Below are 57671 nucleotides of genomic sequence, written 5' to 3' on the forward strand. Positions count from 1 at the left end.
CCGCGCTGTATGCCTTCATCGCACAGCAACCGCCGCTGGAACGCGCGCTGCTGTTGCTCTATCTGGACGAGCACAGCTATCGCGAAATCGGCGAAGTGCTCGGCATCAGCGAAACCAATGTCGCCACCAAACTCAGCCGACTGAAAACGCGCATTCGCGCCGAGCTGTGAACCCCACCGATCCGCAACCGGAGCAAGACATGGAACTGGACGACATCGCCCTGGCCTGGCGTTCGCTGGAACAACGGCTGGACCAACACGCTGCACTCACCGACCAGGTGCTCGGCGACCTGCGCAGCCACGCAGCACGCGCGCACCTGCGCCCGTTGTGGCTGAGCCAGTCGGCGCAACTGCTGTGCGCCATCGCAGTGAGTGGCATCGTTGCCCACAGTTGGCTCAGTTTCGCCGAACAGGCCGCTGCCGTCGTCGGCGGCGTGTTGCTGCAGGCGTGGTGCGTTGCGCTGTCAGCGTCTGCGGCCCGTCAACTGTGGCTGTTGTCGCAGTTGGATTTCGCCAGGCCACTGCTGCAGACACAGCGCGCGCTTGCACAGCTGCGGCGCTGGCGCACGCGCGTGGCGCCGTGGCTGGGCGTGGCGTTCTGGGTGCTGTGGGTGGCAGGGGCAGACGCTGCGTGGCGGGTCTTCACCGGCCAGTCGTTGCCGACCGCCTGGCTGCTATGCAACCTGCTGGTCGGTGTCATCGGCGGCATCGGCACCTGGCTGGGCTATCGACGGCTGCAGCGCAGCGGTCACCCCTGGCTGGAACGCCTGGACGCCGCGCATGCCGGCCGCAGCGTCGCCCGCACCGAAACCCTGCTGGAACAGATCGCGCGCTTCCAGCGCGAGTAGGCGGATAATCGCGGCCTCCCTGCCACCGAGCACACCATGCAATACCTGGAATTCGACCTGGACGGCGACTACATCGAACTCAACCAGTTGCTCAAGCTGGCCGGCATTGCCGACAGCGGCGGCCAGGGCAAGGCGATCGTCGCCAGCGGCGCGGTCAGCGTCGACGGCGTGCAGGAGCTGCGCAAGACCGCCAAGATCCGTCCCGGCCAGCTGGTGCAGCTGGACGATGTGGAAATTCGCGTATTGGCATGGAACCCGGACGCCGAGCCTGACGCATGAGGGTGGTGGAGATCGGCCGGCGCAACAACGCACCTTCGGCCGACGATCCAACCCACGACGTCTGTGTTTTTTCGATCGCCATCGACTCGGACCAGCCGTTCTGGCTGGAGCAGTCCATCCGCGGCGGCCATGCCGAGCGAGGCGGCTGCAGCATGCTGGCCTTGCACGAACTGGATGCCTGGCGCGGCGACTGGCGTGCAGAGGTGACCAGGGCCGGTTGCGCCTGGGTGATTCCACTGCTGGAGCAAGCCCTGCATACCGGCGATACGCAGGCGGCCATCGATGCAATCCTGGCGCGGGTGCAAGCGACTGATTGAAGCTCACACCCGCCGGCGACGCTGCATCAAATGCCCAGCAGCGCGCGCACCAGTTTGATGATGCCCCAGAACGACACCACCCAGATGGCGCTGCGCAGGTACGGAATACCCGCGGCATACACCGGCACATACGCCACGCGCGCCCACAGGTAGAGCTGCACGGCGAGTGCTGTTTCTGCGCTGGTGCGCCCGGCTACGCTCACCGCCAGCACGGCGGCCGCGAAGATCGGAAAGGTCTCGAGATAATTGCGAAACGCACGGTCCAGCCGCGCCGCCACGCCGGTGAGCGGCTTGGCCTCGCCATCGCGTGCGCTGGCATTCCACTTGGTGCCGCGCTGGGCGGTCATGCTGGCCGAGGCGGCCAGTAATTGCACCAGCCCGAGCACCATCGCCCAGCCCAGCATCTGCAGCTCGATCGTCAGTTGCATACGTTTCTCCCGGCCGATGGAAACATCACTTCACCGCCGTGCGCAGGCTGTAACCGGCCAACCGCCAGGTCTTGTCTTCGTCCAGACGGAACGACACCAGCTCGCGGACCGGTTGCTGCGCCTTGGCGAAACGGGTCGGGAAGCTGACGTTGACATACAGGCCTTCGGGCACCTGCGCGCCGGGACCGTACTTGACCCGCGTGACCGAGCCCTGCCCGCGCCCCACCACCGCACCCAGCCCCGCGCGTTCGGTGCCGATCTGGCTGACGAAGACGTCGCGCTTGACCGCGGTCTTGGCCACCTTGGACGCGCCATCCCACAAGGACGCGACCTGGTTGCCGTCCACCATCTGCGCCACGCGCAAGGCGGCCTGAGTCATCTCGGTGTTCTGCTTGGTCAGCTGCGCCTGCTGCGCCGGGCTGAGCGCCGGCTGCCCTGCGGGCGCTGCAGCGGCCGGTTGCGCTGCCGCCGGGCTGGCAGGGCGACCGGCCGCCTGCGGTTGTTGAGCGAACGCCAGCGCTGGAGCCAGTGCCAACACGATAACCAGACGAGAACGAAGCATTGGATGGGGACCTTGTACGGATCGGGTGGAAAGGGAGAGGCGCCACCCACCTTTTAGTGGGTAGCGCAGTCTAGAGCGCGTCATGCGCAACACAAGTCTGCGGGTGCAGGTCCGGGGACGGCGCTGAGGGCGACAAGGCAAGCGCTGACGCGGGCCTTTTGGAAAACACACTTCTCGAGCGCGCAAGCGGCGAGCAGAGACCTCCGGCCACCAATGCGCGCATCGGAAGTCATCAGGTCTGGCAGCGGCGTTTCATCCTTCTGTCTGGAGTGGCAGGCATGCTGCAGATGTCGGGCTCGGCTGGGTGCGCGGACGCGTGCCGCAATCACGTGAAGTGACCAGGCGCGCATTCCGCACAGGCACGCACCAACCTTGAATTCCCATTGCCGTTGTCAACGCGATCTAGACCTCGCTCCCGGGAGCCGGCGGTACGGCCGCCACGCCACGCGGCCGCCACAGACGCCAACTGACCCAGAAGGCACGCGCGATCGCGGCAATCAGCGCCGCCAGACTCAGCCAGGTGGCCAGCGTCGCCGGCCATTGTTCGTGCATCGCGGCAGCGGCCAGACGCAGCAGCTCGGCCACACCGAAGCCAACCAGCACCAACAGGGCCGAAGGTAGATATGCCAGTAACACACCCTTGGTCTTGCCTCGCATACGCCCCCCGGCTCGGTTGTGATGCAGCGACGATAGGCAGCGCGCAGTGCGATACGCGTGAAGCCCATCACTGCGCTCAACCGTCGGGGTGCGTCGCGGGCGACGGGCCGGCCTGGGCCGCGTCCTGCGCTGGCGCGGAGTCTGGCTCGGCTGCAGGTGTCGCCGCACCTGCGGCATCGCGCTGGGCTTGGTCGTTGTGCGTCTGGCCGGCCTGCGCCTCACCGGTCTGCGTCTCGGACGTCGGGCTGGCCGGCAGCGCCGCGGCATCGGTTTCGGCCAGCGGGCTTTCTTCCGGGCAGGCCGCATCCGGAAAGCCGAAGCGCTGCTTCAAGGCCAGGCCGCAGGCATTGACCGCGTCCAGGTCTGCACCCTCGCCCTTGCACTTCTGGTCGAAGGCGACCAGAAACGCGTCCTTGCGGCGTACGAAGGCATCGCCGCACTTGCGCATCTGGCGGATGCGTTCCAGATCGTCCTGCACGGCGTTGGTGCCGTCCAGCCCGTATTCGCGCAACTCTTCCACGCTGAGCAGGCGCAGGCTGCGGTTGGGCACGGTCATCATCAAGTCGGCCACCGCCACCGCCACGCCGTTGCGCTCCAGGTAATCCTTGACGTTGCCGTAGACCTCGCGCAGTTCGCGATTGAGCTCGGCGCGCGAAGTGGCCTTGGAGCTGATCCGCATCATGCGGTGAATGCCGACCTTGCCGGCGACCAGGCGGTTGTCGCCGGCCGCCAGCACGAACACGCAGGCGCTGTGGCAGATCGAGCCTTCGCGCACCCAGATGGTCCAGTTGGACTCGCCGATGGTATCGCCGGCGCGGATCGCCGCCTCCACCTGCCCGCCACTGGAATCCAGGTCCAGGATGCGATGCGGCAACTTCCACTGCTCCGCGACCGAGGCCAGCCGCCACACCAGCGCCGCAAAACCTGCATTGATCTTGCCGGCGTAGCGCACCCGCACCAGCCCGGTCTCGCGGCACGGCGCCAGCGCCGCTTCCACGCTGGCCCGGTCCAGTGCCGGCAACAGGGTGCCGTCGCCGGCCTCGCGGCTGTAATCGGTCGCGCAGCTGATCCAGGCCTGGCCCGATTCCAGTTCTGCCTGCGGCCAGCCGGCCTCGCCCGCCTGCGTGCGCGGGCGCGGTGGCGGGACCGGGTCGGGCGTATCCACCGACACCATGTGATCGCCATCGCTTGCCTGCCCTGCACCACTCTGCTGCGCAACCGCAGCATCGGCGGAGGTCGCCGACCGATCGCAGGCGGCCAGCAGGAGCAAACAGGCAAATGACAGACAAACCGATTTCAGCATGATGTGGGGCACGGAGCGCGACGGAGATCACCCGCAGTCTATGGCTGAATGGGTCGATGGGTTGACCCGGCCATGAACACGCGGGCTCGCTGCAACCCTGTCCGAAAACGGCCAGCCGGCGCTGGGGCGAGCGCATAGACTGGCGCCATGCAGACCGCAACGCCCGACCGAACCCAATGCGACCGCGCCCGCCTGGCACGCGATGCACGCTTCGACGGGCTGTTTTTCACCGCCGTGCGCAGCACCGGCATCTATTGCCGCCCGGTGTGTCCGGCGCCGCCGCCGAAGCCAGCCAATGTCAGTTACTACCCCACTGCCGCGGCAGCCAGCGCCGCCGGCTACCGGCCGTGCCTGCGCTGCAGGCCGGAGCTGTCGCCGCAGGCGCAGCAGCATCTGGGCGAAGAAAGCGTGCAGCGTGCGCTGGCGATGATTGCCGACGGCGCGCTGCAGGAGCAGCCGGTGCAGACGCTGGCCGATGCGGTGGGCTTGAGCGCGCGCCAACTGCAGCGGCAATTCGTGCAGCAGTTGGGCGCCACGCCGATCCAGGTGCACGGCACGCATCGGCTACTGCTGGCCAAGCAATTGCTGACCGAAACCGCCCTGCCGGTCACCGAGGTCGCGCTTGCGGCAGGCTTCAACAGCCTGCGCCGCTTCAATGCGGCCTTCCTGCAGGGCTGCGGCATGCCGCCCTCTGCATTGCGCAAGCAGCGTACCGAGGTCCCCGGCGGCGAACTGACATTGCGCCTGGGCTATCGCCCGCCACTGGATCTGCCGGCGATGCTGGCCTTCTTGCAGCGCCGCGCGATCCCGGGCATCGAGCAGGTCGATGCCAACGGCTACCGGCGCGTCATCGGCCCGCCGGGCAAGGCCAGCGTGATCGAGGTCAGCGCAGCACCGCAGCGCGCGGAACTGCTGCTGCGCATCGGCGCCACCGACCCGCGCCAGATTCCGCAGATCGTGCGGCGCGTGCGCCGGCTATTCGATCTGGATGCAGACCTGCAGGCCGTGCACGCCACGCTCGCGCCGGAACCACTGCTGGCCGAGGCGCTCGCGCGCCGCCCCGGTCTGCGCGTGCCCGGCGGCTGGGACGGCTTCGAAGTGGCGGTGCGTGCGGTGCTGGGCCAGCAGATCAGCGTGGCCGGCGCAGCAACGCTGGCAGCGCGGCTGGTGAACCGTCATGGCGGTCATCATGCCGACATGCCACCCGGACTGGATCGCAGTTTCCCCACGCCCGAACAGCTGGCCGACGCGCCGCTGGAACAACTCGGGCTGCCGCGTGCGCGCGCCGCCACGCTGCGTGCGCTGGCATCGGCCTGCGCGCAAGGCCAGCTGCACTTCGGTGCCGGGCAGCGCCTGCCTGATTTCATCGCTGCCTGCACCGCGCTGCCCGGAATCGGGCCGTGGACCGCGCATTACGTGGCCATGCGTGCGTTGTCGCATCCGGACGCGTTTCCGGCCGGCGACCTGATCCTGCAGCAGGTGCTCGGCGCTCCCGGGCGCCTGAGCGAACGCGCCACCGAGGCCCGTTCGCAGGCGTGGCGACCGTGGCGCGCCTACGCCGTGCTGCACCTGTGGCATCTGGCCAACGACCGCAAGGACACCCGCGCATGAGCACACTGCACTACGACACCTTTCCCTCGCCGATCGGCGCACTGAGCGTGGCCGCCGACGACACCGGCGTGCACCACATCCTGTTCGCGCAGAACCGCTACGACGCCATCGGCCGTGCGCGCTGGTTGCACAACCCCGATGCGCCGCTGGTGCGCGAAGCACGCGAACAGTTGCTCGATTACCTGCATGGCGGGCGACGCAGTTTCGATCTGCCGCTGGCGCCGGTCGGCACACCGTTTCAGCTGACGGTCTGGCGCACGCTGGCGCAGATTCCGTTCGGGCAGACCTGGAGCTACGCGCAACTTGCGCAGGCGGTCGGCAAGCCGGCCGCGAGCCGCGCGGTGGGCGCTGCCAACGGACGCAATCCGCTGCCGATCGTGCTGCCCTGCCATCGCGTGATCGGCGCCAATGGCACGTTGACCGGCTTCGGCGGCGGCCTGCCGACCAAGCAGGCCTTGTTGCAGTTGGAAGGCTGGTCCCCGCGTGGCGCCGCGCGCGCCGACGATCTGTTTGCACCTGCCTCGGCAGTGCGCACTGGCTGACTTCGCGGCGTCATCGCTGCGCCGTAAACTGACGCCATGATCGACCGACGTTTTGGAGTTGCCGCAGCGGCGCTTGCCTTGCTTGCGGCCTGTAGCAGCCAGCCATCTGCGCGCAGCGCGCCCACGCAGGCGCCGACTGCAGCGCCCAATACCGCATCGGCCAGCACCCCGCACACACTGCTGCTCATCTCCATCGACGGCCTGCGCGCGGACATGCTCGATCGCGGCATCACGCCGAACCTGTCGCAACTGGCACGCGAAGGCGTACGTGCGCGCTGGATGACGCCCTCGTATCCGTCGCTGACGTTTCCCAATCACTACACCCTGGTCACCGGGCTGCGCCCGGACCACCACGGCATCGTGCACAACAGCATGCGCGACCCGACACTTGGGGGTTTCTGGTTGAGCAAGTCCGAGGCGGTGGGCGATGCGCGCTGGTGGGGCGGCGAACCGGTGTGGGTGGGCGTGGAAAACAGCGGCCAGCATGCGGCCACCTGGTCGTGGCCAGGCAGCGAGGCGGCAATCAAGGGCGTACGCCCGTCGCAGTGGCGCCATTATCAAAAAGGCGTGCGCCTGGACACGCGCGTGGACGCAGTGCGGGGCTGGCTGAAAACCGACGGCGCCCGGCGCAACCGCCTCGTCACGCTCTACTTCGAACATGTGGACGAAGCCGGCCACGACCACGGCCCGGAATCGCGCGAATACGCCGACGCCGTGCGCGCGGTGGATGCGGCCATCGGCCGGCTGCTGACAGACATGCAACGCGATGGCACGCGTGCGCGCACCAACATCATCGTGGTCTCCGACCATGGCATGGCCGAGGTTGCGCCGGGGCATGCGATCAGCGTGGAAGACATCGCGCCGCCGCGGATCGCCACCGCAATCACCGATGGCCAGGTGATCGGCTTGCAGCCATTGCCTGGGCAACAGGACGCTGCCGAGGCCAGCGTGCTCGGTGCGCACGACCACTACGACTGCTGGCGCAAGGCGGAGCTGCCGGCACGCTGGCAGTACGGCAGCCACCCGCGCATTCCGTCGATCGTGTGCCAGATGCACGAAGGTTGGGATGCACTCTTCCCGGACAAGCTTGCCAAACGCGCGCAGCGGGGCACACGTGGCTCGCATGGCTTCGATCCGGCATTGCCATCGATGCGGGCGGTGTTCCTGGCGCAAGGCCCGGACCTGGCGCAAGGCAAGACACTGCCAGGCTTCGACAACGTGGATGTCTATGCGCTGATGACCCGGCTGCTGGGTATTCCGGCCGCACCCAACGATGGCAACCCGGCAACCTTGCTGCCGGCCTTGCGCGTGCCGCCGGCAGCCGACGCCAAATAGACGCGACCGGCACCCGCAGCAACGCCGCCATGCGCGCGCGCAGCATCCACGCCGAAAACGCGCACGCAGGCAAGACGCCGCGCTACGTCGTGGCCGCGCGGCTCAGGTCGGCGACAGCGCAGGAATGTGGCTCGCTGTAGACACCGCTGCGGCCCAGCAGTGCGACAATGACGCAATGTCTGGTTCCAATCCCCCGTCGCGTCGCTTGCGGCCGTTGTTGTCCAGCGAAGGCTGGCGTCGTCGCGCTGCACTGTGGGGCGGCGCCATTGCGGTGGCGCTGGTGGCGATCGTATTCGCCAAGGCCAGCGACGCGGCCTTTCATCTATTTCAACGCATAACCGCACACTCGATCTGGTGGGCACTGCTGCTGACGCCGGGCATCTTCGCGCTGCTCGCCTGGCTCACCTCCGGTGCGCTGCGGCCCACGCGCGGCAGCGGCATCCCGCAGGTGATAGCCGCGCTGGAGCACCCGGAGCCGGCGTTTCGCGACAGCAACCTCTCGTTGCGCGTGTCGGTTGGCAAGCTCGCGTTGACCACCTTGTCGCTGCTCGGCGGCGCATCGGTGGGACGCGAAGGACCCACCGTGCATGTCGGCGCCAGCCTGATGCATGTGTTCGGGCGCTGGTTCGGTTTTCGCGACCCACGCGAGCTCTCGCATTTCCTGCTCGCCGGCGGCGCCGCCGGTATCGCGGCCGCATTCAATACCCCGCTTGCGGGCGTGGTCTTTGCGATTGAAGAGCTGAGCGGGCGTTTCGAGCACCGCTTTTCCGGCACCCTGCTCACCGCGGTGATCGTCGGTGGGGTGGTGTCGCTGGGCCTGCTGGGCAACTACACCTATTTCGGCAAGGTGGCCGTGGCCTTGCCCTTGGGCCAGGCCTGGCTGGCGATCGCCTTGTGCGGCAGCGTGGCCGGGTTACTCGGCGGCATCTTCGCGCGGATGGTGCTGGCCAGCGTCAGCGGCAAACCGCGCTGGTTGGGCGCGCTGCGCCAACGGCATCCGGTGCTGCTGGCCGCATTGTGCGGCGTTGCCCTGGTTGGGCTGGCGCTGGTGTTCGGGCAAGGCGCCTTCGGCACCGGCTACGAACAGGCGCGCAGCCTGGTGCAGGGGCATGCGGTGGTCGGCCACGAGTTCGGCATGATGAAACTCATCGCCAACCTGGTCTCGTATCTGGCCGGCATTCCAGGTGGCCTGTTTTCGCCGGCGCTGGCAGTGGGTGCCGGCATCGGCCACAACCTCTCGGTACTGATGCCCAGCGTGGACCCGCGCACCTTCGTGCTGTTGGGCATGTGCGCCTATCTCACCGGCGTGACCCAGGCGCCGCTGACCTCGGCGGTGATTTCGCTGGAACTCACCGACACCAGCCAGATGCTGCTGCCGATCCTGGCCACCGTGCTGATCGCGCGCGCAGTCTCCGGGCTGGTCTGCAAGACGCCGATCTATCGTGGCCTGGCCGAGCAGTTGCTGGCACCGGGTGGCGCTACCGTGGCACCGACGACTTCCGCGCCTGGTCACTGACGCTGGATGCGGCCGGCCAGCAGTGCGCAGCGCGGCCGGCTGCGACAGCAACGATCCAGTGCCGGGTCGCCTGGTGATCGACCACATGTCCCGGCGTTGATCGGGTGGCGCCAGGCGTAAGCCAGCGCGCACACGTACGCCAGGTCCATGAACGTGCCGGGGAAAAGACGTTGCCGCGAACTGATCGGGCATCGCCTGACCAGCCGGCGCCTTCACGATGCCGGCCGGGCAATGCCGGACAGCGGACATAAAAAACGCGGCGCAAGCGCCGCGTTCTGGTGTCGCGAAGCTGGCCGGGATCAGCCGGCCTTGGCGACGGTCTTCTTGGCGACGGCCTTCTTGGCCGGGGCCTTGACCACGCCCTTCTTGGCAACCGGGGCAGCTGCACCCACGACAACCTTGCTCACCGCGTGCGAACGCGAATTGCCGTAGCTGGCGTTGTAGCGCTTGCCCTTGGCGGTCTTACGGTCACCCTTACCCATTTCGTCGACTCCTGAATGTGAATACAAATTCCCGTGCTGGCACAGGTCTGGCGAGGTTTCACCGGCGGCGCCCTCGCGCAAGGCCGACAAGCCTACCACGGCGGCCCCGGCGCGCGTAGCTGGGCAGCGCCCGGCCGCCTTGCGGCACTGATCGACCCAAGAACGATGCATGCAGTCGTGGACTGTGCGCGGCCGCGGTTGGAGCAGCAGAGCAGCCAGAAAATGCGGGGGCAGACGTGGAGGAACTCCGCTGTCCGCATCGGCCTGGCGGCGACGCAACCGCACTACGACAAAGGCTTAGTGCGACTAACAAAACGTAGCGAGCAGCTATCAGGTGGGCACGAACGGCGCGCTCAGAACCTTAGCGTACGCGTGGTACATGCCGATTCCGAGCACCGGCCGCGCCCGCCTGGCGGCTGCGCAGTCGTGTTGTTAGCCGCCCTTAGTGCGCGCAGCTGGCGTCGTGCACATGCCCATGCCCGTGATTCAGACGCAGATTGACCAGGTGGGCGATACCGACCAGGGCGCCGCCCAGCGTCATCACCACCGCATGCGGCACCACCGAATGATGAAGCGGGTCGTACAGCAGGCCCAGCCACAGCAACCCCAGGCCGGGCAGCAGCAACGCCAGTGCATGCAGCGCTTTATGCCGGCGATACCCGAGCACAAGGCTGAAAAGGCCCAGCAGCGTCACGAACACCACGATGGCCCGTTCCACCCCGTCGCCCAGCCAGAACGACAGGCCCAGCGAAGGCGCCAGCGCCAGCACCAGTGGCAATACCGCACAGTGCACCGCGCACAGCAGCGAGCCGGTTGCGCCGAAGCGGTCAAGAAGATGGCGAAGGGTTGGTAGAGGCATGACGTCCAGCAGGGTACTCGCGGCGACGTGGAATAATATAACATCTTACTGTTCCAGCCCCGCATCAGTGCATCGCGCAGTCATGCGGGCTCGCCGCCGGCGCAGCAGGAAAGCTGCGCCTTACCACTGATACACAGTAACAATTACAGAGTCCGGTCCACCATGCCCTCTTTTGCTCCCTCTTTCCGCCGTTCTGCGCTCTCGCTGGCCCTGACCAGCCTGCTGACCCCTGCCCTGGCCATGGCCGAGGACGCTCCGGTCGCTGCCGATGGGCAGACCCCGCCCAGTTCGGACACGCGCCACGATGCCAGCCCCTCCAGTGGGCGTCATATCAAGGATCTGGACAAGGTGGTGGTCACCGCCAGCCCGCTGCGCGATGCGGCCGGTGAGTTGAGCCGCCCGGTGGAAGTGCTGGCCGGCGAGCGTCTGGACGAGGTGCGCAGTTCCAGCCTGGGCGAAACCGTGGCCAGCCTGCCCGGCGTGCAGAGTTCCAACTTCGGACCCGGCGTGGGCCGGCCGATCATCCGCGGCCTGGACGGCCCGCGCGTGGCAGTGCTGCGCGACGGCCTGTCCACCCAGGACGTATCCACCGTCAGCCAGGACCATTCCCCGGCGATCGAGCCGTTCCTGGCCAATCAGATCGAAGTGCTGAAGGGTCCTTCGACCTTGCTGTATGGCTCCGGCGCCATCGGCGGCGTGGTCAACGTGGTCGACGGGCGCATCGCCGAGACCCCGGTGGACGGCTTCAGCGGGCGCGCCGAAGTGCGCATGGACGGCGGCGACAAGGACGGCAACACCGATATGTTCCGCGTCGATGCCGGTAATGGCAGCGGGCTGTCGATCCACGCCGATGGCGTGTATCGCAACCAGAACGACTACGACACGCCGAAGGGTCGCCAGCTCAACAGCTGGATCGATTCCAAGGTGGGCTCGATCGGTGCATCGCTGTCCGGCGACTGGGGGTTTGTCGGCCTGTCGGCATCGCGTTTCCGCGACAACTACGGCAACCCGGGCGAGCCGGGCGACCCGTCCATCGGCGAGCGCGGCGTGTCGCTGAAACTGCAGCAGGACCGCTACGACCTCAAGGGCGGGCTGACCGATCCGTGGGGCGAAGGCAGCGCGTTGCGTTACAGCTTCGGCCATACCGATTACGCACATACCGAATTCGAAGGCGCCGAAGTCGGCACCGTGTTCACCAAGCGGGCCAACGAAGGCCGCGTGGAAGCCTCGTTCACGTTTGGCGGCGGCTGGCAGACTGCATTCGGCCTGCAAGGCAGCGACAGCACCTTCCAGGCGATCGGCGAAGAATCCTTCGTGCCCAAGACCGATACACGCTCGCTCGGCGCATTTGCCGTTGCGCGCAACAGTTGGGAGCGGGTCACCGCCGAAGTCGGCGCGCGCGTGGACAAGGTCAAGTACCAGACCGATGTCGGCGTGGACCGCGATTTCACGCCGACCAGCTTCTCGGCCAGCGGCGGTTTCCGCTTCAACGAACAATGGCGTCTGACCGCCAACCTGGACCATGCCGAGCGCGCGCCGGCCGAAGAAGAACTGTTCGCCAACGGCCCGCACATCGCCACCCTCGCCTTCGAAATCGGCGACGCCAACCTGAAGACCGAGAAGGCCAACCAGGCCGAGCTGGGATTGAATTTCCAGAACGAATGGGTGGATGCCAAGGTGGCGGCGTACTACAACCGCTACAACGACTTCGTCTACATCGTCGACACCGGCGGCCAGTGGTTCAACGAAGAAGACAACGACTTCCTGCCGATTCGCCAGTGGACGCAGGCCGATGCGATCTTCCACGGCTTCGAAGGCGAGGCCACCTTCCACCTGGCCAACAACGAGAACGGTGCGTGGGACCTGCGCGTGTTCGGCGATACCGTGCGGGCGCGCCTGAACGATGGCGGCAACCTGCCGCGGATCGCACCGGGCCGCTTCGGTGCGCAGCTGCGCTGGGATGCGCAGCAGTGGCGCGCATCGCTCGGTGCCACCCGCACCATGAAGCAGGACAAGGTGGCAGTGAACGAAACGCCGACCGACGGCTACACCTTCGTCGATGCACATCTGGCGTATCACGTGGACCGCGGCAGCACGGCGTGGGAAGTGTTCCTGGACGGCAACAACCTGACCAACCAGGACGCACGCGTGCACACCTCCTTCCTCAAGGACGATGTGATGCTTCCTGGCCGCAGCGCCTCGTTCGGCGTGCGCCTGTTCTTCTGACGGCAGACTCTCTCCCCTGCTGACTGGAAGGAAGGCCGCCTTCGGGCGGCCTTTTTTATGTGCATTGCCGAGCTATCGGCGCCGGCTTGCGCGCACTGCACTGCGCCTGCAGTCGCGTTCGCCAGCGCGTGGATTTGCACGGCACTCAGGACGGGAGCACCGACGCGCGACACGCCAGCACGACCTTCTTCCCAACGTGGAAGCGCAGCCCACGGCTGCTGCGTCGCACAACACGCTGCGGCGCATCTAGGGTTAAAACTTCATTAGCACTGCGCTGACAGGGGGCGCAAGCGACGCGATAGCGCGGGCGCGCGCGTGCACTGGCTGCCGATGCCTGCACACGCGGCGTGGCTCGGCAGCGTTCTTGCACTTTAAGACAAGGAGCCTTGCGCATGCGTTTTTCATCGCCCCGCTACACCCTTTCGCTTGCCGTCGCTGCCGCGCTGCTGGCACCGGATGGCCGCACGCAGACCGCCACGCCTGCATCAGGCAACCAGGAGGCCACCACGCTGGATGCGGTTATCGTCAGCGGCACCGCGCGCTTCAAGGGCCTGGCCAAGCGCGACGCCAGTTTTTCGATCACCACGGCCAGCCCGGAGCAGATCCAGCAGGCGGTGCCGCAAAGCACCGCCGACCTACTCAAGATCGTGCCCGGCGTGTGGGCCGAGCCCAGCGGCGGCGGCACCGGCGCCAACATCTTCGTGCGCGGCATGCCATCGGAAGGCGATGCGCCGTTCGTGACCATGCAACTGGACGGTTCGCCGCTGTTTCCGCCGCCGACCTTGTCGTTCCTGGAGAATTCCACGCTGTTCCGTGTCGATGACACCGTCGAACGCATGGAAGTGCTGCGCGGCGGCTCCAGCCCGATCTTCTCCAACGGCCAGCCCGGATTGACCGTCAATTTCATCCAGAAAAAAGGCCAGGACGAACCCGAAGGCAGCGTGCGCCTGACCGGCGGCAACAACGCCTTGCGCCGCATCGATGTGTTCAACAGCGGACCGATGGGTAATGGCTGGTACTACAGCGTAGGCGGTTTTTTTCGCGAAACCGACGGCGTGCGCGACCCGCAGTTCTCCGCCGACAAGGGCGGCCAGTTCAGCGCCACCTTGAGCAAGCGCTGGGACAACGGCGAGCTGTCGTTCTACGCGCGCCACACCGACGATAACAACGCGTTCTACACCGCGATCCCGTTGCTCTCACGCAACAACGGCAACGATCTTTCCAGTTTCCCCGGCTTGAACGCGCAGACCGGCACCCTGCTCGGCCGCGATTTCCGCAATGTGGATCTGTTGGTCGGACCCGATGGCCAGACGCTACGGCGCGACCTGGCCGACGGGCGCGGCGTCAACATCGACGTGTTCGGCGGCGAATGGAACTGGGAGAGCGGCGGCTGGACCGTTGCAGACCGCTTCAATGTGATCAGCGGCAGCGCACCGACCTACGCGCTATTTACCGGAGATGCGCCACAACGCCTGGGCGATTTCATCGCCAGCTACGGCAGCAGTGGTAGCGCCAGCTACACCAATGGGGGCGGCGTGGTGGATGCGAATCAGCAGGTGCTCGAAGCCGGATGGTGGTCGGTGGACAAACGCCTGAATTCCTTTACCAACGACCTGCGTCTGAGCCGCGAGCTGTTTGCCGGCAACACGCTGACGGTGGGCGCGTATTACGCCAAGTATTCCTCTGCCGACACCTGGTACCTGGGCAATACCATGTTGCTCACCGCGCAAAACAACGCGCGCCGCATCGATGTGGCGTTGGACGATGGCCGCCAGGCCACGCGCCAGGGGTTCACCAGTACCGCGTTCTTGAACCTGCGCGCCAAGTACGACGGCGAAAACATCGCCGCCTTCGTTGCCGACGAGTGGGAGCTGAGCGAACGCCTGCGCCTGGACCTGGGCGCACGCTACGAGCGCCAGAGCGTCACCGGCGATGTGCACGACACTACGACCGTGGATCTGGATGGCAACCCGGCCACGTTGTACGACAACGCCACCTCGCTGGCGCTGGCGACCACCCGGCGCATCGATCAGAACGATGAAGCGCTGTCATGGACAGCCGGTCTGAACTTCACGCTGGACCAGCACAACAGCCTGTTTGCGCGGGTCAACTCCGGGGTGAAGTTTCCCGGCTTCGACAACCTGCGCGATGGGCAGACCCGCGTGCAGGACGTGGATCAATACGAGCTGGGATTGAAGTCGGGCACAAGCGTCTACGACCTGTATCTCACCGCATTCTACAACACCTTCAGGAACTCGCCGTTCCAGGCATTCCTGGCCAATGGCGAGAACTTCACCGCCGTGGGCGATTCGCGCGCACGTGGCCTGGAGGTGGAGAGTGCGATCCGGCCGTTCGGCGGGTTCGAGCTGGCTGGCACCGGGGTGTGGCTGGACGCCAAGTACCGCAATTATCGCGAGTTCACCGGCAACCAGGTGATGCGCCAACCCAAGCGCCAGTTCCGCATCACGCCCAGCTATTACTGGATGCTGCCGTTCGGCGACCTCAAGGTGTTTGCCACCTATTCGTACATCGGCGAGCGCTTTGCGGACCTGGCCAACAGCCAGCGCCTGCCCTCGTACGACATGCTGGATATCGGCGCCAACCTGCATGTGGGCGAACATTGGGAAGTGACGGCCAGCGGCAGCAACGTCACCGACACGCTGGGCCTGACCGAAGGCAACGTGCGCGTGCCTGGCGCAGCCACCGGTGGTGTCTTCATGGGCCGCCCCATCGCCGGGCGGCAGTACCAGATGTCGGTGGCGTACCGCTGGTAGTTCGCCGCCACACGCTGAGCCGCGCAGCAGCGCAGACTGCTGCGCGGCACCTCGCTACCGCATGTCTCGATGCGCAGCCTGGTGGCACTGGCATGCCCGGGCCATGGCCGACGTAGCCAGACGCTGCGGGCCGCATGCGTTTTCCGATGCGCGGCAGACCGTGTAACACGGTGATGACAGGACGGAGCCGAACAGCGCCGCATGCGAAGCACGACGACGCATCGTGATCACTTATTTCGATCGAAGTGACTGCCACTGCCAAACTTTTCTGCAATTTTCGTCGGCAGAACTTCGCATGCAACGCATCACCCGACACGCCAGCCGTAAATTGCGCGATGTGTCACGAAGATGTCGTCGCTGGCATGCCTTGCAGACAATGCTGCCCCCATTTGTAATCCAGGCGTTCTTGATGCACACGCATCGACAACATCGGCTGCGTCGACACGCACAGGGGAGCCGACGCCGGACCTGACCGCAGCGCCCATCGGCAGACATGCGCTTGGTAACTCAACTGGGATAAACGCACATGGCTCTTGTTGCAGCCTCCTTTGCATCGATGTCGCACACCCCGGGCATCGACACGCGGCATCTGACTGCCTGCGGTGCAGCTCGGCTTTCGGATCGCACTGCCTGACGGGCTTTCCGGACCCGGCTGGCACCTGTTGGGTCCTTCACTCGCATTCCTCTTTCCGGCTCCACCAACACCGGCTTCACAGGCGCGAGCTTCGTGGAGTGGAGCAGTTGCAAAGGCCGATCGCGCGGTTGGCCTGACGGAGGAGTGTGTCACTCGACGGCGCCCCCCATTTGACTGGAATCAAACGGAATGAACTCTCTTCGCAGGCGACCTCTCGCGCTGTTGATCGTTGTCCTCCTGAGCGGCAGTACGCCGCCGTCGGTACTTGCTGCCACCCAGGCAACGGCTGCCGCCACCCCGGCCACTGCCAGCGCCAGCGCCAGCGCCAGCAATAGCGCCACAGCGAAAGCCACTGGCAACGACCCATTGCTGCGGTACCAGTGGCATATCTCCAATCAGGGGCAGGCCGTGATCGGCGACAGCCGTCCGGTCGCCGGCGTGGACATGGATGTCGACATCCTGCATGCCCTGGGCATTCGCGGCCGCGGCGTGCGGGTCGGCGTAGTGGACGATGGGCTGGAATTGGGCCATGAAGATCTGGCAGACAACATCCTGCCAAACGGGTCGCACAATTTCGGCGACGGGTCACACGACACCACGCCGATCGACCCGAACAATGGTCACGGCACGTCCGTCGCCGGCATCATCGGTGCGGTGGGCTGGAATGGCCGCGGCGGACGCGGCGTGGCGCCAGAAGTGCAACTGGCAGGATTCGACATGTTTGCGCGCGATTCTTCGATCACCGATGCCAGCGTCCGTTATGCATGGGGCGATGGGCCGGAGGCGCGCAACATCGATGTCTTCAACAACAGCTGGGGTTCCACTACCCCGTTCTACCAGGATTTTCCGCTGGAAGACCAGCGCAGCTGGGAAGCATTGATGGCTTCGACACGCGGAGGCCTTGGCGGCATTTACGTCAAATCTGCGGGCAATAGCTTCCTGCGCTTCCTTGTGCCCGACGAGAACGGAAACCCCGTCAATATCTGCAGCGAACAATCGCGTGCATTGAAAGTCGGCTGCTCGCTGGCCAACATCGATCCGTTGGCAAATCTGCCCGGAACCATCGTCGTGGCCAGCCTGAATGCCAAGGGCACCCGCGCCTCGTATTCGTCCACAGGCTCTGCGCTGTGGGTCTCCGGTCTTGGCGGCGAGTTCGGCCGTCAACGCAAGTTCTATCCCGACGCAGCGTCCACCTTTTACCCGGACGCAGTCCCCTATGCCTACGACCCGGCGATTGTCACCACCGATCTCAGCGGCTGCGCAGCTGGCGACAACGTCGAAGCTCCCGACGTGGTCTACAACGCATTGGACGGCAGCAAGTCGAAGATCGACGCATCGTGCAACTACAACGCCGTCATGAACGGCACCTCGGCTGCAGCGCCCACGGTGTCTGGCGTGGCTGCGTTGATTCTCGGTGCCAATGCGAGCCTGAGCGCACGCGACGTCAAATATATCCTTGCGACAACCGCGCGCCAGATCGACCCATGGCAGCCGCAGGCGGTCTACCAGGGCAGCGTGATCGATCCGGGCTGGATCACCAATGCAGCCGGGCACCGTTTCAGCAATTGGTACGGCTTCGGCCTGGCCGATGCCGCGGCTGCGGTCTACAAGGCGCGCTATTTCACGCCGCTGCCGCCCATGCGCGACACTCAATGGATCAGCTCCACCGATGCCGCCAGCCAGATCGGCGGCCCAGCGCGCCCGGGCAAACTGCGCATCCGTGTGCAGCAGGCGATGAAGGTGGAAGCGGTGCAGCTGTCGCTGCAGTCGGCGCACAAGACGCCGTCCAACCTGCGTGTGGTGCTGGTGTCGCCGAGCGGGACGCGCAGCGTTGTCGCCACGCCGTTTTCGGTCCTGGATCCGGCTGCTTATGCGCAGACCGGGTTCTATATCGACCTGACCTCCAGCAATGCGTTTCTGGACGAGAAATCGCGCGGCATCTGGACCCTGGAAGTGACCGACATGAGCGATCCCAGGAGCACTGTCGCACTCAACGCTTTCAAACTTCGCATCGTGGGGCACTGATATGAAACCGATGATTGTTGCTTGCCTATTGACGCTGTCACTCGCCGCAACCGGTGCTGCCCAGGCAGTGCAATACATGGACGCCAACACCCTGCGTGCGGCAGCGACCGGCGTGCGTTTCAAGTCCGGACCGGACATGTTCCGCATGCTGCCGGCCACGGTGGTGAGCGAGCACAAGCCGCCACGGAACGCGATATCGGCGCAGCGGTCGGCAGCCAAAGCCGGCATTACGGGTGCAGTGGCCCCCAGCGACAAGGTCGCCGCGCGCATCGGGCCGTATGCGGTCGTGCTGGATGCGCCTGCGGGTGCCGCACGCAGTCTTGCCACGAACACCGAACGCCCCATCGCCGCTGCGGTGAATGAGCGCAACGGGCGTGTCGTGCTGGTCAACCCGCAGGTGAAACTCACCGGTACCACGCCCGCCACTGCGAAATCGCTGGCTGCCAGCACCGGCGGAACCATTGCATACACCTCGACGGTGGACGGCAGCGCGGTGATCACCTATGCATCGGTGGACCAGGCCCAGCGCGCACTGCCCGGCCTGCAGCGCAGCAGCGGTGTCGCGCAGGCGGCGCTGGTGGTCATGCAGGCGGTGATGCAACCGATGTAAGTACATCGGCCGCAGGCCGATCCCTGCGGCCGTTTCACGTCAGGCAGCCTGCCGGCCGGTTTGGCCGGCACCTGCATCTGGCGTGCGCCCCCATGACCGATACCATGCCATGACACTGTCTCCCCTGCGGCGATTGCCGCTGCTTTGCGCGTGCCTGCTGGCGCTCGGGCCCTTCTCGCTGACAGCCGATGCTGCAGCAACCGGCGTTGACGCGCCGATCAAGACCACCCAGAACACAAACAATGCCAGCGACCCGTTGTTCCGCTACCAATGGCATCTGCTCAATCAAGGCCAGCCGGTGTTCGGCGACCAGCGTCCACGGCCAGGCGTCGATCTGGATGTGGACATCCTGCACACGCTTGGCATTCGCGGAGCCGGAGTCAAGGTGGCGGTCATCGATGGCGGGCTTGAGATTGCGCATGAGGATCTCGTCGACAACATCGTTGCCGGCGGCTCGCATAACTTCTTGAATGGTTCCAACGATCCGACGCCGCCTGCGGATGAAATCGACAATGACCACGGCACCGCGGTCGCCGGCATCATCGCGGCACGCGGATGGAACGGGCTGGGTGGACGCGGTGTTGCGCCGGAGGCGAATGTAGCTGGCTTCAATGCACTTTCCATAGTCGATGGCAGCAAGCAGTATGTCGATATCCGTTACTCCTGGGGCGATGGCCCGGAAGCCCGTGCGATGGACGTGTTCAACAACAGCTTCGGCATCTCGACAGCGGTCTATCCATTCAGCGATCTCGACGAGCAGCGCTCTCTGGAAAAAATGATGCGTGCCCAGCGTGGCGGCAAGGGCGGCATCTACGTCAAGGCAGCCGGCAATGATTTCAATACGCTGCTTGATGTGGATGCACAGGGCAAGCTGATCGATCGCTGCAGCGACCAGACCCGGCAGCTTGGCGTCGCCTGCAGCAGCGCCAATATCGACAACCTCAACAGCCTGACCACCATGATTGTGGTCGGTGCGGTCAACGCCGACGGTGTGCGTGCGAGTTATTCCTCGCCCGGATCCGCAGTGTGGGTGTCCGGTCTCTCCGGCGAATTTGGGTTCCAGCGTCGCTTCGACCCGCATCCTGAGACTTACAGTCCGTTCTATACACTGCTCGCTGCACAGGGACCGCAACCATTCTTCTCACCGGCGATCGTGACGACCGATCTGAGCGGATGCGCGGCAGGCAATAACCGCGATCGCACGCGTGCGCCGTAGAACGCGCTGGATACCAGCCACTCAAAGATCGATGCCTCGTGCAACTACAGCGCACGCATGAACGGCACCTCTGCCGCCACACCGACGGTTGCAGGCGTCGCAGCGCTGATGCTGGGCGCCAACCCGCAACTGACGCTGCGCGATGTCAAATACATCCTGGCGACGACGGCGGTGCAGGTCGATCCCCATCAAGCCAAGGCGTTCTACAAGGACGCCGTGATCGAGCCCGCCTGGATCACCAACGCGGCCGGCCACCGTTTCAGCAACTGGTATGGCTTCGGCTTGGTGGATGCAGCCGCGGCGGTGGAGCGTGCGATGCATTTCACTCCGCTGCCTGCAATGCAAGACACCGAGTGGACCGTCTATGACGGCAAGAGCAGCACCATCGGCGGCATCGGTTCGCCAGCGCGATTGGCGATCGACATCAAGCAGTCCTTCAAGGTGGAAAGCGTACAGCTGTACTTCGCGGGGACGCACAAGAATCCTCGTCAACTGCGCGCCGTGCTGGTCTCGCCCAGCGGCACCCGCAGCACCGTGATGACGCCGTTTTCCACGCTCGATCCGGGCGATGGCTTCGTGGTCTTCCTGACCTCCAGCAATGCCTTCCTGGATGAGGCGGCCGCCGGTCGCTGGACATTGGAGGTGGACGACATGCTCGCCGACAACGGCAAGGAACAACTGCAGCAATTCGAAATGCGCGTGGTGGGCCACTGACATGAAAACTTCTCTGATCACATTGCTGTGCGTCGTTGCCGCCAGCATGTCTGCACCCGCCTCGGCACAGGTATTCGATCGCGTCCGCCTGCGGGCTGCCGCAACCGGGCAAACCGTGGTGGTGGACCGTGCCAGTTTCCGGCTGATTCCAGCGGCAGTGGTACAGCTGGCCGACACCACGCGCGGTACGGCCGCCACGCAAACGCTAGCAAGCACGCAGGCCAGCGCGAACGCACCGGTTGCCCGCGTCGATCGCTACGCGATCTACCTGGACACCAGCGGCGCGGCGAACGCGGTCGCGCGCACCGCGCGCAGCGAACCACCGGCGACCGTCGTTGCCGCGCTGGAAACGCGGAGCGGCCAGCCGGCATTGCTCGGCGCTTCGATCAAATTGTTCGAGACCACGCCAGCCATCGCGCGCGCACTGGCCACGCGTACGGGCGGCAGGCTGATCTATGCCTCCGCCACAGACGGCAGCGCGATGATCGGCTATGCCTCGGCGATGACCGCATTAAATAATTGCCGCCAGCTGCAAGGCAGCAACGGCGTGGGCGCGATCAAGCCGGAAGTGATCGTTCCGGCGGCACGGCCGTTGTGACGCCACTGCACGAGGACCGCGGCAGTCACGCGTGCCACGCTGCTGCAGGGTGTTGCAGCGTGGCGCGTTGGCGCAGCCCGCCTTACAGCGGCAGCGGGCTGCGCTCTGCAAAATGCCCGCGCCAATAGGGGTAGTACGGGTACGGCGGCTCCACCGCGCTGGCCTGATCCAGGCGGGCACGCTGGTCCTCGGTCAACGACCACCCCACCGCGCCGAGGTTTTCGCGCAGTTGCGCCTCGTTGCGTGCGCCAATCAGCACCGTGCTCACGGTCGGCCGCTGCAGCAGCCAGTTGATGGCGATCTGCGGCACGCTGCGGCCGGTCTCTGCGGCGATGACGTCGAGCGCATCGACGATGTCGAACAAGCGCGTATCGTCGATCGCCGGGCCGGCCGCGGCGGTGGCGTGCAGACGGCTGTGTTGTGGCAATGGCTGCCCACGCCGCAGCTTGCCGGTCAGCCGCCCCCAACCGAGCGGGCTCCACACCACCGCACCGATACCTTGGTCGATACCCAGCGGCATCAGCTCCCATTCGTAGTCGCGCCCGGCCAGCGAGTAATACGTCTGGTTGGCGACAAAGCGGCTCCAGCCGTGCGCATCGGCGACCGCCTGCGACTTCATCAGCTGCCACCCGGAATAATTGGACGCGCCCAGATAGCGCACCTTTCCCGCGCGCACCAAGCCATCCAGCGTGGACAGGGTCTCTTCCATCGGCGTCATCGCATCGAAGGCGTGCAGCTGCAGCAGATCGATGTAGTCGGTGCGCAAACGCCGCAAGGAGGCCTCCACCGCACGCAGCAAACGGAAACGCGAGGCGCCGGCATCGTTGGGGCCATCGCCCAGGCGCAGGCCGGTCTTGGTCGAGAGAATCACCTGATCGCGGCGGCCCTGCAGGGCCTGGCCAAGGATGTCTTCGGATGCGCCATCGGAGTACACATCGGCGGTATCGAACAGGTTGAGCCCTGCATCCAGGCACACATCGATCATGCGCCGCGCCTGCGCCACATCGGTATCGCCCCATGCAGAAAACAGCGGCCCCTTGCCGCCGAACGTGCCGGCCCCCAGGCCAAGCACGGGCAGCTTGAAACCGGAACGGCCCAGTAGACGGGTTTCCATTGAGAATTCCTTGGTAACGTTGAATGAGAGATGCGTTGGGTGACCGCTGGCCGCTCGCGCTTGTGGAATGCTGGGCGCGAAACCAGTGTTTATGCGCCTCGAATGCCGCCTGAGGCGCACTGCGCCAACCCGGCGAATGACCAGCGCGCGATCACCTCACCCCATCTGCGTACAGGCCAGTGGCGCAGTCGCGCGGCGGCGTTGCAACTGCACGCTCCATAGCGCCATGCCCAGCCCGATGGCACTCAACAGCGCGGCCACCCAGGGCGTTGCGGCCAGGCCCGCCTGCGTGGCGATCACCACGCCACCCAGCCATGCGCCCAGCGCATTGCCCAGGTTGAAGGCGGCGATGTTGAGGCTGGAGGCCAGGTTCTGGCCGGCGCCACGCGCGTGTTCCAGCACGCGCAACTGCAGTGGCGCCACGGTGGCAAAGGCGGCCACGCCCAATAGCCCGACAAAGGCCACCATGGCGGCCTTGCTGTGCAGGACACACCCCAGCGCGCCGAGCACCACCACCAGGGCGGCCAGGCTACCCAGCAGGGCCGCGGTGGGGCGACGATCTGCCAGCCGGCCACCGAGCAGATTGCCGACGATCATGCCCACGCCGAACACCAGCAGCACCGGCGACACTGCCGATTGCGCAAGGCCGGTGACCTGCAGCAGCAGCGGCTGGATGTAGGTGAACACCGCGAACACGCCGGCGTAGCCCACCACCGTGATCGCCAGCGCCAGCAGCACCTGCCCCCGCTGCAACACCGCCACTTCCTGCCGCCACGACACCGGCGTGGCAGCACCTGCCGTGGCCGGTACCCACACCGCGACCGCGGCAGTGGCCAGCACGCCGATCGCTGCCACCGCCCAGAAGGTCGCGCGCCAGCCCAGTTGCAGGCCCAGCCAAGCACCGGCCGGCACCCCGAGCAAGGTGGCCACGGTCAGCCCGGCGAACATCAGCGAGATGGCCGATGCACGGCGTTCGGCCGGCACCAGCGACGTCGCCACCACGGCGCCGACGCCGAAAAACGTGCCGTGGGCCAGCGACGTCAGCACCCGCGCGAGCATCAGGCTGGTGTAGTCCGGCGCCAGCGCGCAGGCCACGTTGCCGACGGTGAAGATCAGCATCAGCCCGACCAGCACCGCCTTGCGCGGCAGGCGTGCGCTGGCCAGGGTCAGCACCGGCGCGCCGACGCACACGCCCAGCGCATAACCGCTGATCAACAGGCCCGCCGCGCTGAGCGAAACGCCCAGATCGGCGGCCACCTGCTGCAGCAGCCCCATGATCACGAACTCGGTCGTGCCAATGCCGAAGGCACCGATGGTCAGTGCCAGCAATGCCGGCGGAAAGCGCGACGCACGCGCAGAGGTGAGGTTGGACATGGGCATTGGCCAGGGAGGACTGCGCACAGCCTGCGCCCTGCGTTTACTTACAGAAAGCCCTGCTATCCTGATTCACTTTCAATCAATCATTGACAATCGCATGGACCGTCTTGGCGACATTGCCCTGTTCTTGCGCGTGCTCGACCTGGGCTCGATCACCGCAGGCGCGCGTAGCCTGGATCTGTCGGTGGCGGTGGCCAGCCAGCGTCTCAAGCGCCTGGAACGCGAATTGGGCGTGCGCCTGCTGCACCGGACCACGCGCCGCCTGCATCCCACTGCCGAAGGGCAGCGGCTGGCCGAACGTGGCCGCGTGCTGGTGGAAGATCTGGACGCGCTGGCCGAGGATCTGCGCGAAAGCGCGCACGACGTGGGTGGCGTGCTGCGCATGACCATGTCCGCCTCATTCGGGCGGCAATACGTGTCGCCGCTGCTGCCGGAATTCCAGGCCCGCCATCCGCGCCTGCGCATCAGCGCGCACCTGAGCGACGACCTGGTGGACCTGGTCAAACAGGGCTTCGATCTGGCGATCCGGATCGGACCACTGGAGGACTCCGGGCTGGTGGCCCGGCGCATTGCCGACAACCGCCGTACCCTGGCGGCCTCGCCCGCCTATCTGCAGCGTCACGGCACACCGCGCACGCCGGACGAACTTGCACAGCACGCCGGCGTGCTGCTGATGGGCCGTGACGGCCGCCAGGACGTGTGGACATTGCAAACGCCCGACGGTGGGCTGGTGCGCGTGCGCATGCAGAGCCGCTTCGAAAGCAACTTCGGCGAGCTGGTGCGCGACGCCGTGGTCGCCGGCCAGGGCATCGCGGTGCATTCGTACTGGCACATCGCCGACGAATTGCGCAGCGGCCGCCTGGTCGAAGTGATGCGCGACTACCCCCCGCCCACCTCGCACATCAGCGCAGTGACGCCGGCGCGCCAGCTGCAACCGCCGCGCGTGCGTGCGTTCGTGGATTTCCTGCTGGAGCGGCTGGGCGAGCAGCCGCCTTGGACCTGGCGACATAACGCCGCCGCGCGCATGGGACCGGCCGGCACCGGCGGTTGCCGTGCGGAAGGCGCTGCAGCGAAACGCGCCTGCCGCGACTGCGAGCAGGTGTAGGGCGCCGTTTGCGGCATGCCAGTCACCATCGGAAACGGCGGCATCGATGCATGGTCGCTGCGTCTCACGCGCCCCGACTGCGCGACTGGCTGGCGGCCCGAACGCGCAGCCTTCGGTCGCATGAGGTGACTGGCGAGCTGCTGCATCGTGCTATCGGCATGACCGTGCACGACCACAAGCTGAGGCCGGCAGCGTGCGCAACCGCCGAGGCAATCGCTCCCGCAGATCAACGCCCGCCGCGCAGCAGGCGTTTGTGCAGGCTACGCCGCTGCGCATCGCTCAATAGATGTCCATGCGTCCGCAACAGCCCCAGGATCTGCAGATGCGCCTGTGCGGTGCGCCGCGCCAATTCGGTGGCGGCAGCGGCTTGGAGCCGCTTCCACTCTGCCGGGCTGGTCGGCGTTGGAAAGCTGGAACGTTTTGCGGGCATGGCAGCAAGTGAATGCGAGAGACCTCGCCATGATACGGCCGGCCTGTGATCGCCCTATCAGGGCCGACGCAGTTCACGCGCAGGCGGCCACGACTGCTGCCGCGCTGTCCATCGGGCGCAAGCCCACCGCCCGCGCGATGGACCTTGCCGCCCACACCACCTGCACTCTTGTACGATCGGTGCCCTCGCGGCCGGGCCGCATGCATCGTCGACGGGTTTTCGCATGTCTTCGCTGACCGAATTGAGCACGATCTTGCTGCGTCATGCGCCTGGCGACGGCATGCATCCCACGCAGATCGCCCGATTGCAGATCATGCGTAGCGCAGCGCCAACAGTGGCCATGCCCACTGTCTATACACCCATGCTGTGTCTGGTGGCGCAAGGCCGCAAGCAGGCAATGCTGGGCGCGCAGGCGTACGTCTATCACCCGCAGATGTACTTGGTGGCGTCGGTGGATCTGCCCATCGTCGGCTCGGTGATCCAAGCCAGCAGCGCGCAACCGTATCTGTGTTTCTGCCTGGACCTGGACACCGCGGTGCTCAGCGAGCTGGCGATCAATCATCCGGAACTGGTGGACACGCAGCGCGATGCGGCATCGGCCGGGCTGCTGCTCAATCGCAGCACGCCGCAGTTGCAGGACGCAGCGTTACGGCTGGCGCGCCTGCTCGATCGACCGCATGAAATTGCCGCGCTCGCTCCCCTGATCGTGCGCGAACTGTTGTACCGCCTGATGGCCGACCCGGCCAATGCGGCAGTGCGCCAGATGGCCATCGCCGACAGCCGGCTCAACCAGATTTCCAGGGCCATCGTGTGGTTGCGCGAGCACTATGCGCAGCGCTTCAGCATCGAGCAGATCGCCGATCTCTCGGCGATGAGCCGCTCCACCTTCCATGCGCATTTCAAGGCGGTGACCACGATGACGCCACTGGAATACCGCTCGCAGCTGCGCGTGCACGAAGCGCGCCGCCTGATGGTCGCCGAGGCGCTGACCGCTGCCGACGCCGGCTTCCGGGTTGGCTATGAGAGCGCATCGCAGTTCAGTCGCGACTATGCACGCATCCTCGGCATCTCGCCCGCGCGCGATGCGCAACGGCTGCGTGCCAACGCGCAGGACGCCACCGAAGCGGCGTGAGGTCTGCCGGGCGCAGCGCGGGCCGCGCAGCAGCCCCGGCAATCCGCCGCAGCGTCCACTCACGCCGAGACGGCATCATCACCGCGCCAGCATCGGCATCACCGCTGTCTACTCAGCCGCATATTGCGCCTCGCTCACCTGCTCCAGCCAGCTGACGGGCGTACCGTCCTGCGATTCGGCAATGGCGATATGCGTCATCGCCACGTTGGCATTGGCGCCGTGCCAATGCTTGACGCCGGGCGGAATCCACACGATATCGCCCGGGCGGATCTGCTGCGCCGGCTTGCCCCACTCCTGCACGCGCCCGGCGCCGGCGGTCACGATCAGCGTCTGGCCCAGCGGATGGGTATGCCATGCGGTGCGCGCGCCCGGCTCGAAGGTGACGGTAGCGCCGCCGACGCGTGCCGGTGCGTCGGCCTGGAACGGTGCATCGATGCGCACCTTGCCGGTGAAATACGCGGCCGACCCCACTGCCGACGGCGCCCCACCCGCCTTGCTCACCCTGATCGGTCTCGCGGCCTCATCAGGAACCACGGCGGCCATCATCGACAACGACATTGCAGTCGCGAACAGATTCATTGCAGTGCTCCTTGATTCGAGTGTTCGAACTGTAGCGCGCTTGTCCGAGGCCACTAACCGGCTAACCGCGCATGCTCCTAGAAACACGGCGCATCAATCCGCAGCGCCGCGGAGTGCCTGCTGCTGCATTGAAGCCATCACGCACATTCGCGCATGATGCAGCCGCATGAATGGCATGCCTGACGCGGGCATTGGTGGCAATGGCACGGGAAAATCTCAATGACCTGCAGGTGTTCGTCACGGTAGCGCGCGAAGGCAGCTTCACCCGTGCCGCCGCGCAACTGGGCCTCTCGCAGTCGGCACTCAGCCACACCGTGCGCGCACTGGAGACGCGGCTGGGCATTCGCCTGTTGACCCGCACCACGCGCAGCGTGGCGATGACCGAAGCCGGGGCACGCCTGTTCGAAACCGTGGCACCGCGCCTGGAAGAGATCGACGCGCAGTTGTCCGCGCTCACCGACTTCCGCGACAAGCCGGCCGGCACCATCCGCATCACCACCGCCGGCCATGCCGCCGATGCCTACATCTGGCCGGCATTGTCGAAGGTGCTGCCAGACTACCCGGACCTCAAGGTCGAAATGACCGTCGACTACGGCCTGGCCGACATCGTTGCCGAACGCTACGACATCGGCATCCGGCTCGGCGATCAGGTCGCCAAGGACATGATCGCGGTACCGATCAGCCCGATGCAGCGCATGGCTGTGGTGGCAGTGCCGGGGTATTTCGTGCACCACACCATCCCGGCAGTACCGGCCGATCTGGCGCAGCACAATTGCATCGGTCTACGCCTGCCCACCCACGGCGGTTTGCTGCCGTGGGATTTCGACAAGGACGGGCGTGAAGTGAAGGTGCGCGTGGATGGGCAATGGACCTTCAATGGCAGCAGCGCCATCCTGCGCGCTGCACTGGCAGGCGGCGGCCTGGCCTTTCTGCCGGAGACCATGGTGCTGGAGCACGTGGCCGCCGGCCGGCTGCGCCGCGTGCTGGAAGACTGGTGCAAGCCGTTCGCAGGCTATTACGCCTACTACCCCAGCCGCCGCCAATCCTCCAGCGCGCTCAAGGTCGTGATCGATGCATTGCGGCACGATCTGGTGCGTTGACACGCTCGTACAGAGCCTGCCCGGGCGCGATGACGCGTGCGGCAGGCATGACCGCTGACGTTATTTGCCGATGAGTTTCTGCCGCTCCGGGCTGTAACGCGCACCGACAATCGCCACCGCATCCAGCGCCTGCTGGAGACGCGCAAGATCCTCGTCGCTCAAGGTCAAGCCCTCACTAGAAACCACTCGGCACTTCGCGCCTGCCTTGCGTTGTCGGAGCCGTCGGGTTCGCACGATACGCCCGCAGGAACAATGCCACCGCGCCGCTGACATACGCATCCAGCTGCACCGATTGCGCCTCTGGCGCATCGCCGCGCGCGGCAGCGGTGGCCGGCCGCCCGGTCATCAATCCGAAAAAATGCACCGATGCATCGGGCAGGTTGTCGATCACCAATGCGCCGCGTTGCACCTCGCGCGCCAATAGCGTGCGCATCATGGTGTCGTAGCGCTCGAAGCACAGCGTCCACATTTCCTCGCGCACCTGGCCAGGCAGCAGTGGCGGGCGTACCAGGCCATACGCGGCATCATCCCGCATGCTGCTGGCAGACACGCGCAGCACTGCATCGGCTACCGCAGTCAGGCGTTGCTCCAGCGGCCCCTGCAGCTCCAGCAAGGCCGTCCAGCGATTGGGCGAGGCCTGCGCCAGCGCTTCCAGGGTGGTGCGGAACAGCACCTCCTTGGACGCGAAATGCGCATATACCGTGGCCTTGGACACCATCGCGCGCTCGGCGATGGTGTCCATGCTGGTCCTGTCGAAGCCGTGCTGCTGAAACAGCACGCGTGCCGCCGCCAGGATGGCGCCACGCTTGTCGTGCGGCGCACGCCTGGGCGCAACCGACGGTGCGTCGTCATCCACGCGGCGGCTCCGTTGCCGGGGCCGCGGCGGCAGTGGGCGCTGCGCTTTGCAGCCAGCCCCCGCCCATGGCCTTGTAGAACGTCACCAGGTTGGTGAAGCGCGACAGCTGGGTGTTGATCAAGGTCTGCTGCGCGCTGTACAGCGAACGCTGCGCATCCAGCGCCTGCAGATAGCTGTCGATGCCGCGTTCGAAACGCGCCTGCGACAATCGGTAGCTATCGGCAGTGGCATCCACCAGCGCTTGCTGGGCCTGCAGTTGCCTGCCCAGCGTGTCGCGCTGCGCCAACGCGTCGGAGACCTCGCGGAACGCGCTTTGGATCGACTTTTCGTAGCGCGCCACCTCGATATCGCGGTTGGCCTTGGCCATGTCCAGATTGGCGCGATTGCGCCCGGCATTGAAGATCGGCAAGGTCAGCGTGGGCACGAAGCTCCAGGCACGCGTCCCGGCATCGAATAGCCTGGACAGGCTACTGCTGGACGAACCGGTCGATGCGGTCAGGCTGATGCTGGGGAAGAACGCTGCCCGCGCCGCACCGATATTGGCGTTGGCCGCACGCAAGTTGCGCTCGGCTTCCAGAATGTCGGGGCGACGTTGCAGCAACTGAGACGGCAAGCCGGCCGGCACGCTGGCCAACACATTGCCTTCCACGCTCGCGTTGTCGGGCAGTGCATGCGGCAGCAATTCCACCGGCACTTGCGTGCCGACCAGCAGCACCAGGGCATTGCGATCCTGCGCCACCTGCGCGGTGTAGCGCTCCACATCCACGCGTGCGGTTTCCACCGTGGTCTGCGCCTGACGCAAGGTCAGTTGCGAGGCCGCACCCAGTTCGAAGCTGCGCTGCTGCAGGCGATAACTGTCGCTCTGGCTGGCCAGGGTGGATTGCGCCAGCTGCAGCAACTGCTGGTCGGCGGCCAAGGTCAGATAGGCGGTGGCCACTTCTGCCACCAGGCTGATATGCGTACTGCGGCGTGCCTCGGCGGTGGACAGGAATTGCTGCAACGCCTGTTCCTTCAGGCTGCGCACGCGGCCGAACAGGTCCAGCTCATAGGCACTGACGCCGATGTTGGCGCTGTAGGTGCGGAACACCTGCGGCTGGCCGGGAATGGCAAGCTCCGAGGGCGTGCGCGCATTGTTGGCGGTGCCGGTGCCCTCGATGGCGGGCAGCAGCGCGGCGCGGTCCACCCGATATTGCGCGCGTGCCACCTCGATATTGAGCGCGGCCACGCGCAGGTCGCGGTTATTGTCCAAGGCCAGCGCAATCACCTGCTGCAGCGCCGGGTCGGTGAAGACCTGGCGCCAGCCGATATCGGCAATGTACGCGGCGTCGGCGGCGCCGGCGGTATCGGCAGTGGCAGCCGGAGGGGCTGCCGACACGTCGGTGCCGGCAAATTGCGCTGGCACCGGTGCGTCGGGCCGTGTGTAGCGCGGCATCAGCGTGCAACCGGACAGCACGCTGGCCACGCCAAGCGCGCAGAGTGTCGTGCGAATCGTGGTCATGTCAGTGTCCTGTCGGTTGCGGTGCGGGCGAGGCAGGCTGTGGACGGCGCTGGAACAGGCCGCACACCAGCACGAAGAACAGCGGCACGAAGAAGATCGCCAGCACCGTGCCGGAGAGCATGCCGCCGATCACGGCCGTGCCCAGCGCGTGCTGCGCGCCGGCGCCGGCGCCACTGGTCAACACCAGCGGCACCACGCCGAGGATGAAGGCCAGCGAGGTCATGAGGATCGGCCGCAAGCGCATGCGCGCCGCTTCCAATGCCGCAGCCACCAGGCTCTTGCCGCCCTCGTGCAATTCCCTTGCGAACTCCACGATCAAGATCGCGTTCTTCGATGCTAGGCCAATGGTGGTGAGCAAGCCCACCTGGAAGTACACATCGTTCATTTTCCAGGTCAGCATCGCTGCCAGCAGCGTGCCGAACACGCCCAGCGGTACTACCAGAATCACCGAGAACGGAATCGCCCAGCTTTCGTACAACGCGGCCAGGCACAGGAACACGATCAGGATCGAGACGCTGTACAACAGCCCGGTCTGACCGGACGAGGCTTTTTCCTGCCGCGACAACCCGGTCCACTCGAAACCGATGCCCGGAGGCAGCTTGGCGGCTGCGGCTTCGACGATCTGCATCGCCTCGCCGCTGGAAGCCGCACCCGGCAACGCCATGCCCAGGATCTCCATCGACGGCACGCTGTTGTAGCGCTCCAGACGCGGCGAGCCGGATTGCCAGCTCGCGGTGGCGAAGGCGTTGAACGGCACCATGGTGCCGGCGCTGTTGCGCACGAACCAATGGTCGATGTCCTGCGGGTTCATGCGGTAAGGCGCATCGGCCTGCAGCATCACCTTCTTGACCCGGCCCTTGTCGATGAAGTCGTTGACGTAGGTGCTGCCCCATGCGCTGGAAAAGGTATCGTTGATGTCGGAGATCGACACGCCCATCGCCTGCGCTTTATGCGGGTCGATTTCCAGCTTGAACTCCGGGGTGTCTTCCTGGCCATTCGGGCGCACCGCCACCAGGCGCTTGTCTTGCGACAGTTCGGCCAGCAATTGATTGCGCGCCTGCATCAGCGCTGCGTGACCCAGGTTGGCGCGGTCCTGCAGCATCAGATCGAAGCCGGTGGCATTGCCCAACTCCGACACCGCAGGCGGTGCGAACGCAAACACCTTGGCATCGCGGATACCGGCAAAAAATGCCCCGGCCCTGGCCGCCACGTCGGTGACGCTCTGGCCCTTGCCGGTGCGCTCGTCCCACGGCCGCAACTTGACGAAGGCAAAGCCCACGTTCTGGCCGCTACCGGCAAAACTGAAACCGGTCACGGCGAAGACACCGGCAACCGAATCCTTCTGGTCGACCAGGAAATGATGCTCCACCTGCTTGAGCACCTCGCTGGTGCGCGCGTTGGTGGCACCGGGCGGCAACTGCACCAGCACGAACAAGGTGCCCTGGTCTTCGTCCGGCAGGAATCCCACCGGCAATTTCATGAACCCGAACACCACCAAGGCCAGCAACGCCGCGTAGGCGAGCATGTAGCGCCAGCCCTTGCCAAGCATGTGCCTCACCACGCCCTGGTAGCCGGTGTTGCCGCGATCGAACAGGCGGTTGAACCAACCGAAGAACCCGGTAGTCGCCAGGCCGTGGCCCTTGTGCACCGGCTTGAGCAAGGTGGCGCACAAGGCCGGGGTCAGGATCATCGCCACCAGCACCGACAAGGTCATCGCCGAGACGATCGTGATCGAGAACTGCCGGTAGATCACGCCGGTGGATCCGCTGAAAAACGCCATCGGGACGAACACCGCCGCCAGCACCAGCGCCACGCCGATCAACGCGCCGGAAATCTGGTCCATCGATTTCCGCGTGGCGTCCTTGGGCGACAACTGCTCCTCGCTCATCACGCGTTCGACGTTTTCCACCACCACGATGGCATCGTCCACCAGCAAACCGATCGCCAGCACCATCGCGAACATGGTCAGGGTATTGATGGTGAAACCGAACGCCGCAAGCACACCGAAGGTGCCCAGCAGCACCACCGGCACCGCAATGGTCGGGATCAGGGTGGCGCGGAAGTTCTGCAGGAACAGGTACATCACCAGGAACACCAGCACCACCGCTTCCACCAGCGTGTGCACCACCTGTTCGATGGAGATGCGCACGAACGGCGTGGTGTCGTACGGCTTTTGCACCTTCATGCCGGGCGGGAAGAACTTTTCCTGCTCTTCCAGGCTCTTGTCGATTGCGCGCACCGTGTCCAGCGCATTGGCGCCGGTCGCCAGCTTGATCGCCAGACCGGCGGCCGGCTTGCCGTTGTAGCGGCCCACCGTGTTGTAGCTTTCGCTGCCCAGCTCGATGCGCGCCACATCGCGCAAGCGCACCTGCGAGCCATCGGACTGCGTGCGCAGCAGGATGTTTTCGAATTGCTCGGCGGTCTTCAGCCGGGTCTGTGCAGTGATGGTGGCGTTGAGCTGCTGGTTGGCCACCGCCGGCAACGCGCCCAACTGGCCGGCGGAAATCTGCGCGTTCTGCGCCTGGATCGCGTTGCGCACATCCACGGGCGTGAGGCTGAAATTGCTCAGCTTGTTGGGGTCCATCCACACCCGCATCGCGTACTGCGAACCGAACAAGGTGGTGTCGCCCACGCCTTCGACGCGGCTGATGGTTTCCTGCACGTTGGCAGCCACGTAATCGGACAGGTCCGAATCGCTCATGCTGCCGTCTTCGGACGTAAAGGCCAGCACGTTGAGGAAGTTGGTGGCCGACTTGGTCACCGTCACGCCCTGCTGCTGCACTTCCTGCGGCAACAACGGCGTGGCCAGCGACAACTTGTTCTGCACCTGCACCTGCGCGGTGTCCGGATCGGTGCCGTTTTCGAAGGTCAGGGTGATGGTCACCGCCCCGCTGGATTCGCTGGTAGACGCCATGTAGCTGAGGTGGTCCAGCCCCTTCATCTTCTGCTCGATGACCTGGGTGACGGTGTCTTCCAGCGTCTGCGCCGAGGCGCCCGGGTAGTTGGCGGTGATGGCGACTGCCGGCGGTGCGATGCTGGGGTATTGCGCGATCGGCAAGGTGGCGATGGACAGGATGCCGGCCAGCATCACGATGATGGCCAACACCCAGGCGAAGATCGGACGATCGATGAAGAAACGTGCCATGACGTGTGATCCCGCCTTAGTTGGCCGCACGCGGTGCGGTCGGGGCGGCAGGACCGGCAGCATTGCCGGCGGCGGGTGTGGCCTTGGGCTGCCACGGCACGGTCTTGACCACGATGCCATCGCGTGCGCGCGATGCGCCTTCGACGACCACCTGCTCGCCGGGCTTCAGGCCGCTGCGCACCAGCCACTGGTCGCCCACCGCGCGATCGGTCTCCAGCACCCGCAACTGCAGCTTTTGGTCGGCGCCGACGACAAAGGCCGTGGGTTTGCCCGCGCCGTTGCGCGAGACCGCCTGTTGCGGCACCAGCATGCCCTGCTCCTTGACGCCTTCCTGCAGCACCGCGCGCACGTACATGCCTGGCAACAGCTCGGCGTTCGGGTTGGGGAAGACCGCGCGCAGGGTGATCGAGCCGGTGTTCTGGTCGACGGTCACGTCGGAGAACGCCAGCTGCCCCTGCAACGGGTAGGTGCTGCCGTCTTCCAGCAACAGCGACACCTTGGCCGCACCGTCGCCGGCTTGTTCCAGATCGCCGCGCGCCATCGCCTGCCGCAGGCGCAACACCGCACTGCTGGGCTGGGTGACGTCGATGTAGATCGGGTCCAGCTGCTGGATGGTGGTCAGCGCCGTGGCCTGGTTGGCGGTCACCAGCGCACCCGGGGTCACGCTGGAGCGGCCGATGCGTCCGGAGATGGGTGCGTCGAGCCGCGCAAACGCCAGGTTGATGCGCGCGGTTTCCACGCTCGCCTTGCCGGCTGCCACGTCGGCCTTGGCCTGGCCTAGCGCGGCATCGGTGTCGTCGCCTTCCTGCTGGCTGATCGCCTTGATCTGCGCCAGTTCCTTGTAGCGCTCGGCCTTGAGCTGCGCGGTGCGCAGGGTCGCCTCGGCCTTGGCCAGGGACGCCTGCGCGCTGGCATAGCTGGCGCGGTACTGGGCCGGATCGATCTGGTACAGGGTCTGGCCAGCCTTGACGTCGCCGCCTTCGGTGAACTGGCGCGACTGGATGATGCCGCCCACCTGCGGGCGAATTTCGGAGATCAGGTACGGAACGGTGCGCCCCGGCAATTCGGTGGTGAGCGTCACCGGTTGCTGCTTGACGGTCAGCACGCCCATTTCCGGAGTGCCTTCCTGCGGCGGCGGACCTCCCGGTGGGCTGCCGCAGGCACTGAGCAGGGCGGTGGCGGCAACGGCAACAGCAAGCAACGACAGGCGAAACGAGGCATGAGCACGCACGGGCAGTCTCCGCAGGAGGTGTGATGATTAAATCTAAACGGTACGGTTCGGTATCCTAATAAGCACATCCGTGGCCGTCAAGCATTTCTGCCCAGTCGGTATACTTATGAATTATTGGGAGAACTTGATGCGGGTCAGAACCGAAGAAAAGCGCGAGGCCATCGTCCAGGCAGCCAGCGAGGTCTTCCTCGAGCTGGGCTTCGAGGGCGCGTCGATGTCGCAGATCGCCGCCCGCGTAGGCGGCTCCAAGCGCACGCTGTACGGCTACTTTCCGTCAAAGGAAGAGCTGTTCGTGGCCGTTGCCAAGGACATGTCCGACCGCTATTTCGACCCGTTGCTGCATGCGCTTTCGCAAAGCAGCGGCCCGGTCGATGAGGCTCTGCAGCGCTTCGGCGAGGATGTGCTGACCTTCCTGTGCGCCCCGCCCAACATCACCAGCTGGCAGACCATCATCGGGGTATCCGGCAGATCGGCGGTCGGCGCACTGTATTTCAGCGCCGGCCAGGAAGAAGGCATACAGCGCTTCGCCGAATACCTGCAGGCACAGGTGGATTGCGGCCTGCTCCATTGCCAAGACACCCTGCTTGCCGCCCACCAGTACGCGGCCTTGCTGGAATCGGAAACCTTGATGCCCTGCCTGTTTGGCGCACTCAAAGACCCCACGCCCGAGTTCCTGCGCGACGCGACGCGACGTGCGGTGCAGACGTTTCTGGCCGCGTATGGCGGCAAGGCAGGCAAGGCGGCGTGACGCCCTTTGCGACTTCACTGCATTGCACTGCGCGAGGACGCGCAGTGCGCGCGTACGGACGCCAGGCCTGCAGTCCACTCAGGCGTCTAACTGCCTTGCCGCGCCGCTGGCTTGAGCGCAGCAGCATCATCACCGCATGACGCAACCGGGCAGCGAGGCTGCGCTGTACGGCCGGCACAGGAATGCTGCTGCAGCGATTGAACGGTGTTGCGCTTGCGCTTGAACACGTTGCCATCGCACGCATGTTGCCGCCCGGGCATTGCGCAACCAGCACCTTGGAACAGGCCGCGTCGAGGCACGACCTAGCGGCTGGTTACTCCGCCACTGCGCATTTCGCGCACAGGCCATGCACTTCCAGCGTCTGTGCCTGCGGCTGGAAACCCAGCGCCTTGGCGCGGGCTTCCAGTTGCGACACCACGTCGCGATCTTCCAGCTCCACCGCGCTGTGGCAGCGGTCGCAGATCAGGAACGGCACCGAATGCTGGGCGCTGTTGGGGTGGTGGCAGGCGACGAATGCATTGACCGATTCGAGCTTGTGCACGAAGCCGTTGGCCATCAGGAAATCCAGCGCGCGGTACACCGTGGGCGGGGCGTCGGCGCCGACGCCCTTGCCTTCGCGCACCCAGTCCAGCAGTTCATAGGCCTTGACCGGCTTGCCGGCGTCGGCGATCAGCCGCAGCACGTTCGCGCGGATCGGCGTCAGCCGCAGGCCGCGTTCGCTGCAGGCACGCTCCACTGCGCGCACGAAACCGTTGGCATCGTCGACGTGGTGATGCGGTGCAGTGCAGGCGAGGTCTGGTGCGTGGGTGTGCTTGGTCATACAGGCTCCGGCGTCAGGCCGCTCCAATCTTGATGAGTGCCGCATCGATGCGTTTCAAGGCACCCTCGCGTCCGGCCAGGTACACCGTTTGCGAAATATCCGGGCTGACCTGGGTGCCGGTGATGGCCACGCGCAGCGGCTGGGCGATCTTGCCCATGCCCAGTTCCAGCGCGGCAGCAGCGTCGTGCAGCGCAGCCGAGACGTTTTCGACGCTCCACGCATCCACGGCAGCCAGCAGCTCGCGCGCCTTGCCCAGCGGTACCTCGGCGCCAAGCTTGAGGTGTTTCATCACCGCCGCTTCGTCATAGGTTTCCAGCGGCTGGTACCAGACCACGGCTTTTTCGGCCATTTCCTTCAAGGTCTGCACGCGCTCGCGCAACGCCACCACCACATCGGCGGCGGCCGGGCCGGCGGCGATGTCCACACCGAGCTTGGCAAGCTGGTATTCCAACTGCGGGGCGATGCTGGCCGGGTCGTCGGTCTTCAGATAATGCTGATTGACCCAGCCGAGCTTGGCCATGTCCAGGCGCGCGGCCTTGGAATTGACGTCCTTGACGTCGAACAGGTCCAGCAATTCTTGCCGGGTGAACAGCTCCTGGTCGCCATGCGACCAGCCCAGGCGCGCCAGGTAATTGATCAGCGCATGCGGCAGATAGCCGGCGTCCTTGTACTGCATGACGTCGGCCGCGCCGGTGCGCTTGGACAGCTTGGCGCCCTGCTCGTCCAGGATCATCGGCATGTGCGCGAACCTGGGCACCGGTGCGCCCAGTGCTTCGTAGATATTGATCTGGCGCGGGGTGTTGTTGATGTGGTCGTCGCCGCGGATCACCTCGGTGATGCCCATGTCCCAGTCGTCCACCACCACCGCGAAGTTGTAGGTGGGGAAGCCGTCCGGGCGAAAGATCACCATGTCGTCGAGCTCGCTGTTGGCGATCTCGATGCGCCCCTTGATCAGGTCCTCGAACACCACCGTGCCGCCGATGGGATTCTTGAAGCGGATGACCCGGTTGGGGTCGTCGCGATACGGCAGGTTCTGCTCGCGGGCAGCGCCGTTGTAACGCGGCTTTTCCTGCTTGGCCATGGCGGCCTCGCGCATGGCGTCGAGTTCTTCGCGGGTTTCGTAGGCGTAATACGCCTTGCCCTGCGCGAGCAACTGCTCGGCAACCTCCTGGTAGCGGGCAATGCGCTGGGTCTGGTAGATCGGGCCTTCGTCGTAGCCCAGGCCCAGCCAGTCCATCGCTTCCAGGATGGCGTCGATGGCCGCCTGGGTGCTGCGCTCGCGGTCGGTGTCTTCGATGCGCAGCACGAACTGCCCGCCGCGGTGGCGCGCCTCCAGCCAGCAATACAGGGCGGTGCGGGCGCCGCCGATGTGCAGGTAACCGGTGGGGCTGGGGGCGAAACGGGTGCGGCAGGTCATGGAGCGCTCGGCGGACGGGAGTCGGCCGATTTTACCTTGCGCGGCGTGGCCCTGCCCGGCCCGTGGCTCAGCGGTTGCGCAGCAGGTCGCCGTACACCACGCAATCGCCGCCGCTGCGTGCCGTGCCCGGGGCGTCGTACAGCACCAGCCAGGTGGGAATCTTGCCGGCCAGGTGCCTGGGCAGGTTGCAGATGGCCTCGGCGCGGTCGCAGTCCTTGCCATGCGGCAGCACTGCCGATTCCAGCAGGTCGTGCTGGAAGCGCACCGGTGCGCGGTTGGCGGCCAGCACGGTGCGCGCATCCGGCCATTTGAACAGGCGAATCTCGCCATTCAGCACCATTGTCGGCCCGGCGAGCAGGTACAGATCGTCGCCGGAATAATGCAGGTCGCGAATGCCCAGCCCGCCCAATTGCAGGAAGTGCTTGCGCAGCAGGGTGCCGTCTTCGTCCAGCGGTGCCAGGCGCAGATGGTCGCCATGCGCTTCCACCTGGATCTCCAGCATTGCCGACCAGCCACGCAGCACCGGCCCACGCAGGCCCAGCAGCAAGCGCTGGCCATCGACCACGATGCCTTCGATATCGAAGCCGTTGTCCTTGCCGGGAATCTTCAGGAACGGGCCGAAATGCGGGTCGTCGGCCAGCAGGTCGGTGAGTTGGTTGTGCTTGGCATCGCCCTTGAGGCAAAGTGCGCGGCGGCCGTCGGCGGCTTCGCGTACCAGCTGCGGGCTGCCGTCTTGCGCCTGCTCGATCGGCAGGCAGGCAAGCAAACGGCGGTTGCCATCGAGCTTCAACTTGGTCAGGCGCTTGGCGTTTTCGGCGTCGTCGCGTCCGCGCTTGGCGTTCTTGCGCTTGCTGCCGTGCGAACCGACGACCCACAAGAATCCGTCCGACAGGCCCATGCCTTCCAGGTCGGCTTCCTCGCCGTCTTCGCCCGGCAGATCCAGCAGGTCAGCCAAAGGAAAGCTCTGCCCTTCGCCGAAGCGCAGCGTCTCGCGCCGTACCGGATCGAGCTTGCGCAGCCGATCCACCGCGCAGGCTTCGTCGCCGGCCACCCACAGCCAATCGTCGGTGAAGGCGGCGCCGGACAGATTGCTGTGCACCAGCGCACCGGGCGCGAATTCGAGCCTGACGCTATGCGGAATCAGGGTTTTCTTGGCCATGGGCACCTAGGATGAGGGATCAACCGAACGCGGCCAGCTTGGCACGCACCACATCGGCCGCCAACTGCCCCGGCCAATCGCGGTCGTTGGCCACCTGCGCCTGCGCGCGGCTGGCCTCGAACGCCGCAAAGTCCAACTCGGCCAGTGCCCACACCGTCTCGCCCTGGGTCTGCGCCAGCACGCCGTCGGCGGGGAAGCCGACATCCATTGGCGCAAACACCGCCGCGTCGCCGGTATTGATGTCCAACGCCGGGCTCCACGGCGCTTGGCCTGCAGTCACCGATTGCGCGACGAACACGCGGTTTTCCAGCGCGCGCGCCAGGCAGCCGATGCGCACGCGCATGGCGCCGGCGGCGGTGTCGGTGCAGCTGGGCACGATCAACAACCGTGCACCGGCCTCGTATTGCGCACGCACCGGCAGCGGGAACTCGCTGTCGTAGCAGATCGCGATCGCGGCGCGAATGCCGTCCAGTTCGAACACCTTCAGTTCCTCGCCCGGCTCGATCAGCCCGGTGGCCTTTTCGAAGCCGGTGAGCTGCAACTTGTCCTGCCAGCCGTGCAGGCCCTCCGGGGTGAACCAGTCGCTGCGATTGCGGTAGCGCCCCTGCCCCAGATCCAGCAGAAAACTGCCGGCAATCAGGTGCAGCCGATGTTCCCGCGCCAGGCCGGCAAACAGTTCCAGCCACGGCGCGCGCAGCGCCTGGATGGCCGCCAGCGATTCGGGCAGGCCGGCAGAAATCTGCGTGTCGAACGTTGCGCCCAGTTCCAGCGACAGATATTCGGGCAGCACCACCACCCGCGCACCGGCAGCGGCGGCTTCGGCGATCAGGGCCGACTGGCGCGCCGCAAACGCGGCGAAGTCGACTGGCTTGCCGATGGGGTATTTGGCAACGGCAATTTTCATCTGGTGGCCTTTGGGGTGTTGGATCGAAGCGGCGAAGCAATCAGACCAGCTCGCCAACGCATTGTGCAGCGATTTTGCAGACCGTTCGTGATGCTTGTCGGTGGCTGTAGGGCGCTGGCCGCACTCATTGCGACAACGCACGTGTCCACACAACCAAGCTGTGGTCGATCTCGCCATGTTGCAACTCCGCCCACTGCAGGTGCACGCGCATGCCCGGCTGCGGGGCGTAGCCACGTTTGCGCCAGAACGCATCGTTGGGACGGTAATCGGCTGGTTGGCGCGGGTCGTCGGGCGCGCGTTCCACCGAACAGAACGCGGTCGATGCAAAGCGGCCCAACGCGCGTGCATGCGCTTCGCGCCGGTCGAAAAATGCATGACCGATACCCTGCCCGCGATACGCCGGCAGCAGCACCGATTCGCCGAAATAGAACACGCCGGCCGGATCGATGCCTGCCGCACGGAACGGTGCGTGGAACGCGTCGCTGTCATCGAGCAGCGGCAAACCGGTCGATGCACCGATTACCGCATCGCCATCGCGCGCCAGCACGAAGACGCTGTCCGGCGATGCCGCGTAGGCCGCCAGATAGTCGCGCTCGTACGCGGCATCGCCTTGGTACAGATACGGCCATGCGCCGAACACGCTGATGCGCAGCTGCGCCACTGCATCCAGATGCGGCAGCACCTGCGTGCCGCGCACCGTTTCCACCATTAACGAGGAGCCAGCCATGCCGCCATGGTAAGCCAGCAAGGCGTGGCTGCAATGCGATGCTTCAACGCAGCCAATGACCATGGTTCGAACCGCAGGTCTGCGGTTGTTGCCACAGCAACCACACCGCCGCTTCGTCGGTGGCCAGCAGTACCCCGAGCAGCGCATCGGTGCTGCGTGCCCAGTAGCTGCCATTGCTCAGCCGTTGCCACGGCCCATAGCTGGGTGCCCGGGCGTGGCCGGTGCGGGTGTGCTGCTGCGCTGCCGCCTGCAAGAACGCATGCCCGCCGCTGCGCAGTTGCTGCGCGGTGCGTGCGTGCAGCTGCAGGCCCACCACCCCGCGGCGCCTGTCGCGGTTCAGCGGCAAGGCCGACAGCGCCGAGCTCTCCCAAACGTGCGGCAGCGCTGCGGGAAGCAGCGCCACCGTGTCGATACCGGCGGGCAGCAAACGCTGCGCGCGCCGGTGCAAGTGTGCCTGCGTCAGCATGCAGGGCTCAGCGCAGGCTATTGCCAAGCTCGTACCAATCGAGCTTGCGGGTGACCCACATGATGCTGGCCAGGATGCCGAACAGCAGCAACGATCCCATCAGCAGCGCGTTGTCCTCGGAGATCAACAGACTGTAAAGCACCGCGTACAAGGCGGTGAGCATCACCGAGAAGCCAGCCGCACGGACCCAACTGCGCAACACGCCGGACAGATAGAAGAACTGCAGGCCGATACACGCCGCCGCCGACACCAGATAGGCCTGCCAGAACGCGATGTGTTCGGAAAGGCTGAGCAACAGCAGGAAGAAGATCGCCAGCGCCAGGCCCACCAGCAGGTACTGCAACGGATGGATGGGCAGGCGCTTGATCAGCTCGAACAGCACGAAGGCCACGAAGGTCAGCACCACGAACAAGATGCCGTACTTGCTGGCGCGGTCGGCCTGGGTATACACGTCCACCGGGTCGACCAGGCGCACTTCCAGCGTATCCAGCGCCGCATGGCTGGACTGCAACTGGGTCTGCGCACCGGTGGCCAGCGACGACAGCGACCAGCTCGCATCGAAGCCCTTCGGCCCGATGCTCGGCACATTCGGCAGGAAGCGGCCGCCGAAGGACGGGTGCTGCCAGTCCGAGCGCAGGGCGATGTCGTTGTTGTCGGCGATCGGCGCGATGGCCAGCCGGCGCGTGCCGTCCAGCACGAACTGCATGTCCACCACGTTGCCGTCCTGCAGCCGGCCGGCGAGCGGGTCGGCCAGCGGACCCAGTTGGGCGTGGATGCCGGCCGAACGGTCGGCCAGTGCGCCTGCGCCGCTCTCCAGCGCCAGCGCGCGGCCATCGACCTGCAAGCGCGGCGTGCCGACCAAGCCGCGCACGTCGGAAATACCGATTGCCAGATACGGCTGGCCATACACACGGGTCGGCGCAGCCGCGTAGTCGAAGGGGTCGTATTCGGCATGCAAGGTGGCCTTCCAGGAATACACCTGCACGCGGTACAAGCCCACCTCGCGCACCGAGGGCACCATTTCGCCGCTGAGTTTCAGGCGACGCGGCGTTTGCAGCAGCGTACCTTCGCGCTTGCGCCAGACCTTGCGCTGGTTGCCCTGCTCGTCCGGCTCGGTGACCTGCACGTCTTCGGTATACGGCAGCACCCGCACCGGCGCGATGAACTGCTGCTCGCCGGCCTTGCTCTGCGCCACCCGCTCCACCGCCTCGTCGCGGTAGCGCGCGCGGTCCTGCACCGCGCCACGGATCAGGAGCAGCGGAATCAACAACAGCAGGATCAGCCCGCCGATGGTGGCGAACCGCAACAACAGTTTCAGGGATTTCATCGGCCATCCTCATCTTGGGAGGTGGCCAGGGTGCGCTGCGCCGGTGTCGGCGGTTTGAGGCGAATTTGAAGCGAATGTGAAGTGGGCAACCCGGACATCCGGCGGCCGGCACTGTGACGCATTGACGAAATACGGCTTTCAACGCTCCAAAGTGCCACCCGTTCCCAAGACGGGCTTCCGTTTGATCGGCAGCACTTCGCCTGGCCGCCGCACGCAGCGACTTCACGCGTAACGATGCACGGGCAGGTGCGCAGCCCCGAATCCCTCCTTTCATCTGATCGCAGCTTCCAGTTCGCTGCGCTTCGATGAGGTCTCGAGCCGCAGGCATTGCATCAGCGCTGCCCTGGCCGCACGCCCACTCGGCAGTGATTTGGCAACTGCGCACGACTGCATTCCTTTCTTAACCTGGAGCTGCCTTCCATGAACTCGCACCGTTCGCTCGCCCTTTGCCTGCTCGCCGCCCTGAGCCTGACCGCCGCCACCGCGCAGGCGGCAGTGCACGGCATGGGCCTGAAGCCTTCGTCGTTGATGCAGCCGGTCACCCCGCTGTTCGGTACCGCGAGCGTGAGCACACCGCTGCCTGCCAGAGTCGACCTGACTGCATGGGCGATCACGCCGGGCGACCAGGGCCAGGTCGATGCCTGCGTGTCATGGGCGACCGCTCACACCCTGACCGGTTGGTATGCCAACGCCAACAGACAGGCCCAGACGCGCTTTGCCCCGATGTACCTGTACAGCCAGGTCAACGGCGGCGTGGATGAAGGCTCTACCCTGGAAGCGCCGCTGCAGGTCGCGCTTGCGCAGGGCATCGACACCGAGCAGCACTATTCGTGGGGCAACTACGATTGGAAACACCAACCCACTGCCGCCGACAGGGCCAACGCTGCCAGGAACCCGACGCCGTATCGCCATTACACCGTGCTGTATTCGGGCAGGGGGAATGGGGGAAGCGCCCTGATCCAACAGATCAAGCTCGCCCTTGCCTCTTCCACGCCGGTGGCGATCGGCTTCTATGTGCGCCAGGGCTTTGAAGACCTGACAGCCCAAAATCAGGTCGATTACGACACCACGACGCCGATCCTGGGCGGGCATGCGGTCATCGCGCTGGGCTACGACAGCGAAGGACTGATCGTGGAAAACAGCTGGGGCACCGCATGGGGCAACAAAGGCTTCGGCAAACTGTCCTGGTCGGTGGTCGCCAAGGATGTGATCGGCGCCGACGTGGTGTACTAGCACGACGCGGCCACGCGCCGTACGCTGAGTGATGCAGGCGCGGCATGTGCCCTGGCGCATGCCGCCGCCTTGAACGCGCGGCTGCCACCGGCGCCAACCAGCCGCGACAACGGCCTGCAGCGACTCAGCCGATCGGCAGGCGCAACACCGCACGCGCACCGCCACCATCGCGGTTGCCCAGCATCACGTCCCCGCCATGCAGGCGCGCAACCTCGCGCACGAACGGCAAGCCGAGACCGGAGCTGCGCTGGCCGGTCTGCGGGCGTGCCAGCGAATAGAACCGCTCGAAGACGCGCTCGAGCGCGTAATCCGGCACGCCACTGCCGCGGTCTTCAACCAGCAACTCCCAGTGTCCGTCGCGCAGCCGCGCCTGCAGGCGCACATGGCTGTCTTGCGTCGAAAACGCGATGGCGTTTTCGAGCAGATTGATCAGTGCCTGCCTGAGCAGAAACCCATCGCCCAGTACGTGGTGATCGCCTGGCGCGCCAGCCCCTGCGTCCACCTCCACGGTGATGCCCGCCGCCGCTGCACGCAGCGCCACCGCGTCCGCCGCAGCCTGCAGCAGCCCATCAATACCGATGGGCTCGCGCTTCTGCAGCCAGCCGTGCTGCTCCACCTCGGCCAGTGCCAGCAGCTTGTCGATGGTTTCGGTGAGCCGGTGTTCCTGCGCGCGGATGGTGGCAACGAAGTGCTGGCGGTCGGCCTCCGGCAGTGGCTCGGTCAACAACTCCGAGGCACCGCGAATGGCCGCCAGCGGGCTTTTCATCTCGTGCGTCAGCGACTGCACGTACTGCTCCACGTAGGCCTTGCCTTCCAGCTTGCGACGCATGCTCTCCAGCGCCTGGCCCAGATCGCCGATTTCATCGCCACGCGGTTCGGGCGGCGGTACCGGGATGCCGGCGCTCACTGCCTGCGCATAGCGATTGAGCCGGCCGATGCCACGCATCAACCACCAGGTCATCAAGATGCCGATCAACGCGGAAATGCCGATCAACCAGGCGCCGCGCTGCAGGATGTTGCGCTGGCTGGCTTCGATAAACGGGTCGATGCTGCGATTGGGCTGCGCCAGGGTCAGCACGCCGATCAGTTTGCCGGGGTCGTCCGGTGCGTAGATCGGCGCGGCCACATGCATCACCGTGGCGGCAGGGTCGCCATCGATGTCCGGGCTGGAACGCGCGCCATATTCGCCGCGCAGCGTGCGATAGACATCGTTCCAGCGCGAGTTGTCGCGGCCCACGTCGCGGCCCAGCGAATCGAACACCACCACGCCGCGCGCATCGGTGACGGTCACGCGGTAATCCACCGTGTTCTTGCGAAAGCGCCATACCCACGCCTTGGGGTCGCGCTGCTGGGCCCTGGCCACGTTGCGCGCGAAGCGGCCATCGGCAAGCGTGCCGGCAGCCAACTCGCCACTGGCCATTTCCGCCAGCACATTGGCCGCATCCACCAGCGTGGATTCCATCGCTTGGCGCACCCCTGGCTTGACCTCGTTGACGAACACGCGCATCACGAAGAACGCGGCCAGGCCCACGATCAGGAAGAAGCCCAGGAACAGCTTGAGACCAAGCCGCATGTCAGCCCGCGGCCTCGCTCAGTTCACCAAATGCGTGCCGGCGCATGCCTATACCTCCAGCGCGTAGCCAAGGCCTCGGTGGGTGCGGATCGGGTCGGCCGGCACGCCGGCCAGGCGCAGCTTGCCGCGCAGCGTCTTGATATGGGTGTCGACGGTGCGGTCGGCACTGTCGGCGCTGGCGTCCCAACCGCGGTCCATCAGCTGCGCACGGCTCAGGATCGCACCGGGGCGCTGCAGCAATGCTGCCAGCAGCGCGTATTCGTAGCGTGTCAGCGGCAGCAGGGTCTCGCCATAGCGGATGCGGCTGCCCTCGCGGTCGATCGCAAACGCACCGTGCGGCTGCCAGCCCGATTCGGCCGGCGCGCCGGCATGGCGTCGGCGCAGGCGCGCACGCACGCGCGCCACCAGCTCGCGCGGCGAGAACGGCTTGGCCATGTAATCGTCGGCGCCCAGCTCCAGGCCGAGCACGCGGTCGATCTCGTCGTTGCGCGCGGTCAGGAAGATCACCGGCACCTGGCTGAAACTGCGCAACGTGCGGCACACCTCGAACCCGTTGATGTCCGGCAGGCCCACATCGAGGACCACCACATCGGCCGGATCGGCGCGCAGACGCGTCAGCGCATCGCGGCCCAGCAGGCAATGCTCAGGCGCATAGCCCTCGCTGCGTAGTGCGTAGAGCACGGTATCGGCAATGGCGGCTTCGTCTTCGACGACGAGCACGCGGGCGGCAGACTCTGACATGCCGCGCAGCATACCGGCATGCGGGCACGGCCTACAGGTCGAGGTGGTCCACGCATGGCGTGGCACGACATGCGCACACGCCGCATTGCTTGCGGCATCGCGCAGCCTCTGGATTTCGCCACCGTGCGCTTGCGCTGGGCCGCCCGCAATGGGCGGCAACAAATCGCGCCGCAGCCTCTACACTGCCGCGATGAACTATCGCCACGCCTTCCATGCCGGCAACCATGCCGACGTGCTCAAGCACATCGCCCTGCTTGCCCTGATCGACACCCTCAAGCGCAAGAACACCCCGTTCTTCGTGCTCGACACGCACGCCGGGCGCGGCCGCTACCAACTCGGGGGCGAAGAGAGCCGCAAGACCAACGAGGCCGATGCCGGCGTGATGCGGCTGATGGCAGAGGCCAGCTTGCCCGAGGTGGTCGAGCGCTATCTGCGCGCGGTACAGGCCGACAACCAAGCCGTCGCCCGCCCCGCCACGCCCGGCCAGAAGCCCACCCGCCCGACCGCCGGCATCCAGCTCAACCACTACCCCGGCTCGCCGCTGCTGGCTGCGCAAGCACTGCGCGAGCAGGACCGCATGGCATGTTGCGAACTTCAGCCCGACGAAGCCGAGGCGCTCAAGGCCCTGTTCGCCAGGGACAGCCGGGTACGCGTGCACGCCGGCGACGGCTACGCGGCCATCCGCGCCTTCCTGCCGCCACGGGCTGGCGAAACCAAGATCGGCCGTGGGCTGGTGTTGATCGACCCGCCCTACGAATTGCAGGACGCCGAATACCCGCAGATCATCCATAGCGTGCGCGAAGCGTTGGCGCGCTGGCCGCAGGCGATCTGCATGGTGTGGTACCCGATCAAGCTGCGCCGCAGCCTGCAGCCGTTCATGCGCAAGGCCGCCGCGTTGCCGGCCAAGTCGGTGCTGGTCGCCGAGCTGCAGGTGCGCCCGGACGACTCGCCGCTGCGTCTGACCGGCAGCGGGCTGCTGATCGTCAACGCGCCCTGGCAGTTCGACCAGATGCTGGCGCCGGCGTTGCCGGTGCTCAAGCAGCATCTGGGTGAGCCCGGCGCTTCGACCCGGCTGGAGTGGCTGCGCCAGGACGGCTGAGCCGGCAGGCGCGTTCGCCTACCATCACGGTGGTAGGCCGGCGGCGTCGTTGCACCGCTGCAATGGCCCGCACCACGCGCACCGCGTCGGCGGCATGGCAGGTGCCGCGAGCACCTTCAGCGCAGCGTAAACAAACGGGCGCTGCGCCGGATGCCCATGTCCCAGCAAGGCCGAGCCGGGCGACCAATGCCTTCCGGCGGCCCCGCGGCGTCCACTCGGCTGCCACAGTGCGCGCCCCATCACGCTCACGACCGGCTCACGGCTCCGCTCGTTACAGTTGTGTGAGAAGCACTGCCACCTCCTGTCGGCCCCCGGCGGCACACCGGATTCATTCACGGTTGCGCGCCGGGCTGGTGCCAGAATCTTCCGATCTTTAAGGAACACCGGTCATGGCCATTCGCAATCGCATGCCTCCCTGGCATGAAAACTTCAGCCTGCCCAATGGCCGCACCCTTCTGCTTCGCCCGATCCGTCCCGAGGATGGTCCGCCGCTGCAGGGAGCCTTCAGCCTGTTGGGACCGGAGGAAATTCGCGCGCGCTTTGTGCGCTCCTCCACCGAAATCACCCCGGAGATGGTGCAGCGCCTGACCCATCCCAACCCCAAGAGCGAGATCGTGCTGGTCGCTGCCGAGCAACTGCCGCCCGGCGAAGCGCTGGTCGGCGCGGTCGCGCGCGCCGCACTGGTGCCGGGCACCCGCCAGGCCGAATACACCATCCTGGTCAGCAGCTTCGTCGCCGGCCAGGGTCTGGGACGGCAGCTGATGCGCAAGCTGGTCAAGTGGGCACGGCGCAAGTACCTGGACTGCCTGTTCGGCGATGTGCTGCAAAGCAATGTGCCGATGCTGCAGTTGGCAGAATCGCTGGGCTTCAAGCCGCAGGCGCATCCGGAGTCGCCGGAACTGGTGCGGATGGTGTTGGAGCTGGATGCTTGAGGGGCCGGGATACGGGATACGGGATTTGGGATTCGTAAAAGCAGATCGCGGCTGCTTTGCGTGATCGGGGCTTGGGTCTTGCTTCATCACGGAGAGCCACCGTTGCGCGGCGGCCTGATGTTCTCGACGGTAAGCTGCAAGACCCCCGAAAGGATCGGCACACTGGCTGACACCTAAGGCCACTTACGGATCCTTCCCCTCGCCGCTTGCAGGATCCTGGGGTGGCATGGGTGCCACGCTTCATCCGCGCACGCCGCTTCCCGAAGGTAGACAGCCCGACGTTTCGCCATTGAAAGCTGCCACAACCGTCGAGAGTGTTGCCGTGCGGACGGGAGCGCTGTGTCTGGCTCATACCCAGGCGCCACGTAAAACCGTCTGCTGTGGTGTCCTCGCCGCTTGCGGGACCGTGTGGCGGCATGGATGCCGCCACCGAGCCTGCAGATACAGATTCATGGCGTGTCCCGCAAGCGGTAAGGGTCGCGCGCACTCGACCGAGTGGGGTCTTTGCCTCGCGAGCGTGCGCATGACTTGCACCCGCGTACCCAACCCCATGACCCGCAGTGCACATCCGGGCGGGTGGCCCACCACCAGCTTTCACACCAGATGGACCGGCCGCAGCGGGGGCTCTGATAAAATCGCCGGCTGATGCCGTCGCCTACCTTCCCCTCCCCGCCGCTGCCCAAGTCCGGCCAGCTCCGCGCCTACTGGCGCGCTCCGTCCTCTCCGACTGCGCTGGCCTGGTCGATTGCGCGGGCAGCCGAAGCGCATGCCGGCCCGTTGCTGGTCATCGCACGCGATAATCAGAGCGCGCACCAGATCGAAGCCGATCTGCATGCCTTGCTCGGCGAACAGGCGGCGCTGCCGGTGGTGCCGTTTCCCGATTGGGAAACCCTGCCCTACGACCAGTTCAGCCCGCACCCGGAAATCATCAGCCAGCGGCTGGCCGCCCTGCATCGCCTGCCCGGCCTGACCCGCGGCGTGGTGATCGTGCCGGTGCAGACCTTGCTGCAGCAGCTGGCGCCGCTGAGCTACATCGTCGGCGGCAGCTTCGATCTCACCGTTGGCCAGCGGCTGGATCTGGATGCGGAAAAGCGTCGCCTGGAAAGCGCCGGCTACCGCAATGTGCCGCAGGTGATGGACCCGGGCGATTTCGCGGTGCGCGGGGGCCTGCTGGATGTGTTTCCGATGGGCGCGGACACGCCATTGCGCGTCGAGCTGCTGGATGAGGACATCGATTCGATCCGCGTGTTCGACCCGGAATCGCAGCGCTCGCTGGACAAGGTGGACGCGGTCAAGATGCTGCCGGGCCGCGAAGTGCCGATGGACGATGCCAGTGTGGAGCGCGTGCTGGCCTGCCTGCGCGAACGCTTCGACGTGGATACCCGGCGCAGCGCGCTGTACCAGGACCTGAAATCCGGGCTGGCGCCATCGGGCATCGAGTATTACCTGCCGATGTTCTTCGCCAAGACCGCAACGCTGTTCGATTACCTGGACAAGCGCGTGCTGCCGGTGATCGCCACCGGCGTGTCCAACGCCGCCGACGCCTTCTGGGCCCAGGCGCAGAACCGCTACGAACAGCGCCGCCACGATGTGGAGCGCCCGCTGCTGCCGCCGGAGGAGCTGTACCAATCGCCGGATGCATTGCGCGAGCGGCTCAACAAGCTGGCGCGTATCGAAGTATGGGCCAGCGATCATGCGCGCATCGATGAGGCCGCCCCGCTCGGCGACCAACCGTTGCCGCCGCTGCCGGTGGCCGCAAAGGACGCGCCGGCCGGCCAGGCGCTGGCGACGTTCCTGAGCCATTATCCGGGCCGCGTGCTGATCGCTGCCGATTCGGCCGGCCGCCGCGAAGCCTTGATGGAAGTGCTGGCCGCCGCGCAGTTGAAACCGGAGCTGGTCGCCGATGTGCCGGCGTTCCTGGCGGGCACGCTGCGTTTTGCCATCACCGTGGCGCCGCTGGAGGACGGCTTTGCGCTGGATCAACCGCAGATTGCGCTGCTGACCGAACGCCAACTGTTCCCGGAGCGGGCCAATCAGCCGCGCCGCGCGCGCCGGGTCGGACGCGAGCCGGAAGCGATCATCCGCGACCTGGGCGAACTGTCCGAAGGCGCGCCGATTGTGCACGAGGATCACGGCGTGGGCCGTTACCGCGGGCTGATCGTGCTCGATGCCGGCGGCATGCCCGGCGAGTTCCTGGAAATCGAATACGCCAAGGGCGACCGGCTCTATGTGCCGGTGGCGCAGTTGCACCTGATCAGCCGTTATTCCGGCGCCTCGGCCGAGACCGCGCCGCTGCATTCGCTGGGCGGCGAGCAATGGACCCGTGCCAAGCGCAAGGCTGCCGAGAAGGTGCGCGACGTGGCCGCCGAACTGCTGGAGATCCAGGCACGTCGCCGTGCACGCGCCGGCCTGGCGTTGCAGGTGGACCGCGCAATGTATGAGCCGTTCGCGGCCGGATTTCCGTTCGAGGAAACCGGCGACCAGTTGGCCGCCATCGATGCGACGCTGCGCGATCTGGGCAGCAGCCAACCGATGGACCGCGTGGTGTGCGGCGACGTGGGCTTCGGCAAGACCGAGGTTGCGGTGCGTGCGGCGTTTGCCGCCGCCAGCGCCGGCAAACAGGTCGCCGTGCTGGTGCCCACCACATTGCTGGCCGAACAGCACTACCGCAATTTCCGCGACCGCTTCGCCGATTACCCGATGAAGGTGGAAGTGCTGTCGCGCTTCAAGAGCACCAAGGAAATCAAGGCCGAACTGGAGAAGGTCGCCAGCGGCGAGATCGACGTGATCATCGGCACGCACCGCTTGTTGCAGCCGGATGTGAAGTTCAAGGATCTCGGCCTGGTCGTGGTCGACGAAGAACAGCGCTTCGGCGTGCGCCAGAAGGAAGCGCTCAAGGCGATGCGTGCCAATGTGCACCTGCTCACGCTCACCGCCACGCCCATCCCGCGCACGCTCAACATGGCCATGGCCGGCCTGCGCGATCTGTCGATCATCGCCACCCCGCCGCCGAACCGCCTGGCGGTGCAGACCTTCATTACCGCCTGGGACAACACGCTGCTGCGCGAAGCCTTCCAGCGCGAACTCAGTCGCGGCGGTCAGCTGTATTTCCTGCATAACGATGTGGAAAGCATCGTGCGTATGCAGCGCGATCTGTCGGAACTGGTGCCGGAAGCGCGCATCGGTATCGCGCATGGGCAGATGCCCGAGCGTGAGCTGGAACGGGTGATGCTGGATTTCCAGAAGCAGCGCTTCAACGTGTTGCTGTCGACCACGATCATCGAATCGGGCATCGACATTCCCAATGCCAACACCATCATCATCAACCGCGCCGATCGCTTCGGCCTGGCGCAGTTGCACCAGTTGCGCGGCCGCGTGGGTCGCTCGCATCACCGCGCCTATGCGTACCTGGTGGTGCCGGATCGCCGCTCGATGACCTCCGATGCGGAAAAGCGCCTGGAAGCGATTGCCTCGATGGACGAGCTCGGCGCCGGCTTCACCCTGGCCACGCACGACCTGGAAATCCGCGGCGCCGGCGAATTGCTGGGCGAAGACCAGAGCGGCCAGATGGCCGAAGTCGGTTTCAGCCTCTACACCGAACTGCTCGAGCGCGCAGTGCGCAGCATCCGCCAGGGCAAGCTGCCCGACCTGGATGCCGGCGAAGAAGTGCGCGGTGCCGACGTCGAACTGCACGTGGCCTCGCTGATTCCCGAGGATTATCTGCCCGACGTGCACACGCGCCTGACCTTGTACAAGCGCATTTCCAGCGCACGCGACCCCGATGCGCTGCGCGAACTGCAGGTGGAGATGATCGACCGCTTCGGCTTGCTGCCGGACCCGGTCAAGCATCTGTTCGCCATCGCCGAGCTCAAGCTGCAGGCCAATGCGCTGGGCGTGCGCAAGCTGGACCTGGGCGAAAACGGCGGGCGGCTGGTGTTCGAGGCCAAGCCGGCGATCGACCCGATGACCATCATCCAGATGATCCAGAAACAGCCGAAGATCTACACGATGGATGGCCCGGACAAGCTGCGCATCAAGTTGCCGATGCCCGAAGGCGCCGACCGTTTCAATGCGGCACGCGGCCTGTTGGCAGCATTGTCACCGGGCTGAAGCGCTGCGGCGCCGGCAAGCGGCGACCGCACCGAGCACGATCACCACGTGTAAAAAACGCGACCAGGCAGGCGGGCAGTCCACTGCCTGGTCGCATTTGCCCGTCATGACTACCGCAGCCCGCGCGCCGCGCATCCGGTTTGGATAAAAGCGCCCGCCGGTGCTTCACGCGCGCGCAAGCCGGGGCGTCACCTGCAACGCCGTGCCGGAACGGGGCGAACTGTCCGACGGCACAGGCTCGAACAGTCCCCCTGAGCCTGCTTCCGACAAAGCTGAGCAATTAATCCACAGGCGGTGACGGGTTTCGCAAATCCGTCATTGCGCTGAATTTTGCCTAAATATTTCCAAAAGGCGCCGATACCTGCATAGACCGGCATGGCCCGTGTGCAGCGCTGCTCACACCCGTCCAGGCCGTTGCGACCTTCCCAGGCCATGGTACGCACCCGTGCGCCATCGCACCGCTTGAGGCACCAATGAACACGCCACTGTCCGATCTACCCGCGCCGCTGACCCTTGCCCTGGAGGGCGAGATGACCATTCGTCGCGCGGCCGAGCTCAAGCCGTTGCTGCAGCCGGCCTTGCTGCATCCGGGTGGATTGCATCTGGACCTGGCCGCCGTCAGCGAGATCGATACCACCGGCCTGCAATTGTTGCTGGCCACCAAGCAGGCGATCCAGGCCGATGGCCGGCCGTTTTCGTTGACCGATTCCAGCCGTGCGGTGGTCGATGTCATCGAGCTGCTCGGCCTGCTCGAGGCCCTGTACCCGCATGCGGTTGCAGGCCTGGGCGAACGAATTCACTAACGGACTGGTGACGCGCGCATGGACATGAACCAGCTGATGCAGACCTTCCTGGCCGAGAGCCGGGACCTGCTCGAAGACATGGAACGTCATCTGCTCGAAGCCGAGCGCGGCGAACCGTCGCCGGATGCGGTTAATGCCATCTTCCGCGCCGCGCACACCATCAAGGGCTCCGGCGGCCTGTTCGACCTGCCGCAGCTGGTCGGCTTCACCCATGTGGTGGAGAGCGTGCTGGATCTGGTACGCGACGAAGCGCTGAGCTTGAGCTCGGAACTGATCGGGCTGCTGCTGGTGTGCTGCGACCATATCCATGCCTTGGTGGAAACCGCCGCAGACCCGAGCCACGCCGACCCGGTCGCGCTGGCCGCCGAAGCCGAACCGCTGCTGGCGCAATTGCAGACGTATCTGCAACGCAGCGCCTGCGGCGTCACTGCAGCCGCGGTTGCGCAAGGCGCACCGGAAAAGCAGAGTGGTTACTGGCGGATCACCCTGAAACTGTTCGCCGACGCACTGCGCTTCGGCAATTCGCCGCTCAAGCTGATTCGCAACCTGCGCAGCCTGGGCTCGGTCGAATCGATCACCACCGATATCAGCCAGCTGCCGGCATTCGACGACCTCGATCCGGAAGCCAACTACCTGGGCTTCCAGATCCTGCTGCGCAGCGATGCCGACCGCGCGGCCATCGAAGAGGTGTTCGAATTCGTCCGCGAAGATTGCGATCTGGAGATCGTGTCGGTTCCGGCGCCATCCGACGCCGCTGAATTGCTCAGCGCCGAAGCGGCAGCCAGCCCCACGCCGAACAAGCCGCTTGCTGCAGTACCCAGCGCCGCTTCGGCCCCAGGCCGTGCCGCGCCGGACGCTGCCGCGCGCAGCGCCGACGCGCGTTCCATCCGCGTGGATGCCGACAAGCTCGATCGCATGATCGATCTGGTCGGCGAACTCATCATCGCCGTGTCCAGCACGAGTGCCAATGCGCAACGCACCGGCGATGCGCAGTTGCTTGAATCGGCCTCGATCCTGGCTGGCCTGGTCGAAGACGTGCGCGAAAGCGCGTTGCAGCTGCGCATGGTCAAGATCGGCGGCACATTCAGCCGCTTCCAGCGCGTGGTGCACGACGTGGCGCGCGAACTGGGCAAGGACATCGCGCTGGTGGTGGCCGGCGAAGACACCGAACTGGACAAGTCGGTGGTGGAAAAGATCGGCGACCCGCTCACCCATCTGGTGCGCAACGCGATGGACCACGGGATCGAACCGGCCGAGGTGCGCGTGGCGCGCGGCAAGCCTGCGCGCGGCACCGTCGGGCTCAACGCATATCACGACTCCGGCAGCATCGTCATCCAGATCACCGACGACGGTGGCGGCTTGAACCGCGACCGCATCCTGGCCAAGGCGCTCGAACGTGGCCTGATCGAACCAGGCCGCCAACTCAGCGACCGCGACGTCTTCGCGATGATCTTCGAACCGGGTTTCTCCACGGCGGAAAAGGTCACCAATCTGTCCGGGCGCGGCGTGGGCATGGACGTGGTCAAGCGCAACATCACCGCACTGCGCGGCACGGTCGAGATCGACAGCGCCGCCGGCGTGGGCACCACCATCTCGGTGCGCCTGCCGCTGACGCTGGCCATCATCAACGGTTTCCAGGTCGGCGTGGGCAAATCGGTCTTCGTGGTGCCGCTGGACGTGGTCGAAGAGTGCGTGGAGTTCACCCCCGACTACGCCAGCGACTACATCGACCTGCGCGGCAGCGTGTTGCCCTACGTGCGCCTGCGCGAACTGTTCGCGCTGGGCGGCAAGACGCCCTCGCGCGAAAGCATCGTGGTGATCCGGCAGGGCGCACAGCGCTTCGGCCTGGTGGTGGACACCCTGCTCGGCGAATGGCAGACGGTGATCAAGCCGCTGTCCAAGGTGTTCGCGCAGGTCAAAGGCATCAGCGGCTCGAGCATTCTGGGAAGCGGCGATGTCGCACTGATTCTGGATGTGCCCAGCCTGATTCAGCAGTTGCATCCCAACCAGGACGCGTTGGCGGCCTGAACGCCCGCGCCATCGCTCCGTCCGAACCGTCGTTTGTCGTTACCTGACCCCAGGAAGCTACCGTCATGTCACACCGTCTACCGATCGCTACGCAGTTGTGGTTCACCGCCGCGCTTGCAATCGCCCTGCCCGTTGTCGTGGTCGTCGCCGGCGTGGCGCTGGCGCTCTCGCACGCAGCCTTGCTGGGCACCAGCCTGGTTGCAGCATTGATCAGCGGCGCCTTGCTGGTCTGGGCAATCCGTATCGCCAGCGCGTCGCTGGAGATGGCCACCACCATGCTGGACGCGTTCTCGCGCGGCAACTTCGATGTGGCGCTGCCGCAGGTGCGCGACGACCAGGCCAGCGATGTCCTGCGCGGGCTGCGCAAGGTGCAGAGCGGCATCCGCCATGTCAACGAGGAAATCAATCGCGTTTCGCGCGAACACGATGCCGGCGAGATCGACGCGCGCATCGACGTGGCGCGCTTCGAAGGCGATTTCCGCGCAATGGGCGACGGCATCAACCGCATGGTGGCCAGCCATATCGCGGTGAAAAAGCAGGCGATGGCCTGTGTAGCCGAGTTCGGTCGCGGGAACTTCTCCGCCGAACTGGAACGGTTGCCGGGCAAGAAGGCCTTCATCAACGAGATCGTCGACCAGATCCGCGGCAACCTCACCGGCATGGTCGCCGAGGTCAATCGCATGTCGGCCGAGCACGATGCCGGCGATATCGATGTGGTCATCGACACCCAGCGCTTCACCGGCGATTTCCGTCGCATGGCCGAAGGCATCAACGCAATGGTGGCCAGCCATATCGCGGTCAAGAAGCAAGCCATTGCCTGCGTCAGCGAATTCGGCCGCGGCAACTTCACCGCACAGCTGCCGTTGCTGCCGGGCAAGAAGCGCTTCATCAACGACACCATCGAACAGGTACGCGGCAACCTCACCGGCCTGATCGCCGAGATCAACCACATGTCGGCCGAACATGAAGCCGGCGATATCGACGTGGTCATCGACAGCAGCCGCTTCGATGGCGACTTCCGCAGCATGGCGCTGGGCATCAACCAGATGGTGGGCGCGCATATCGCGGTCAAGAAGCTGGCGATGGGCGTGGTGGCCGAATTCGGCCGCGGTAATTTCGATGCACCGCTGGCGCAGCTGCCGGGCAAGAAGGCCTTCATCAACGACACCGTGGAGCGCGCGCGCGGCAACCTGCGCAGCATTTCCGAAGTGATCCAGGTCATGGGCGCGATGGCCGAAGGCGACCTCACCCACACCGTGGAAGGCCGCTACGAAGGCGCCTTCGCCGACATGCAGCGCTACGTCAACACCACCATGAGCCGCCTCACCGAGATCGTCGATGAGGTCAACCGTAACGCCGAAAACCTGGCCAGTGCGTCGGAAGAGGTCAGCGCCACCGCGCAGGCGCTGGCCCAGGCCGCCAGCGAACAGGCGGCCGGCGTGGAAGAAACCAGCGCCTCGCTGGAGCAGATGACCGCCTCCATCGCACAGAACACCGAAAACGCGCGCGTCACCGACAGCATGGCGGCCAAGGCGGCCAGCGAAGCGGCCGACGGTGGAGACACCGTGCGCGCCACCGTGGTGGCGATGAAGGACATCGCCAAGAAGATCGGCATCATCGACGACATCGCGTATCAGACCAACCTGCTGGCGCTCAATGCCGCCATCGAAGCCGCGCGCGCCGGCGAACACGGCAAGGGCTTTGCGGTGGTCGCCGCCGAAGTGCGCAAGCTGGCCGAGCGCAGCCAGATCGCTGCGCAGGAAATCGGCGAAGTGGCCGAATCCAGCGTGGAATTGGCCGAAAGCGCCGGCCGCGTGCTCGGCGAGATGGTGCCTTCGATCCGCCGCACATCCGACCTGGTGCAGGAAATCGCCGCCGCTTCCGAAGAACAGACCGCCGGTGTCAGCCAGATCAACACCGCCGTGGGCCAGTTGAACCAGACCACCCAATCGGCCGCCGCCAATGCCGAAGAACTGGCCGCCACCTCGGAAGAGATGAGCGCGCAGGCCGAACAGCTGCAGCAGCTGATGGGCTTCTTCCGGCTGGGCAATGGCGGCCGCGGCGCCGCGTCGGGCAGCAACAGGCAGGGTCCGCGCAGGATCGCCGCGCATGCGCCTGCCACGGTGAGCAGCGCGCAGCCACGACGCACCAACGTGCGCCAGATCAGTGCGGTGGCCGCCACCGCTGATGCGATCGACGAATCGCAATTCGCCAGCTTCTGAGGAGCCGACGATGCAAGCGCTTCCTGCACCCGACCGCCAGGTGCCGTCCTCGACGGCGCCGCAGCAATACCTGACCTTTCTGCTGGGGCGGGAGATGTTCGGCCTGGGCATCCTGAGCATCAAGGAAATCATCCAATACCGCGTGCCGACCGATGTGCCGACGATGCCGCCGGCACTGCGCGGGGTGATCAATCTGCGCGGTGCGGTGGTACCGGTGGTGGATCTGCAGCAACGCTTCGGCCGCAACGCCAGCGCGATCA

Annotated in this window: 48 protein-coding genes, 1 other RNA gene and 2 pseudogenes (2 of these 51 cut by a window edge); 26 read left to right on the forward strand and 25 right to left on the reverse strand. The window is 66.0% G+C overall.

What is annotated here, in order from left to right; all coding sequences use genetic code 11:
• The 4 genes in view from AC1POX_RS14610 to AC1POX_RS14625 are tightly spaced (at most 36 nt apart) and all read left to right on the forward strand, a layout consistent with a single transcriptional unit that may run on beyond the window.
• Positions 1-170 carry the 3' portion of a sigma-70 family RNA polymerase sigma factor gene (locus tag AC1POX_RS14610; protein ID WP_372356313.1) on the forward strand. Its footprint begins 349 nt before the window's first position, so only the last 170 of its 519 coding nucleotides appear in the window; the start codon falls outside the window, past its left edge; it ends in the stop codon at positions 168-170.
• Positions 171-199: 29 nt separating this feature from the next.
• Positions 200-847 carry a hypothetical protein gene (locus tag AC1POX_RS14615; protein WP_372356314.1) on the forward strand — a complete coding sequence of 216 codons (648 nt, stop codon included), beginning with the start codon at positions 200-202 and terminating at the stop codon, positions 845-847.
• 36 nt (positions 848-883) lie between these two features.
• A complete protein-coding gene (locus AC1POX_RS14620; RefSeq protein ID WP_005912879.1) occupies positions 884-1126 on the forward strand; it encodes an RNA-binding S4 domain-containing protein in 243 nt (80 codons plus the stop codon).
• Entirely contained in the window at positions 1123-1443 is a 321-nt protein-coding gene (locus tag AC1POX_RS14625) for a hypothetical protein (protein WP_008576882.1), read from the forward strand. The genes AC1POX_RS14620 and AC1POX_RS14625 overlap by 4 nt, the downstream gene beginning before the upstream one ends.
• Positions 1444-1469: 26 nt before the next feature.
• Here AC1POX_RS14625 and AC1POX_RS14630 read toward each other — a convergent pair whose 3' ends face one another.
• The 4 genes from AC1POX_RS14630 to AC1POX_RS14645 all read right to left on the reverse strand — a co-directional run bounded on the left by AC1POX_RS14630 (position 1470) and on the right by AC1POX_RS14645 (position 4393).
• Positions 1470-1871 (reverse strand): MAPEG family protein, encoded by a 402-nt coding sequence (locus AC1POX_RS14630; protein ID WP_017155823.1) that lies wholly within the window; start codon positions 1869-1871, stop codon positions 1470-1472.
• A gap of 25 nt (positions 1872-1896) precedes the next feature.
• Positions 1897-2433 (reverse strand): DUF4019 domain-containing protein, encoded by a 537-nt coding sequence (locus AC1POX_RS14635; protein ID WP_303403068.1) that lies wholly within the window; start codon positions 2431-2433, stop codon positions 1897-1899.
• 402 nt (positions 2434-2835) lie between these two features.
• Positions 2836-3090: a hypothetical protein gene (locus AC1POX_RS14640; protein WP_005912872.1), complete on the reverse strand. Its 255-nt coding sequence runs from the start codon at positions 3088-3090 to the stop codon at positions 2836-2838.
• Between the two features lie 76 nt (positions 3091-3166).
• Positions 3167-4393: a COG3904 family protein gene (locus tag AC1POX_RS14645; protein WP_218488708.1), complete on the reverse strand. Its 1227-nt coding sequence runs from the start codon at positions 4391-4393 to the stop codon at positions 3167-3169.
• A gap of 147 nt (positions 4394-4540) precedes the next feature.
• Between AC1POX_RS14645 and AC1POX_RS14650 the strand changes: the two genes are divergently transcribed.
• From AC1POX_RS14650 to AC1POX_RS14665, 4 genes are all read left to right on the forward strand, one after another.
• Entirely contained in the window at positions 4541-6004 is a 1464-nt protein-coding gene (locus AC1POX_RS14650) for an AlkA N-terminal domain-containing protein (RefSeq protein WP_122272552.1), read from the forward strand.
• Positions 6001-6546: a methylated-DNA--[protein]-cysteine S-methyltransferase gene (locus AC1POX_RS14655; RefSeq protein WP_029819825.1), complete on the forward strand. Its 546-nt coding sequence runs from the start codon at positions 6001-6003 to the stop codon at positions 6544-6546. Before AC1POX_RS14650 ends, AC1POX_RS14655 begins: the two co-directional genes overlap by 4 nt.
• Before the next feature lie 36 nt (positions 6547-6582).
• The gene (locus AC1POX_RS14660) at positions 6583-7881 is read left to right on the forward strand and encodes an alkaline phosphatase family protein (protein WP_218490072.1); all 1299 of its coding nucleotides are present in this window, start codon (positions 6583-6585) and stop codon (positions 7879-7881) included.
• Between the two features lie 124 nt (positions 7882-8005).
• The gene (locus tag AC1POX_RS14665) at positions 8006-9397 is read left to right on the forward strand and encodes a chloride channel protein (protein ID WP_150114909.1); all 1392 of its coding nucleotides are present in this window, start codon (positions 8006-8008) and stop codon (positions 9395-9397) included.
• A gap of 299 nt (positions 9398-9696) precedes the next feature.
• Here AC1POX_RS14665 and AC1POX_RS14670 read toward each other — a convergent pair whose 3' ends face one another.
• The 3 genes from AC1POX_RS14670 to AC1POX_RS14680 form a co-directional block, all read right to left on the reverse strand.
• On the reverse strand, positions 9697-9879 hold the full coding sequence (locus tag AC1POX_RS14670) for a 30S ribosomal protein THX (protein WP_008571876.1): 183 nt from the start codon (positions 9877-9879) through the stop codon (positions 9697-9699).
• Between the two features lie 304 nt (positions 9880-10183).
• Positions 10184-10260, reverse strand: a non-coding RNA gene (locus AC1POX_RS14675) — sX9 sRNA.
• 61 nt (positions 10261-10321) lie between these two features.
• Positions 10322-10738 (reverse strand): MerC domain-containing protein, encoded by a 417-nt coding sequence (locus AC1POX_RS14680; RefSeq protein ID WP_008571877.1) that lies wholly within the window; start codon positions 10736-10738, stop codon positions 10322-10324.
• Positions 10739-10900: 162 nt separating this feature from the next.
• Here AC1POX_RS14680 and AC1POX_RS14685 point away from each other — a divergent pair, with 162 nt between their 5' ends.
• From AC1POX_RS14685 to AC1POX_RS14710, 6 genes and pseudogenes are all read left to right on the forward strand, one after another.
• Positions 10901-12964 carry a TonB-dependent receptor gene (locus AC1POX_RS14685; RefSeq protein WP_218210773.1) on the forward strand — a complete coding sequence of 688 codons (2064 nt, stop codon included), beginning with the start codon at positions 10901-10903 and terminating at the stop codon, positions 12962-12964.
• A gap of 392 nt (positions 12965-13356) precedes the next feature.
• Positions 13357-15738: a TonB-dependent receptor gene (locus tag AC1POX_RS14690; protein ID WP_372356315.1), complete on the forward strand. Its 2382-nt coding sequence runs from the start codon at positions 13357-13359 to the stop codon at positions 15736-15738.
• Between the two features lie 856 nt (positions 15739-16594).
• Complete coding sequence (locus AC1POX_RS14695) at positions 16595-18397, forward strand: S8 family peptidase (protein WP_372357182.1); 1803 nt, start codon at positions 16595-16597, stop codon at positions 18395-18397.
• A gap of 1 nt (position 18398) precedes the next feature.
• On the forward strand, positions 18399-19007 hold the full coding sequence (locus tag AC1POX_RS14700) for a hypothetical protein (protein ID WP_017116381.1): 609 nt from the start codon (positions 18399-18401) through the stop codon (positions 19005-19007).
• 109 nt (positions 19008-19116) lie between these two features.
• Positions 19117-20937: pseudogene (locus tag AC1POX_RS14705) on the forward strand (S8 family serine peptidase).
• 1 nt (position 20938) lies between these two features.
• Complete coding sequence (locus tag AC1POX_RS14710) at positions 20939-21535, forward strand: hypothetical protein (protein ID WP_122272545.1); 597 nt, start codon at positions 20939-20941, stop codon at positions 21533-21535.
• 82 nt (positions 21536-21617) lie between these two features.
• Here AC1POX_RS14710 and AC1POX_RS14715 read toward each other — a convergent pair whose 3' ends face one another.
• Both AC1POX_RS14715 and AC1POX_RS14720 read right to left on the reverse strand, forming a co-directional pair.
• Positions 21618-22649, reverse strand: a complete 1032-nt coding sequence (locus tag AC1POX_RS14715; protein WP_218531312.1) for an aldo/keto reductase — start codon at positions 22647-22649, stop codon at positions 21618-21620.
• Between the two features lie 156 nt (positions 22650-22805).
• On the reverse strand, positions 22806-24023 hold the full coding sequence (locus AC1POX_RS14720; RefSeq protein WP_372356316.1) for an MFS transporter: 1218 nt from the start codon (positions 24021-24023) through the stop codon (positions 22806-22808).
• Positions 24024-24123: 100 nt separating this feature from the next.
• Here AC1POX_RS14720 and AC1POX_RS14725 point away from each other — a divergent pair.
• Positions 24124-25023 (forward strand): annotated as a pseudogene (locus AC1POX_RS14725) (LysR family transcriptional regulator); the annotation flags it as partial.
• A gap of 334 nt (positions 25024-25357) precedes the next feature.
• On the opposite strand, the gene AC1POX_RS14730 reads toward AC1POX_RS14725, so the two are convergent.
• Positions 25358-25561: a hypothetical protein gene (locus AC1POX_RS14730; protein ID WP_014090619.1), complete on the reverse strand. Its 204-nt coding sequence runs from the start codon at positions 25559-25561 to the stop codon at positions 25358-25360.
• 223 nt (positions 25562-25784) lie between these two features.
• Between AC1POX_RS14730 and AC1POX_RS14735 the strand changes: the two genes are divergently transcribed.
• The gene (locus AC1POX_RS14735) at positions 25785-26693 is read left to right on the forward strand and encodes an AraC family transcriptional regulator (RefSeq protein ID WP_011348053.1); all 909 of its coding nucleotides are present in this window, start codon (positions 25785-25787) and stop codon (positions 26691-26693) included.
• Between the two features lie 108 nt (positions 26694-26801).
• Here the strand turns inward: AC1POX_RS14735 and AC1POX_RS14740 are convergent, their stop codons facing one another.
• Positions 26802-27272, reverse strand: a complete 471-nt coding sequence (locus AC1POX_RS14740; protein WP_039417041.1) for a (R)-mandelonitrile lyase — start codon at positions 27270-27272, stop codon at positions 26802-26804.
• A gap of 200 nt (positions 27273-27472) precedes the next feature.
• Here AC1POX_RS14740 and AC1POX_RS14745 point away from each other — a divergent pair, with 200 nt between their 5' ends.
• Positions 27473-28372, forward strand: coding sequence for a LysR family transcriptional regulator (locus AC1POX_RS14745; protein WP_031423494.1), 900 nt, complete (start codon positions 27473-27475; stop codon positions 28370-28372).
• Positions 28373-28432: 60 nt separating this feature from the next.
• Here AC1POX_RS14745 and AC1POX_RS14750 read toward each other — a convergent pair whose 3' ends face one another.
• Genes AC1POX_RS14750 through AC1POX_RS14770 form a run of 5 tightly spaced genes read right to left on the reverse strand, consistent with a single transcriptional unit; the run spans position 28433 to position 35102 of the window.
• Positions 28433-28558, reverse strand: a complete 126-nt coding sequence (locus tag AC1POX_RS14750; protein ID WP_267475572.1) for a hypothetical protein — start codon at positions 28556-28558, stop codon at positions 28433-28435.
• Positions 28548-29228 carry a TetR/AcrR family transcriptional regulator gene (locus tag AC1POX_RS14755; RefSeq protein WP_011348056.1) on the reverse strand — a complete coding sequence of 227 codons (681 nt, stop codon included), beginning with the start codon at positions 29226-29228 and terminating at the stop codon, positions 28548-28550. The genes AC1POX_RS14750 and AC1POX_RS14755 overlap by 11 nt, the downstream gene beginning before the upstream one ends.
• Positions 29221-30726 carry an efflux transporter outer membrane subunit gene (locus AC1POX_RS14760; protein ID WP_372356317.1) on the reverse strand — a complete coding sequence of 502 codons (1506 nt, stop codon included), beginning with the start codon at positions 30724-30726 and terminating at the stop codon, positions 29221-29223. Before AC1POX_RS14760 ends, AC1POX_RS14755 begins: the two co-directional genes overlap by 8 nt.
• 1 nt (position 30727) lies before the next feature.
• Entirely contained in the window at positions 30728-33871 is a 3144-nt protein-coding gene (locus AC1POX_RS14765) for an efflux RND transporter permease subunit (protein ID WP_014090624.1), read from the reverse strand.
• Between the two features lie 16 nt (positions 33872-33887).
• Positions 33888-35102: an efflux RND transporter periplasmic adaptor subunit gene (locus AC1POX_RS14770; RefSeq protein ID WP_372356318.1), complete on the reverse strand. Its 1215-nt coding sequence runs from the start codon at positions 35100-35102 to the stop codon at positions 33888-33890.
• A 106-nt stretch (positions 35103-35208) separates the two neighbouring features.
• Between AC1POX_RS14770 and AC1POX_RS14775 the strand changes: the two genes are divergently transcribed.
• Entirely contained in the window at positions 35209-35850 is a 642-nt protein-coding gene (locus AC1POX_RS14775; RefSeq protein WP_008576090.1) for a TetR/AcrR family transcriptional regulator, read from the forward strand.
• A gap of 313 nt (positions 35851-36163) precedes the next feature.
• On the opposite strand, the gene AC1POX_RS14780 is transcribed toward AC1POX_RS14775, so the two are convergent.
• From AC1POX_RS14780 to creD, 7 genes are all read right to left on the reverse strand, one after another.
• Positions 36164-36670: a transcriptional repressor gene (locus AC1POX_RS14780; protein WP_005912830.1), complete on the reverse strand. Its 507-nt coding sequence runs from the start codon at positions 36668-36670 to the stop codon at positions 36164-36166.
• 13 nt (positions 36671-36683) lie between these two features.
• Complete coding sequence (gltX, locus tag AC1POX_RS14785; protein WP_008576091.1) at positions 36684-38087, reverse strand: glutamate--tRNA ligase; 1404 nt, start codon at positions 38085-38087, stop codon at positions 36684-36686.
• Between the two features lie 67 nt (positions 38088-38154).
• Positions 38155-39246: a DUF3616 domain-containing protein gene (locus AC1POX_RS14790; RefSeq protein ID WP_372356319.1), complete on the reverse strand. Its 1092-nt coding sequence runs from the start codon at positions 39244-39246 to the stop codon at positions 38155-38157.
• Between the two features lie 19 nt (positions 39247-39265).
• The gene (locus AC1POX_RS14795; protein WP_011348062.1) at positions 39266-40150 is read right to left on the reverse strand and encodes a carbon-nitrogen hydrolase family protein; all 885 of its coding nucleotides are present in this window, start codon (positions 40148-40150) and stop codon (positions 39266-39268) included.
• Positions 40151-40274: 124 nt separating this feature from the next.
• Positions 40275-40877 (reverse strand): GNAT family N-acetyltransferase, encoded by a 603-nt coding sequence (locus AC1POX_RS14800; protein WP_029819849.1) that lies wholly within the window; start codon positions 40875-40877, stop codon positions 40275-40277.
• A 43-nt stretch (positions 40878-40920) separates the two neighbouring features.
• Positions 40921-41343: a hypothetical protein gene (locus AC1POX_RS14805; protein ID WP_031423506.1), complete on the reverse strand. Its 423-nt coding sequence runs from the start codon at positions 41341-41343 to the stop codon at positions 40921-40923.
• A gap of 7 nt (positions 41344-41350) precedes the next feature.
• Positions 41351-42670 carry a cell envelope integrity protein CreD gene (gene creD, locus AC1POX_RS14810; RefSeq protein ID WP_122272538.1) on the reverse strand — a complete coding sequence of 440 codons (1320 nt, stop codon included), beginning with the start codon at positions 42668-42670 and terminating at the stop codon, positions 41351-41353.
• 420 nt (positions 42671-43090) lie between these two features.
• On the opposite strand from creD, the gene AC1POX_RS14815 reads away from it, so the two are divergent.
• Positions 43091-43903: a C1 family peptidase gene (locus AC1POX_RS14815; RefSeq protein ID WP_122272537.1), complete on the forward strand. Its 813-nt coding sequence runs from the start codon at positions 43091-43093 to the stop codon at positions 43901-43903.
• Between the two features lie 124 nt (positions 43904-44027).
• On the opposite strand, the gene creC is transcribed toward AC1POX_RS14815, so the two are convergent.
• A complete protein-coding gene (creC, locus tag AC1POX_RS14820; RefSeq protein ID WP_218539665.1) occupies positions 44028-45476 on the reverse strand; it encodes a two-component system sensor histidine kinase CreC in 1449 nt (482 codons plus the stop codon).
• 48 nt (positions 45477-45524) lie between these two features.
• Entirely contained in the window at positions 45525-46229 is a 705-nt protein-coding gene (creB, locus tag AC1POX_RS14825) for a two-component system response regulator CreB (RefSeq protein ID WP_008576101.1), read from the reverse strand.
• A 178-nt stretch (positions 46230-46407) separates the two neighbouring features.
• On the opposite strand from creB, the gene AC1POX_RS14830 reads away from it, so the two are divergent.
• From AC1POX_RS14830 to AC1POX_RS14860, 7 genes are all read left to right on the forward strand, one after another.
• The gene (locus tag AC1POX_RS14830) at positions 46408-47316 is read left to right on the forward strand and encodes a 23S rRNA (adenine(2030)-N(6))-methyltransferase RlmJ (RefSeq protein ID WP_277572626.1); all 909 of its coding nucleotides are present in this window, start codon (positions 46408-46410) and stop codon (positions 47314-47316) included.
• A gap of 389 nt (positions 47317-47705) precedes the next feature.
• Entirely contained in the window at positions 47706-48248 is a 543-nt protein-coding gene (locus tag AC1POX_RS14835; RefSeq protein ID WP_003488532.1) for a GNAT family N-acetyltransferase, read from the forward strand.
• Between the two features lie 645 nt (positions 48249-48893).
• Positions 48894-52358 carry a transcription-repair coupling factor gene (gene mfd, locus AC1POX_RS14840; protein ID WP_372356320.1) on the forward strand — a complete coding sequence of 1155 codons (3465 nt, stop codon included), beginning with the start codon at positions 48894-48896 and terminating at the stop codon, positions 52356-52358.
• 473 nt (positions 52359-52831) lie between these two features.
• Positions 52832-53161: an STAS domain-containing protein gene (locus tag AC1POX_RS14845; RefSeq protein WP_003488096.1), complete on the forward strand. Its 330-nt coding sequence runs from the start codon at positions 52832-52834 to the stop codon at positions 53159-53161.
• A gap of 18 nt (positions 53162-53179) precedes the next feature.
• Entirely contained in the window at positions 53180-55189 is a 2010-nt protein-coding gene (locus AC1POX_RS14850; RefSeq protein WP_029819857.1) for a chemotaxis protein CheA, read from the forward strand.
• 65 nt (positions 55190-55254) lie between these two features.
• On the forward strand, positions 55255-57411 hold the full coding sequence (locus AC1POX_RS14855) for a methyl-accepting chemotaxis protein (protein WP_372356321.1): 2157 nt from the start codon (positions 55255-55257) through the stop codon (positions 57409-57411).
• Positions 57412-57421: 10 nt separating this feature from the next.
• Positions 57422-57671, forward strand: partial view of a chemotaxis protein CheW gene (locus AC1POX_RS14860; protein ID WP_372356322.1) — the beginning only. 266 nt of this gene lie beyond the right edge of the window; only the first 250 of its 516 coding nucleotides appear in the window; the start codon lies at positions 57422-57424; its stop codon lies beyond the right edge, outside the window.

The sequence above is a fragment of the Xanthomonas sp. NCPPB 3442 genome, from assembly GCF_056725145.1.

Coding starts and splice junctions, on each gene's coding strand:
- AC1POX_RS14780 (WP_005912830.1), bottom strand. CDS start 36,670: ATGACCAAGCACACCCACGCACCAGACCTCGCCTGCACTGCACCGCAT.
- creD (WP_122272538.1), bottom strand. CDS start 42,670: ATGAAATCCCTGAAACTGTTGTTGCGGTTCGCCACCATCGGCGGGCTG.
- AC1POX_RS14640 (WP_005912872.1), bottom strand. CDS start 3,090: ATGCGAGGCAAGACCAAGGGTGTGTTACTGGCATATCTACCTTCGGCC.
- AC1POX_RS14740 (WP_039417041.1), bottom strand. CDS start 27,272: ATGAATCTGTTCGCGACTGCAATGTCGTTGTCGATGATGGCCGCCGTG.
- AC1POX_RS14655 (WP_029819825.1), top strand. CDS start 6,001: ATGAGCACACTGCACTACGACACCTTTCCCTCGCCGATCGGCGCACTG.
- creC (WP_218539665.1), bottom strand. CDS start 45,476: ATGCGGCTTGGTCTCAAGCTGTTCCTGGGCTTCTTCCTGATCGTGGGC.
- AC1POX_RS14850 (WP_029819857.1), top strand. CDS start 53,180: ATGGACATGAACCAGCTGATGCAGACCTTCCTGGCCGAGAGCCGGGAC.
- AC1POX_RS14830 (WP_277572626.1), top strand. CDS start 46,408: ATGAACTATCGCCACGCCTTCCATGCCGGCAACCATGCCGACGTGCTC.
- AC1POX_RS14665 (WP_150114909.1), top strand. CDS start 8,006: ATGTGGCTCGCTGTAGACACCGCTGCGGCCCAGCAGTGCGACAATGAC.
- AC1POX_RS14845 (WP_003488096.1), top strand. CDS start 52,832: ATGAACACGCCACTGTCCGATCTACCCGCGCCGCTGACCCTTGCCCTG.
- AC1POX_RS14700 (WP_017116381.1), top strand. CDS start 18,399: ATGAAACCGATGATTGTTGCTTGCCTATTGACGCTGTCACTCGCCGCA.
- AC1POX_RS14635 (WP_303403068.1), bottom strand. CDS start 2,433: ATGCTTCGTTCTCGTCTGGTTATCGTGTTGGCACTGGCTCCAGCGCTG.
- AC1POX_RS14745 (WP_031423494.1), top strand. CDS start 27,473: ATGGCACGGGAAAATCTCAATGACCTGCAGGTGTTCGTCACGGTAGCG.
- AC1POX_RS14615 (WP_372356314.1), top strand. CDS start 200: ATGGAACTGGACGACATCGCCCTGGCCTGGCGTTCGCTGGAACAACGG.
- AC1POX_RS14805 (WP_031423506.1), bottom strand. CDS start 41,343: ATGCTGACGCAGGCACACTTGCACCGGCGCGCGCAGCGTTTGCTGCCC.
- AC1POX_RS14835 (WP_003488532.1), top strand. CDS start 47,706: ATGGCCATTCGCAATCGCATGCCTCCCTGGCATGAAAACTTCAGCCTG.
- AC1POX_RS14720 (WP_372356316.1), bottom strand. CDS start 24,023: ATGTCCAACCTCACCTCTGCGCGTGCGTCGCGCTTTCCGCCGGCATTG.
- AC1POX_RS14765 (WP_014090624.1), bottom strand. CDS start 33,871: ATGGCACGTTTCTTCATCGATCGTCCGATCTTCGCCTGGGTGTTGGCC.
- AC1POX_RS14690 (WP_372356315.1), top strand. CDS start 13,357: ATGCGTTTTTCATCGCCCCGCTACACCCTTTCGCTTGCCGTCGCTGCC.
- AC1POX_RS14685 (WP_218210773.1), top strand. CDS start 10,901: ATGCCCTCTTTTGCTCCCTCTTTCCGCCGTTCTGCGCTCTCGCTGGCC.
- AC1POX_RS14760 (WP_372356317.1), bottom strand. CDS start 30,726: ATGACCACGATTCGCACGACACTCTGCGCGCTTGGCGTGGCCAGCGTG.
- AC1POX_RS14715 (WP_218531312.1), bottom strand. CDS start 22,649: ATGGAAACCCGTCTACTGGGCCGTTCCGGTTTCAAGCTGCCCGTGCTT.
- mfd (WP_372356320.1), top strand. CDS start 48,894: ATGCCGTCGCCTACCTTCCCCTCCCCGCCGCTGCCCAAGTCCGGCCAG.
- AC1POX_RS14650 (WP_122272552.1), top strand. CDS start 4,541: ATGCAGACCGCAACGCCCGACCGAACCCAATGCGACCGCGCCCGCCTG.
- AC1POX_RS14795 (WP_011348062.1), bottom strand. CDS start 40,150: ATGAAAATTGCCGTTGCCAAATACCCCATCGGCAAGCCAGTCGACTTC.
- AC1POX_RS14660 (WP_218490072.1), top strand. CDS start 6,583: ATGATCGACCGACGTTTTGGAGTTGCCGCAGCGGCGCTTGCCTTGCTT.
- gltX (WP_008576091.1), bottom strand. CDS start 38,087: ATGACCTGCCGCACCCGTTTCGCCCCCAGCCCCACCGGTTACCTGCAC.
- AC1POX_RS14710 (WP_122272545.1), top strand. CDS start 20,939: ATGAAAACTTCTCTGATCACATTGCTGTGCGTCGTTGCCGCCAGCATG.
- AC1POX_RS14670 (WP_008571876.1), bottom strand. CDS start 9,879: ATGGGTAAGGGTGACCGTAAGACCGCCAAGGGCAAGCGCTACAACGCC.
- AC1POX_RS14855 (WP_372356321.1), top strand. CDS start 55,255: ATGTCACACCGTCTACCGATCGCTACGCAGTTGTGGTTCACCGCCGCG.
- AC1POX_RS14790 (WP_372356319.1), bottom strand. CDS start 39,246: ATGGCCAAGAAAACCCTGATTCCGCATAGCGTCAGGCTCGAATTCGCG.
- AC1POX_RS14620 (WP_005912879.1), top strand. CDS start 884: ATGCAATACCTGGAATTCGACCTGGACGGCGACTACATCGAACTCAAC.
- AC1POX_RS14775 (WP_008576090.1), top strand. CDS start 35,209: ATGAATTATTGGGAGAACTTGATGCGGGTCAGAACCGAAGAAAAGCGC.
- AC1POX_RS14630 (WP_017155823.1), bottom strand. CDS start 1,871: ATGCAACTGACGATCGAGCTGCAGATGCTGGGCTGGGCGATGGTGCTC.
- AC1POX_RS14625 (WP_008576882.1), top strand. CDS start 1,123: ATGAGGGTGGTGGAGATCGGCCGGCGCAACAACGCACCTTCGGCCGAC.
- AC1POX_RS14800 (WP_029819849.1), bottom strand. CDS start 40,877: ATGGCTGGCTCCTCGTTAATGGTGGAAACGGTGCGCGGCACGCAGGTG.
- AC1POX_RS14730 (WP_014090619.1), bottom strand. CDS start 25,561: ATGCCCGCAAAACGTTCCAGCTTTCCAACGCCGACCAGCCCGGCAGAG.
- AC1POX_RS14645 (WP_218488708.1), bottom strand. CDS start 4,393: ATGCTGAAATCGGTTTGTCTGTCATTTGCCTGTTTGCTCCTGCTGGCC.
- AC1POX_RS14735 (WP_011348053.1), top strand. CDS start 25,785: ATGTCTTCGCTGACCGAATTGAGCACGATCTTGCTGCGTCATGCGCCT.
- AC1POX_RS14680 (WP_008571877.1), bottom strand. CDS start 10,738: ATGCCTCTACCAACCCTTCGCCATCTTCTTGACCGCTTCGGCGCAACC.
- AC1POX_RS14815 (WP_122272537.1), top strand. CDS start 43,091: ATGAACTCGCACCGTTCGCTCGCCCTTTGCCTGCTCGCCGCCCTGAGC.
- creB (WP_008576101.1), bottom strand. CDS start 46,229: ATGCTGCGCGGCATGTCAGAGTCTGCCGCCCGCGTGCTCGTCGTCGAA.